This window comes from Streptomyces sp. NBC_01803, from assembly GCF_035917415.1.
Lineage (GTDB): Bacteria > Actinomycetota > Actinomycetes > Streptomycetales > Streptomycetaceae > Streptomyces.
This window is the reverse complement of sequence record NZ_CP109073.1, coordinates 4,954,383-5,011,354: the sequence shown is the minus strand read 5'-3', so window position 1 is coordinate 5,011,354 and position 56,972 is coordinate 4,954,383. Positions and strand designations below refer to the sequence as shown.

Below are 56,972 nucleotides of genomic sequence, written 5' to 3'. Positions count from 1 at the left end.
ACCGACGAGGGGAATCACTACGACGCGCTGAAGGCGGCCAGCGAGGCGTCCAAGGAACACCCCTGCCGCATCCTGGTCGTCATCAAGCGCCCCGGCCGCTCGCCACGCGAGCGGTCCACCGCCCGGCTCGACGCCGAGGTACGGGTCGGCGGCGAGGTCGGCAACGGCGAGACCGTGCTGCTGCGGCTGCACGGCGAGCTGGCGGCGCACGCCTACAGCGTGGTGCTGCCGCTGCTGCTGCCCGACGCGCCGACGGTCGTGTGGTGGCCCGAGGACGCCCCGGGCGATCCGGCCGAGGACCTGCTCGGCACGCTCGCGCAGCGGCGGATCACGGACGCGGCGGCCACCGAGGACCCGGTGGCGGCCCTGGGCGTGCGCGCCGAGGTCTACGCGCCGGGCGACACCGATCTCGCGTGGACCCGGCTCACCCCGTGGCGCAGCGTGCTGGCGGCGGCGCTGGACCAGAAGCAGGCGAAGATCTCCTCGGCGAGGGTGGAGGGTGAGGAGTACAACCCGAGCACGGAGCTGCTCGCGTTGTGGATCGCCGAGCGGCTCGGGGTGCCCGTGGAACGGGGCGTCACGCCGGGTCCCGGCATCACCGCGGTGAAGCTGGCGACCGAGGACGGCACGATCTGCCTGGACCGGCCGGACGGCGCGCTGGCCACGCTGGCGGTGCCGGGCCAGCCGGACCGGCACGTGGCGCTGCACCGGCGGGCGACGGCCGAGCTGATCGCCGAGGAGCTGCGGCGGCTGGACCCGGACGACACGTATGCGCAGGCCGTCCGGTTCGGCGTGGACAAGCTGAGCAGGCCCGCGTCGGAGGCGGCCTCGGCTTCCGGTTCCGGGGAGGGCGCGTCGGCGCCCCCACCGAAGAAGCCCGCGGCCACGGGCAAGAAGGCCGCGGCGGCCAAGCCTGCGTCATGACCGGGCCGTCCGCAGTGGTCGTGGTCCATCAGGACAAGGACGCGATGGCCCAGGCCACGGCCGCCCGGCTGATCGCGGCGGTCGCGGACGCGCAGATCGCGCGCGGCACGGCCTCCGTGGTGCTGACGGGGGGGCGCAACGGGATCGGCCTGCTGGCCGCGCTCGCCGCCTCCCCGGCCCGGTCCACCGTGAACTGGGCACGTCTGGACCTGTGGTGGGGCGACGAACGCTTCCTCCCGGACGGGGACCCGGACCGCAACCACACGCAGGCCCGCGCGGCGCTGCTGGACGCGGTCCCCCTCGATCCGGCACGGGTCCACCCGATGCCGCCGTCGGACGCCGCCGCCTCCCCGGAGGCGGCGGCCGAGGCGTACGCCGCCGAACTGGCCGCCGCCGCCGGCCCGTTCGACGTGCTGCTGCTGGGCGTCGGCCCGGACACGCACGTGGCGTCGCTCTTCCCGGGGCACCCGGCGCTGGAGGAGACGGACCGCGCGGTGGTGGCGGTCCACGACGCGCCGAAGCCGCCGCCGGTCCGCGTCAGCCTCACGGTGCCGACGATCCGCTCGGCGCGCGAGGTCTGGCTGCTGGCGGCGGGCGAGGACAAGGCGAAGGCGGTGGCCACCGCGCTGTCCGGGGCCGACACGTCGGCCCCGGCGGCCCGCGTCCACGGCACCGAGCGCACCCTCTGGCTCGTGGACGAGGCGGCGGCCCCCGCCTGACGTCTCCTCATCGGCTCATCGCCGCGCGGCTCATGCCGCACGGCTCATGCCGCACGGCTCATGCCGCACGGCTCATGCCGCACGGCTCATGCGCGCGGCGACGAGCCGGAGCGGCAGCCGCCGACGGAGACCGCGGGAGGGGCCGCCCCCCGGCTCAGCGTCCGCGCAGCTCGCGGTACTTGGCGACGAGCGCGGCGGTGGAGGGGTCGAGGCCCGGCACCTCGGCCCCTTCCACCAGCGCCGGTTCGACCCGCTTGGCGAGCACCTTGCCCAGCTCGACTCCCCACTGGTCGAAGGAGTCGATGTCCCACACGGCGCCCTGCACGAAGACCTTGTGCTCGTACAGCGCGACCAACTGCCCCAGCACGGACGGCGTCAGCTCGTCGGCGAGGATGGTGGTCGTCGGCCGGTTCCCGGGGAACGTCCGGTGCGGCACCAGCTCCTCCGCGACCCCCTCGGCCCGCACCTCGTCGGCGGTCTTGCCGAAGGCGAGCGCCTGCCCCTGCGCGAAGAGGTTCGCCATCAACAGATCGTGCTGGCCCTTCAGATACGGCTCCAGCTCGGCCACCGGCCGCGCGAACCCGATCAGGTCCGCCGGGATGACCTTCGTCCCCTGATGCAGCAACTGGTAGTAGGCGTGCTGCCCGTTGGTCCCGGGCGTGCCCCAGACCACGGGCCCGGTCTGCCAGCTGACCGGCCGGCCCTCCCGGTCCACGTACTTGCCGTTGGACTCCATGTCGAGCTGCTGCAAGTAGGCGGTGAAGCGCGACAGATAGTGGCTGTAGGGCAGGACGGCGTGCGCCTGGGCGTCGAAGAAGGCCCCGTACCAGACGCCCAGCAGCCCGAGCAGCACGGGCGCGTTCTCCTCGAACGGCGCGGTGCGGAAGTGCTCGTCGACCAGCCGGAATCCGTCCAGCATCTCCCGGAACCGCTCCGGCCCGATCGCCACCATCAGCGACAGCCCGATGGCCGAGTCGTACGAGTACCGGCCGCCGACCCAGTCCCAGAACTCGAACATGTTGACGGTGTCGATGCCGAACGCGCTCACCTTCTCGGCGTTGGTCGACACGGCGACGAAGTGCCTGGCGACGGCGGCCTCGTCCCCGCCGAGCCCGTCGAGCAGCCATCGCCGCGCCGAGGTGGCGTTGGTGATGGTCTCGATGGTGGTGAAGGTCTTCGACGCCACGATGAACAGCGTCTCGGCGGGGTCGAGGTCCCGCACCGCCTCGTGCAGATCGGCGCCGTCCACGTTGGAGACGAACCGGAAGCCCAATTCCCGTGCCGTGAAGGGCCGCAGCACCTCGTAGGCCATGGCCGGGCCCAGATCCGAGCCGCCGATCCCGATGTTGACGACGGTCCTGATCCGCTTCCCGGTGTGCCCGGTCCACTCCCCCGACCGCACCCGGTCGGCGAACGCCGCCATCCTGTCCAGCACGGCGTGCACGGCCGGCACGACGTTCTCGCCGTCCACCTCCACCACGGCGTCGCGCGGCGCGCGCAGCGCGGTGTGCAGAACGGCCCGCCCCTCGGTGACGTTGATCTTCTCGCCCCGGAACATGGCGTCCCGCAGCCCCGCCACCCCGGTGGCACCGGCCAGCTCACGGAGCAGCCGCAGCGTCTCGTCCGTCACGAGCTGCTTGGAATAGTCGATGTGGAGATCCCCGACCCGGACCCCGAATCGCACGGCCCGCCCGGGATCCCGCTCGAACAACTCTCGCAGCCCCACCTCCCCGAGCCCCTCACGATGCTTCGCCAGCGCACTCCACTCCGGCATCCGATCAAGCCTGGCCCGGTCAGCAGCGTTCATTCCGTCCTCAGCTCATCAAGGCTCACACGACTGTCCCCCACCACCCCCAACGCTAGTGGATCCCTCCACCTCACCACCGGAGCACCCACCCACCCACCGCCGATCAGGGTCCGTGACGAGGCACCACGCCCGAGGATCGCCGCACCCATCACGGGTTCGTCAAAGCGACCGAACACCCGCACCACGAGAGCCTGATCGCCGCACCCCGAAAGCATGTGGATGCCCACCCTGGACGGTACCCGTCCTGAACAGTTTCCCGGAAGTCATCCTTCCGGTCGCCGCCCCGTGAAACCGGCCTTCGGACGTCAGAAGAGCCCACTATTTCTTCGGAGTCATCGAAATCCCACCCAGCGCGAGGGAGAACATCCGGGCAAGCGCCTTCCGAACATCCGGATCTCGATCGAGTCGCTCCAGCGATGCGAACCTCGCCGGATCAAGATCGATCGTGGCAACCCCGCCAGCATCCCTGCCGTCCACGGCGGAGAAAAGGAGGAGGCACCGATAGGCGCGCACAGCCCCTCCTCGCTCCTCGCGCATCAGCGACGGGAGGGCGACGGTTCCTTCCCCCACCCGGCCGCGTAGCGCGTCCACCGATGTCCACCGAGTCGCCCAGCCCCGGCGCTCCGCCTCCAACTGAATCTCGAGCAGCATGCTGAAACTGATCCGACACACGCGAAAGTCGGGATCAGTCGAATGAATCATGGACATCAGAGCACTACTCCCCGCCCGTCCTCGACCCTTGTTTGGAGTTCGTCCCAGCGGTGATGACCTCCAAGAATAGTTTCGTCACGCGAGATGAGAATCCCGTCTCCCGCTGGGGCGTTGTTGATCGAGTCCAGAAGCGCTTCATTGCTCAGTTCCCAGTGATACCACTGGGATGCAGGATCTCGAGTCGCCTGTCCCTCGGTGCAGTTCTGAGCGACATCACCAGCCGTCTCGTGACGTGTCGAAAAGCCCGGGCATGGCCCAGAATGGTGAACGAGTACTGGCGTGGCCTCCGCCAGCACGTAGTACGTGTGCCGGCGGAACCACTCGGCGTCCTGTAACACCGATCATAGAAGCAGGTACTATCTCCCGGCCCATGGCACCGGACTCGGAATCCGATGCCACCACCAGGCCATCCTCGACGCATCTCGCTCTGGAAAATATTGCGAGACCACTTGATTATCAAGATCTGGCACAGTCAGATCCCAGAGCCGCCCATCCAAGGCATCGAGCACTTCTCGAATTTCTCGCCCCAGATGAAGCGGGAGTCGGAGAATGACTTCACCGACCCTGTCGCGAGTATGCATATCGTTAGCATATTCGTCGATCAAATAATATCCGGATGGGTGCCATCCATGAGCCATTCGGTCAATCATGAGCTCCAACGATCGCATACCTCCTCGGAGCGAAAACGGAGATGCGTCAAAGTTCTGAGTCACACCCATATCAGCCAGATCTCGCCGGTCCGCAACGCGGATCTCCGCAAAAGCGGACTCATCAAAGCAAGACCAGAGCCGCTCGGTCAGCGGAGCCTTCGAATCCCAGTCAAATCCCACTGCATTCACTCCAGAACTTGCTCCTGGTAGTATTCATACCCACGCCCGGGCTGCATGAAGGCACCATCATTACCCTCCCGGATAATCATAGTGCCGCCTTCTCTTGGTCCAGTCCACCAGCCCCATCGAGGGGTACCCCCCCCCGGCGTGTCCCTGAGCCTCGTTGCTGGATTATTGTTCATCGTGTCCTCGAGGAATTCAGGGATATCCTCATCGGCAACCCCAGGGATCGAGCGACCACCTGCATGGGCGGCAATCTTGTCTGCAACCAATCCGGTGTCTTGGGGAGTGAATCCTGACGGCACCCCGGGCAGATCGCATCCTGCGGGATGGGAATTGTGCACCAGGATCGGCGTCTGCCCCGCGAGGGCATAGTACGTGTGCAGGCCCTCCACCGTCAGGTTGTGCACCACCGCCGTGGTGGAGCGGTGGCTGACCGCGGTGATCCGTACCGGGGTGCCGGTGTGGTCCAGGAGCCAGGTGCCCGGTCGCAGGTCGCCGGCGGTCGTCCAGGCTTCGGAGCCCGGCGTCCAGAAGGGGTGGGCGGCCGTCGAGGTGAGGGTTTCCGCTTCGCCGTCGTCGGTCCTGACCATGAGGGTCACCAGATGCTTCGTGCCCTCGTCCACCAGCTCCGCGGTGACCGTTCTCGCTTCCGTTTCCCCGGTCTCCGGGTCGGTCGCCAGGATTTCGTCGCCGATCTCGACATCCTCGATCGGCTTGTACGTCCCGTCCGCCATCAACACTTCGGTGCCGGGGACGAAGCTGTTCCGGCAACTGGGTGGGGCGATATGGCGGGCATCCGCCGCCGCGTCATCGCCCCTGCCCAGCACGTCCCCGGCCGTGTCATAGAGCTTTTGCAGCTTCTTGAACCCCAGCGGCGTGAAGTCCAGGAAGGTGGCGGCGCAGGACCAGCTCACCTCGGCGTTTCTCAGGCAGTTCACAGCCGCCTTGACGTCGGGCACCATCAACTCGACGGCGGCCTCCGCACCGTCCACCATCGCTCCGCCGACCGCGCCCATGGCCTCGGTGAAGGTCTCCCAGATTCCGTAATCATCGTCCGGCCACGGGATGTCTATCCCCCAGTCGATCCCCTGGACATGGCCCCCGCCTCCCGAGCTGGCGACAGCGGGAGTGACGGACGAGGAGGCCGGCATGAGCGACCCCTTGCCGTAGGCGCTCGATCCCCCGCGCGATCCCCCGCGCGATCCCCCGCGCGAGCCGCCGCGCGAGCCGCCCTGGCTCGCCTTGCCGCTGGCCTTCGAACCGCTTCCGCCGGCCTTGCCGTGGCTGGGCCAGATCCGCGGGATGTACAGCAGGCCGGTGGGGTCCGAGAAGGTGACCGGGTTGTTGGCGGCGTAGGTATAGCCGTGGATCTGCTGCGGATCGGTCAGGTTCATCACCGGGTCGAGCGAGACGAACCGCCCGAGCGCCGGGTCGTATTCGCGCGCGCCGAGGTGCGTCAGTCCCGTGGCCATGTCCGTCGTGCCGCCGACGAAGCCGCGGGTGCCGGGCCAGGAGGCCGGCTCGTCGCCGCGGAGATCGCCGAAGGGCAGCGTGCGGCGCTGGGTGACGGCCGAGGTGGCCGCGTCGACGCTGATCTGGCCGGTTCCGTGGTGGTCGGCCAGGGTGATGGAGATCGAGCCGTCGTTCTTGCGGACCGCTGTGTGGCCGCCGCCCAGGTCGATGTAGCGGGTCGCCTGGACGGTCGACGATCCGGCGGCCAGCGTGAGTTCGGTGTGCCCGAGGTAGACGGTGGTCTCGGTCGGGGTCCGGCCGATCAGCCGCTGGCCGTCGGCGTCGTAAAAGGTATTCGGTCGTGACAGGCCACAGCGGGCCACAGCGGAATCGGCGCGAAAAGTGGCCGGAAAACGTCGGTGCCCGGCCGCCCGCTCGGGGAACGGGGGCCGGGCACCGGGGGTGCGTCTCAGATTTCGCCGCGGAGCTTGGCCAGGGCTTCGGCCAGGATGGCCTCGCCGTCGGCGTCGCTGCGGCGCTCGCGGACGTACGCGAGATGCGTCTTGTACGGCTCAGTGCGCGGCGGAGCGGGCGGGGCGTCGCGCTCCGTGCCCGCCGGGAAGCCGCAGCGCGGACAGTCCCAGGTGTCCGGGATCTGTGCGTCGCTGGCGAAGCTGGGCTGCGTCTCGTGCCCGTTCGCGCACCAGAAGGAGACCCTCAGCCGAGGCGCCGACTCCCCGCGTTCGGCCTCACCCATGGGCCCCGCCCCGACCCGGCTGCCCCGGATCGCGTTGCCACCTGCCACGGTCGTTACTCCCTGCCTGACGTCCTGCGAAGTCCTCAGTCTATGCAAGGCACAACGCACGTCCAGTGCTACGAGTTACTGACTTAGGACTTCATGAGCAGACCGAGCACCACCACGATCGAGAACCAGATAAGGCCGACGACCACAGTGATCCGGTCCAGGTTCCGCTCGGCGACCGAGGAGCCGCCGACCGAGGACTGCATGCCACCGCCGAACATGTCGGAGAGGCCGCCGCCCTTGCCCTTGTGCATCAGCACGAGCAGTCCCAACAGGAAGCTGATGACGATCAGCGCGATCTGGAACGCCGTTTCCACGACTGGACCAACTCTCTCGACGACGGACGGACGATGGATAAAGGGATAAAGGGGGCCGGACCGGCGAGGTCCGACCCCCGACAGGGTACACAGCCGACGCACCCCACGGCGCGCGGCTGTCACCCCTCACCGGTCACCGGCTCAGCCGGCTGACCGGCTCACTGGTCGCGGAACCGCACGATCTTGACGAACTCCTCCGCGTCCAGCGCCGCGCCGCCGACCAGGGCGCCGTCCACGTCGGGCTGGGCCATGATCGCCGCGACGTTCCCGGCCTTGACCGAGCCGCCGTACTGGATGCGGACCTTGTCGGCCAGCTCGCCGTCGTACAGCTCCGCCAGCCGCCCCCGGATCGCCGCGCAGACCTCCTGCGCGTCGTCGGGGGTCGCGACCTCACCCGTGCCGATGGCCCACACCGGCTCGTAGGCGATGACGATCGTGGCGGCCTGCTCGACGGAGATGTCCTTCAGGCCGCCGTCGAGCTGGGCGAGGGTGTGCGCGACGTGGGTGCCCGCCTTGCGGATCTCCAGCGGCTCACCGACGCACAGGATCGGGGTGAGCCCGTGCCGGTAGGCCGCCTTGACCTTGGCGTTGCAGATCTCCTCGTTCTCCGCGTGGTACTGCCGGCGCTCGGAGTGCCCGACGACCGCGTAGGTGCAGTGGAGCTTGGCGAGCATCGGCCCGGACACCTCACCGGTGTACGCGCCGGAGTCGTGCGCCGAGATGTCCTGGGCGCCGTACTTGATCTTCAGCTTGTCGCCGGCCACCAGCGTCTGCACGGAGCGCAGATCGGTGAACGGCGGCAGCACCGCGACCTCGACCTCGTCGAAGTCCTTGTCCGACAGGCCGAAGGCCAGCTTCTGGACGTGGGCGATGGCCTCCAGGTGATTGAGGTTCATCTTCCAGTTGCCCGCCATGAGCGGGATGCGCGACGCCATGGTCGTCAGTCCTCCAATGCCGCGAGGCCGGGGAGCGTCTTGCCCTCGAGGTATTCGAGGCTGGCCCCGCCGCCGGTCGAGATGTGGCCGAACGCGTTCTCGTCGAAGCCGAGGATGCGCACCGCCGCGGCGGAGTCGCCGCCGCCGACGACGGTGAACGCCGGGCTGTCGAGCAGCGCCTGCGCCACGGCACGGGTGCCCTCGGCGAAGTCGGGGTGCTCGAAGACACCCATCGGGCCGTTCCAGAAGACGGTGCCCGCGTCGGCCAGCTTCGCCGCGTACAGCTCGCAGGTCGCCGGGCCGATGTCCAGGCCCTGGAGGCCGGGCGTGAGGGCGTCCGCGCTCAGCACGACGGGGCCGGCGGGGGCCTTCGTCCTCAGGTCGGGGAAGTCCTTGGCTGCCACGACGTCCACCGGGAGCACGAACTCCACGCCGCGCTCCTTCGCCCGGCTCAGGTACTCCTGGACGGCCGGGACCTGGTCCTCCTGGAGCAGCGAGTCGCCGACCTCCAGTCCCTGGGCCTTGAGGAAGGTGTACGCCATGCCGCCGCCGATGAGGATGCGGTCGGCCTTCTCCAGCAGGTGGTCGATCACGCCGAGCTTGTCGGAGACCTTGGCGCCGCCGAGGACGACGGCGTAGGGACGGCTGACGTCGTCGGTGAGCTTCCGCAGCACGCCGACCTCGGTGGCGATCAGGCCGCCGGCCGCGTGCGGGAGGCGGGCCGGGAGGTCGAAGACCGATGCGTGCTTGCGGTGCACGGCTCCGAAGCCGTCCCCCACATAGAGGTCGGCCAGCCCGGCGAGCCGGTCGGCGAAGGCGCCGCGCTCGGCGTCGTCCTTGCTGGTCTCGCCCGCGTTGAACCGGAGGTTCTCCAGCAGGGCCACGTCGCCGTCGGCCAGCCCGGCGACGGTGTCCCGGGCGCTGTCACCGACGGTGTCGGCGGCGAACGCCACGGTCTTGCCCAGCAGCTCACCCAGGCGGGCGGCGACGGGGGCGAGGGAGAACCGCGGGTCGGGCGCGCCCTTGGGGCGGCCCAGGTGCGAGGCCACGATCACCCTGGCGCCCGCCTCGGCGAGCTTGGCGATGGTCGGGACGGCGGCGCGGATGCGGCCGTCGTCGGTGATGGTCCCGTCGGCGAGCGGGACGTTGAGGTCGGCGCGGACGAAGACCCGCTGTCCGGCGACCTGGAGGTCGTCGATCGTCTTCATGGTTGTCTGGACTCCTAGAGACTCTCTGCCGCACTTCTCTGCCGCATGGCGCAAGGGCCCGCAGCGCGCGGTGACGCGCTCTGCGAGCCCTGCGTTGACGAAAGGGTCAGAGCCGCTCGCCGACGTACACGGTGAGGTCGACGAGGCGGTTGGAGTAGCCCCACTCGTTGTCGTACCAGCCGACGATCTTGATCTGCTTGCCCTGCGCCATGGTCAGCGAGGAATCGAAGGTGCAGGAGGCGGGCCAGTTGACGATGTCCGAGGAGACGATCTGGTCCTCGGTGTACTCCAGGATGCCCTTGAGCTGGGTCTCCGCCGCGTTCTTGAAGGCGGCGTTGATCTCTTCCTTGGTGACCTCGCGGTCCAGCTCCACGACCAGGTCGGTGACCGAGCCGGTGGGCACCGGGACGCGCATGGCGATGCCGTCCAGCTTGCCCTTGAGCTGCGGGAGGACCAGGGCGGTCGCCTTGGCGGCACCCGTGGTCGTCGGGATGATGTTGAGCGCGGCGGCGCGGGCGCGGCGCAGGTCGTTGTGCGGGAAGTCCAGGATGCGCTGGTCGTTGGTGTAGGCGTGGACCGTCGTCATCAGGCCCTTGACGATGCCGAAGCTCTCGTCCAGCACCTTGGCCATGGGCGCCACACAGTTGGTGGTGCAGGAGGCGTTGGAGATGACGTCGTGGGCGGCGGCGTCGTACTTGTCCTGGTTCACGCCCATCACGATGGTGATGTCCTCGTTCTTCGCGGGCGCGGAGATCAGGACCTTCTTCGCGCCGGCGGCGAGGTGCTTGGCGGCGTCGTCACGCTTGGTGAAGATGCCGGTGGACTCGATGACGATGTCGGCGCCGAGCTCGCCCCAGGGGAGCGCGGCCGGGTCGCGCTCGGCCAGCGTCTTGAAAGTCTGGTTGCCGACCGTGATGGTGTCCTCGGTGTGGGTGACCTCTTCCTTGAGGCGGCCGAGAATGCTGTCGTACTTCAGCAGATGCACCAGGGTGGCGTTGTCGGTCAGGTCGTTCACTCCGACGATCTGGACATCCGCTCCCTGTTCAAGGAGCGCGCGGAAGTAGTTGCGACCGATACGGCCAAAGCCGTTGATTCCTACGCGGATCGTCACGAACCGATCTCCTCGTTGGTACGCCGGTGAAACGAACACCGGCGATGCTGTATAGGGATGTCCCCGACCTCTTCTGACCCTACCGCGCCCCGGTTTCGCAGGTGACATCGGCCAGGCGTGTTCGGGCCCGGAAACAACGGCCGGGTGCGCTTCACGGGTCGCCGCCCCGGCGGCCGGATCAGCCGACCATCTCCTCCGTGAGGCATGCCTCGGTGCCGGGAATGCACAGATCCTGCGCGCGCTTGTCGGCCATGGCCAGCAGGCGGCGGATGCGGCCGGCGACGGCGTCCTTGGTGAGCGGCGGGTCGGCCAGCGCGCCCAGCTCCTCCAGGGACGCCTGCTTGTGGTCCATGCGCAGCCGCCCGGCGGCGGCCAAGTGCTCGGGCACCTCGTCGCCCAGGATCTCCAGGGCGCGCTGGACGCGGGCGCCGGCGGCGACCGCGGCACGGGCGGACCGACGCAGGTTGGCGTCGTCGAAGTTGGCCAGGCGGTTCGCCGTGGCCCGCACCTCGCGGCGCATCCGGCGCTCCTCCCAGGCCAGGACGGAGTCGTGCGCGCCGAGCCGGGTGAGGAGGGCGCCGATGGCGTCGCCGTCGCGCACGACGACGCGGTCCACACTGCGGACCTCGCGGGCCTTGGCCCCGATCTGGAGCCGGCGGGCCGCGCCGACCAGGGCGAGGGCGGCCTCCGGGCCGGGGCAGGTGACCTCCAGGGAGGAGGAACGGCCGGGCTCGGTGAGGGAGCCGTGGGCGAGGAACGCGCCGCGCCAGGCGGCCTCGGCGTCGCAGGTCGCTCCGGACACCACCTGCGGGGGCAGGCCGCGGATGGGCCGGCCGCGGCCGTCGACCAGGCCGGTCTGCCGGGCGAGCTGGTCGCCGCCCGCCACCACGCGCACCACATAACGGCTGCCGCGGCGCAGGCCGCCGGGGGCCATCACCACGAGATCGGAGGAGTGCCCGAAGATCTCCAGGATGTCCCGGCGCAATCGCCGGGCGGCGATCCCGGTGTCCAGCTCTGCTTCGATCACGATCCGCCCGCTGACCAGGTGCAGGCCGCCCGCGAAGCGCAGGATGGACGACACCTCCGACTTGCGGCAGCAGGTGCGGGTGACGGGAAGCCGGGAAATCTCGTCCTTCACCGCAGCCGTCATCGCCATGGGCCGATCCTTCCATGCATCCGAAAAATACGGTCATACGCGGCGGCCAGCAGCTCCGGATCATGCCGGGCGGAACGGTCCGGCGCGGCCACCGGCGCCAGCTCGACTCCGGCCCCCAGCCGCTTCGCCGCCCGGCGCAGACTTTCCTCGTCCGGCACGGCGGCGCGGTCCGCCAGCACCACGTCAAAGGCGAGTTTAGGGGCGTGTTGTACCAAAACCTCCACATGACGCTGCGGGGAGAACCCATCAGTTTCGCCGGGTTGGGGCGCGAGATTGAGGGAGAGGACCCGGCGCGCCCTGGTGTCGGTCAGGGCCTGGAGGAGGTCGGGGACCAGCAGGTGCGGGATGACGGAGGAGAACCAGGAGCCCGGTCCGAGGATCACCCAATCGGCGTCCAGAACGGCCTGCGCCGCCTCGGGGACGGCGGGCGGGTCGTTCGGCACGAGCACCACCTGGCGCACCTCGCCCGGGGTGAGGGCGACGGCGACCTGGCCGCGCACCTGGCTGAGCTCGTCGGGGCGCGCCGGGTCGTGGCCTTTGACCAGGGCCTCCAGCTCCAGCGGCACGGCCGACATCGGCAGGACGCGGCCGTGCGCGCCCAGCAGCCTGCCCATCAGATCCAGCGCGCGCACGTGGTCGCCGAGCTGCTCCCAGAGGGCGACCAGCAGCAGATTCCCCACGGCGTGGTCGTGCAGGGCGCCCTCGCTCGTGAAGCGGTGCTGGACGACCTCCGACCAGGTGCGGCCCCACTCGTCGTCGCCGCACAGGGCGGCCAGCGCCTTGCGCAGGTCGCCGGGGGGCAGCACGCCGAGCTCGTCCCGGAGCCGGCCGCTGGAGCCGCCGTCGTCGGCGACGGTGACGACCGCCGTCAGGTCGCCGGTGATCCGCCGCAGCGCGGTGAGCGAGGCGGACAGGCCCATGCCGCCGCCGAGCGCGACCACCTTGGGCTGGGCGCTGCGGCGCCCGCCGCGCGGCGATCTGACCGCGCGCCGGCCGCGACTCTCGCCCTCCGCTGTCCGGCGCTGCCGGACGCCCTTTAGCGGCATCCCTACTCGCGTCCCATGTCGCGGTGCACGACGACGGTCTCGACGCCCTCGGCCGACAGCCGGCGGGCGAGCTTCTCCGACATGGCGACGCTGCGGTGCTTGCCGCCGGTGCAGCCGACGGCGATGGTCACATAGCGCTTGCCCTCCCGCCGGTATCCGGCGGCGACGAGCTGCAGCAGCTCCGCGTACCGGTCGAGGAACTCCTTGGCGCCGGGCTGGTTGAACACATAGCCCGAGACCTCCTCGCTGGTGCCGGTGTAGGGGCGCAGCTCGGGCACCCAGTGCGGGTTGGGCAGGAAGCGGCAGTCGACCACGTGGTCGGCGTCGACCGGCAGGCCGTACTTGTACCCGAAGGACATCACCGTCGCCCGCAGCCCCGGCTCGCCGTCACTGGTGAACTGGGCGTCCATCTTGGCGCGCAGCTCGTGCACGTTCAGGTTGGAGGTGTCGATCACCAGGTCGGCGTCGCCGCGCAGCTCGCGCAGCAGGTCGCGCTCGGCGGCGATGCCGTCCACGATGCGGCCGTCGCCCTGGAGGGGGTGCGGGCGGCGCACCGATTCGAAGCGCTGGACGAGCGCGTTGTCCGACGCCTCCAGGAAGACGATCCGCCGGGTCACGCCCTTGGTGTCCAGGTCGGTGAGGGATTGCCGCAGGCTGTCGAAGAAGCCGCGGCCCCGGACGTCCACGACGACGGCGATGCGGGCCACGTTCCCCTGGGAGCGGGCGCCGAGGTCGACCATGGTGGGGATCAGGGCGGGTGGCAGGTTGTCCACCACGAACCAGCCGAGATCCTCCAGACACTTGGCCGCCGTGCTGCGGCCGGCGCCGGACATGCCGGAGATGATGACCAGCTCCGGGGTGGTCAGCACTTCCTCGCCGGCCGCCGCGGTCGGCTCGTTCTCACCGCTGATCTGTTCGCTCATGATGCGGTCCCCCCGTATACCTCTCGGGTCGTGCTGGGTGTCCTGGTGTCCGTGGTGCGCTGAGCCCCCGCTCAGTCCTCGATGATCTCGCCGGTGGCGGTGTTGACCGTTGGGGCGGGCCGACTGTCCTGGGCGAGGACCGCGGCGACCGTCTCCGCCGTTCTCCGGCCCACCCCCGGGACCTCGCAGATCTCCTCGATCGTCGCGGCGCGCAGCCGCTTGACCGAGCCGAAGTGCTTGAGCAGGGCTTTCGTGCGGGTCTCCCCGAGGCCGGGCACGGCGTCGAGGGGACCCCTTCTTATCGATTGTGACCGCTTGCCCCGCTGATAGCGGATCGCGAAGCGGTGGGCCTCGTCACGTGCCCGCTGCAGCAGGTAGAGCCCCTCGCTGGTGCGGGGCAGGATCACCGGGTCGTCCTCGCCGGGCAGCCAGACCTCCTCCAGGCGCTTGGCCAGGCCGCAGACGGCGACATCGTCGATGCCCAGCTCGTCCAGGGCCCGGCGGGCGGCGGCCACCTGCGGCTGCCCGCCGTCCACGACCACGAGCTGCGGCGGGTAGGCGAAGCGCTTGGGGCGGCCGTCCTCGTCCCGGGGCGAGGGCGTGATCTCGATCCCGTCGTCGTCCGGTCCCCGCTCCTGGTCGGGGTCCCGCTCCTCGACGGCCCACTCGCCGGTCCGCTCGCGCTCGCGCAGATAGCGGCGGAAGCGCCGGGAGATCACCTCGTGCATGGCGCGGACATCGTCCTGTCCGGCGAAGCTCTTGATCTGGAACCGGCGGTACTCGCTCTTGCGGGCGAGGCCGTCCTCGAAGACGACCATGGAGGCCACCACGTCGTCGCCCTGGAGGTGGGAGATGTCGAAGCACTCGATGCGCAGCGGGGCCGAGTCCAGGGCGAGGGCCTCCGCGATCTCCTCCAGGGCGCGGGAGCGGGTGGTGAGGTCGGAGGCGCGCTTGGTCTTGTGCAGCACGAGCGCCTGCTCGGCGTTGCGCTGCACGGTCGCCATCAGGTCCTTCTTGTCGCCGCGCTGCGGGACGCGCAGGCTGACGCGCGCGCCGCGGTGCTCGGTGAGCCACTCCGCGACGGGCTCGGCCGGCTCGGGGAGCGCCGGGACCAGGACCTCCTTGGGCACGCTGTCGCCGCGCTCCTCGCCGTAGAGCTGCTGGAGGGCGCTCTCCACCAGATCGGCGGTGGTGACCTGCTCCACCTTGTCGGTGACCCAGCCGCGCTGGCCGCGCACCCGGCCGCCGCGCACGTGGAAGATCTGCACGGCCGCCTCCAGCTCGTCCTCGGCGAGGGCGATCAGGTCGGCGTCGGTGGCGTCGGCGAGGACGACCGCGTTCTTCTCCATGGCGCGCTTCAGCGCCTCGATGTCGTCCCGCAGCCGGCCGGCCCGCTCGTACTCGAGCTCCTCGGCGGCCTCGCGCATCCGCTCTTCGAGCCGGCGCAGATAGGTGCCGGTGCGGCCGGCCATGAAGTCGCAGAAGTCCTCGGCCAGCTCGCGGTGCTCCTCGGCGGTGACCCGGCCGGTGCAAGGGGCGGAGCACTTGTCGATATAGCCGAGGAGACAGGGGCGGCCGACGGCGGTCGCGCGCTTGAAGACACCCGCGGAACAGGTCCGGATGGGGAAGACGCGCAGCAGGAGGTCGACGGTCTCCCGGATGGCCCAGGCGTGGCCGTAGGGGCCGAAATACCGGACACCCTTGCGCTTGGGGCCGCGCATGACCTGGGCGCGGGGGAACTCCTCGTTCATGGTGACGGCGAGCGACGGATAGCTCTTGTCGTCGCGGTACTTCACGTTGAAACGGGGGTCGAACTCCTTGATCCAGGAGTATTCGAGCTGGAGGGCCTCGACCTCGGTGGAGACCATGGTCCACTCCACGGAGGCGGCCGTGGTGACCATGGTGGCCGTCCGGGGGTGCAGGCCGGAGATGTCCTGGAAATACGACGAAAGGCGCTGTCGCAGGCTCTTCGCCTTCCCGACATAGATCACCCGGCGGTGATCGTCGCGGAAGCGATAGACCCCGGGCGAGTCGGGGATCTCGCCCGGCCTCGGGCGGTAGCTGGAGGGGTCGGCCATGGTCGCCACCCTACTGCTCGGCACTGACACCGTGAGCGACGACCGCGCGGCTGCCGAGCCGCACTTGACCTCACGACCCGCACCGTGCCGCACGGGCGGAGAAGCGAACAAAACACCAAACACCAGCGACGACCGCGCGGCTGCCGAGCCGCACCTGACCTCACGACCCGCGCCATGCCGCACGGGCGGAGAAGCGAACAAAACACCAAACACCAGCGACGACCGCGCGGCTGCCGAGCCGCACCTGACCTCACGACCCGCGCCATGCCGCACGGGCGGAGAAGCGAACAAAACACCAAACACCAGCGACGACCGCGCGGCTGCCGAGCCGCACCTGACCCCGCGACCCGCGCCATGCCGCACGGGCGGAGAAGCCCGCCGGGGCTACCAGCCGCGTTCGCGCCATTCCGTCAGGTGGGGGCGTTCCGCGCCCAGGGTGGTGTCGGCCCCGTGGCCCGGGTAGACCCATGTCTCGTCGGGGAGCGGGGCGAAGAGCTTGGTCTCGACGTCGTGCAGGAGGCGGGTGAACGCGGTGGCGTCGCCCCGGGTGTTGCCGACGCCACCGGGGAAGAGGCAGTCGCCGGTGAAGACATGGGGGTGCCCGTCGGGGTCGTCGTAGATCAGGGCGATGGAGCCGGGGGTGTGGCCGACGAGATGCCGGGCGGTGAGGCGGCAGGAGCCCACGGTGATCTCGTCGCCGTCCTCGACCAGGACGGCGGTGGGGACCGGGATGCCCTCGGCGTCGTACCGGCCCGCGTACGTGAGCGCGCCGGTGGCGCGCGCCACCTCGTCGAGCGCCTGCCAGTGGTCGGCGTGGCGGTGGGTGGTGACCACGCCGGAGATGCCGTCGTCGCCGATGAGGGACAGGAGGGTGGCGGGCTGGGCGGCGGCGTCGATGAGGAGCTGTTCGCCCGTGTCGCGGCAGCGCAGCAGGTAGGCGTTGTTCTCCATGGGGCCGACGGCGGCCTTGGAGATGATCAGCTTGGCCAGCTCGTGCACGCCCGCCGGCCCGCCGACGGTGACGTTTCCGGTGTAGGACATGACCGTCAGTGTGTCAGAGCGGTGGCAGCTCGGGCAGCGAGCCACCGGGGCCGCCGATGGTCAGGCCAGTGCCGGGGGTGCGTCCGCTCAGCCAGCCGACGAGTGCGGCGGGGGTGCCGGCGATGACGTGCGGGCCGCCGCTCGCGCCGCCGGTGGGCCAGGCACGGCCGTCCTCGGTGCGCAGCTCCAGGGCTGGCAGGGCGGGGTGGCCGGTGAAGCGGTCGGTGAGGTAGGGCAGGGCGCGGTCGGTGAAGGCGCCGGGGAGGTCGGCGACGGTGTGCCCGGCGTCGAGGTCGATGTGGTGCAGCTCGACCTCGACCCAGCGGCGGAGCGGGAGGGAGGCGACCCGGTCGGTGACGCCGTTGCGGAGGGTGACCGTGACGTGCCATTCCTCGTCGGTGAGGCGGTCGGCGGCGTCGGCGAAGCGGGCGGCGCTGTCCCGCAGGTCGGCGAGGTGGGTGGCCGGCGGGCGGGAGGCGTCGCGCTCGATGTCGGCGTTCCTGGTGGCGTCACTGGGGTACATGGGGCGGCCGGCGAGGACGTTCACGAGGCCGTCGGCGTTCCGCGCGAGGTGGGCCAGGACGTGGCCCCGGGTCCAGCCGGGGAGGCGCGAGGGCTGGGCGACGGCGGTGTCGTCGAGGGTGGCGACGGTGACGAGGAGACGGTCGGTGGCGTCCTGGAGGCCGAGGAGGTCCGCTGCGGGTCCGTTCATGATCACACGCTAACGCGCCCGTCCACTCCATCGGGTGAAAGAAAGGGGGAACCGCCGAGAATCGAACGCACGTGCTATAGGGTCCGTGATTGTCAGATGCCGCCCCTACTCTTGAACGGGGTTGCTCGCATCCGGCGGGTTCCCAGTTCTTTCTCAGGAAAGGTGCCATCCGGCGTGGCCGACCGACTCATCGTTCGTGGCGCTCGCGAGCACAATCTGCAGAACGTCTCGCTCGATCTGCCCCGCGACTCGCTCATCGTCTTCACCGGGCTGTCGGGATCGGGCAAGTCCTCGCTCGCCTTCGACACGATCTTCGCGGAGGGCCAGCGCCGTTACGTGGAGTCCCTGTCCGCGTACGCGCGGCAGTTCCTCGGGCAGATGGACAAGCCCGACGTGGACTTCATCGAGGGCCTCTCCCCCGCCGTCTCCATCGACCAGAAGTCGACCTCGCGCAATCCCCGCTCGACGGTCGGCACGATCACCGAGGTCTACGACTATCTGCGGCTGCTGTTCGCCCGGATCGGCAGGCCGCACTGCCCGGAGTGCGGCCGGCCCATCGCCCGGCAGTCGCCACAGGCCATCGTGGACAAGGTGCTCGCGTTGGAGGAGGGCAGCCGCTTCCAGGTGCTCTCGCCGCTGGCGCGCGAGCGCAAGGGCGAGTTCGCGGACCTCTTCGCGGATCTCCAGACCAAGGGGTACAGCAGGGCCCGGGTGGACGGCGCCACGGTCCAGCTCACCGACCCGCCGAAGCTGAAGAAGCAGGAGAAGCACACCATCGAGGTGGTCGTGGACCGCCTCACGGTGAAGGAGAGCGCCAAGCGGCGGCTGACCGACTCGGTGGAGACCGCGCTCGGGCTCTCCGGCGGCATGGTCGTGCTGGACTTCGTGGATCTGCCCGAGGACGACCCGCAGCGCGAGCGGATGTTCTCCGAGCACCTGTACTGCCCGTATGACGACCTCTCCTTCGAGGAGTTGGAGCCGCGCTCCTTCTCGTTCAACTCGCCGTTCGGCGCCTGCCCGGAGTGCACGGGCATCGGCACCCGGATGGAGGTCGATCCGGAGCTGATCATCCCGGACCCGGAGAAGACGCTGGACGAGGGCGCCATCCACCCCTGGTCCCACGGGCACACCAAGGGCTATTTCAACCTGCTGATCGGCGCCCTGGGGAACGCGCTGAACTTCCGGACGGACATCCCCTGGGAGGGCCTCCCGCAGCGCGCGCACAAGGCCCTGCTGCACGGCCACAAGACCAAGATCGAGGTCCGCTACGAGAACCGGCACGGTCAGGAGCGGGCGTACACGACGGCGTTCGAGGGCGTGCTGCCGTTCATCCGGCGGCGGCACGCCGAGGCCGAGACGGACTCCAGCCGGGAGCGCTTCGAGGGCTATATGCGGGAGGCGCCGTGCCCGGCATGCCGGGGCACGCGGCTGAAGCCGCTGGTCCTCGCGGTGACGGTGCAGGGGAAGTCGATCGCCGAGGTCGCCGGGATGTCGATCAGCGAGTGCGCCGACTTCCTGCGCGGCATGACGCTGAGCGACCGTGAGAAGGCCATCGCGGAGCGCGTGCTCAAAGAGGTCAACGAGCGGCTGCGGTTCCTCGTGGACGTCGGGCTGGACTATCTGTCGCTGGACCGCGCGGCGGGGACGCTGTCGGGCGGCGAGGCGCAGCGCATCCGGCTCGCCACGCAGATCGGCTCGGGCCTGGTCGGCGTGCTGTATGTGCTGGACGAGCCGTCGATCGGCCTGCACCAGCGGGACAACCACCGGCTGATCGAGACCCTGGTCCGCCTCCGCGACCTGGGGAACACGCTGATCGTGGTCGAGCACGACGAGGACACGATCAGGACCTCGGACTGGGTGGTGGACATCGGGCCGGGCGCGGGCGAGCACGGCGGCAAGGTGGTGCACAGCGGGCCGCTGGCCGAGCTCCTGACGAACACGGAGTCGCTGACCGGGCAGTATCTGTCCGGCGCGCGGGCCATCCCGACGCCGCCGAAGCGGCGGGACGTGGACCCCGGGCGGCAGCTCACCGTGCACGGCGCCCGCGAGCACAACCTGCGGGGGATCGACGTCAGCTTCCCGATCGGGGTGCTGACCGCCGTCACCGGCGTCTCCGGCTCGGGCAAGTCCACCCTGGTCAACGACATCCTCTACACCCACCTGGCCCGCGAGCTGAACGGCGCGAAGTCCGTGCCCGGCCGGCACACCCGTGTCACGGGCGACGACCAGGTGGACAAGGTGGTGCACGTCGACCAGTCCCCCATCGGCCGCACCCCCCGGTCGAACCCGGCGACGTACACGGGTGTCTTCGACCACATCCGCAAGCTGTTCGCGGAGACCGTGGAGGCCAAGGTCCGCGGCTATCTGCCGGGCCGCTTCTCGTTCAACGTGAAGGGCGGTCGCTGCGAGAACTGCTCGGGCGACGGCACGATCAAGATCGAGATGAACTTCCTGCCCGACGTCTATGTGCCGTGCGAGGTCTGTCACGGCGCCCGGTACAACCGGGAGACGCTGGAGGTGCACTTCAAGGGGAAGTCCATCGCGGAGGTGCTGGATCTGCCCATCGAGGAGGCGCTGGACTTCTTCGAGGCGGTCCCCGCCATCGCCCGGCACCTGCGGACGCTGAAGGACGTCGGCCTGGGATATGTCCGGCTCGGGCAGCCCGCCCCGACGCTGTCGGGCGGTGAGGCGCAGCGCGTCAAGCTCGCCTCCGAGCTCCAGAAGCGGTCCACGGGCAGCACGGTGTATGTGCTGGACGAGCCGACCACCGGTCTGCACTTCGAGGACATCCGCAAGCTGATCTCGGTCCTGTCCGACCTGGTCGACAAGGGCAACACGGTGATCGTCATCGAGCACAACCTGGACGTCATCAAGACGGCGGACTGGGTGGTGGACATGGGTCCGGAGGGCGGCTCGGGCGGTGGCCTGGTGATCGCGGAGGGTACGCCGGAGCAGGTCGCGTCGGTGCCGACCAGCCACACCGGGAAGTTCCTGCGGGACATGCTGGGCGACGCCGTCACCGACGCGCCGCCGGCGCCGCGGAAGCCCGCGCGGAAGAAGGCCGCCACCCGGAAGAAGTAGGCGGCGGGGAGTTGTTCGCCTGACGTTCGAAGGGGCCCTCTGGAGCAGACCGGTCTTCCCTTGGGACGCTGAGCCGTCGGCCGTGCGTCGAGCGCGGCCGGGGCCAGCGTTCGAGGGAGCCGCCCATGCCGGGAGCCGCTGTCCGCCAGGGAGTTCGCGCGCGTTCGCTGGCGCTGGTCGCGGTGGCGGCGGCGCTGACGGTCGGTCTGGCGCCGCCGGAGGCGGCCGGGACGGTCCCCCGGGCCGCGTCGGCCGGGGTGGCCGAGCACGACGGCATGGAGCTGTCGCGCACCGAGCGGCCGATCGCGCCGGGCGCCGAGCTGACGACGTTCCAGCGCCTGGAATCCGACAAGTGGCTGAGTGCCCAGGCACTCAGCGTCGATCTGACGAGCGACCTGCGGGTGGACCACCTCGCCGCCGGGGACGTGGCCGCCGCCGCGCCCGTCAGCGAGCTGGCCGCCGCCCACGACCCAGGCGAGGGCCGCACCACCGTGGCGGCGATCAACGGCGACTTCTTCGACATCAACGGCTCCCAGGCACCGCTCGGCGCGGGCATCGCCGGTGGCGAGCTGCTCCACTCCGGCACCGGTGGCGCCGTGGAGGCCGTGGGCATCGGCCCGGACAGCGCGGGCCGCGTCCTGGAGCTGTTCTTCGACGGCACCCTCTCGCTGCCCACGGGCGAGACGGACCTCGACGGGTACAACGCGGCGGGCGTGCCCGTCGGCGGCATCGGCCTCTACACCGCCCGGTGGGGCGAGGCCGACCGGGCCTTGCCGGTGACCGGGGCCGCCGACGTCACCGAGGTCGTCGTCGAGGACGGCGAGGTCACGGCCGTGTCCGAGAAGCCCGGCAGCGGCCCGATCCCGGACGGAAGCACCGTGCTGCTCGGCCGCGAGGCCGGGGCGCGGACCCTGGCCGGTCTGGTGGCGGGTGACAGCGTCGACGTGGAGTACGCCCCCAGGACCGGCGACGGCTGCCCGCTGCCCCGCACGGCGGTCGGCGGGCGCGGTGTGCTGGTGGCCGACGGCGAGCCGCTGGACTGGGAGGGCCGGCCCAATGACGCCACCGCGCCACGCACCGCCGTCGGCTTCTCCCGCGACGGCCAGGAGATGTTCCTCCTGACCGTGGACGGCCGCCAGGCGCACTCCGGCGGCACCACCCTCACCGAGCTGGCGGTGATGATGGCGGACCTCGGCGCCTGGAGCGCCCTCAACCTGGACGGCGGCGGCTCCACCACCCTGCTGGCCCGCGAGCCCGGCGACAGCGCCCCGCGCCTGGTCAACAGTCCCTCGGACGGGCAGGAGCGGGCGGTGCCCAACGGGCTCGCCCTCACCACCCCGGAGGGCAGCGGCGTCCCGGCCGGCTTCCGTGTGACCACCACCGCCGCCCCGGCCACCGCCCCCACGGCCGACGCGGTGCCGGGCGGCCACCCCGACCGCGTGTTCCCCGGCCTCACCCGGCGGCTGACGGCCACCCCCTACGACGAGACCTATGGCCCGGCCGAGGCGGCGTCCGTCCGCTGGCGCAGCGACCGGCCCGCCGTGGGCCGGGTGAGCGGCGACGGCGTGTTTCGGGCCGCCCGGACCGGCACCGCCGAGATCACCGCCGCCCAGGGGCGCGCGGACGGCTCCCTCATCCTGACCGTGCTCGGGGAGCTGGACCGGCTGGCGCCCACCGCCCGCCGGATCGGGCTCGCGGACCCGGCCGCCGAGGCGACGTTCGGCCTGCTCGGCCACGACGCGGCCGGGCACTCGGCGCCCATAGAGCCGGCCGATGCCGCCTTCGCCTACGACACCTCCCTGTTCACCGTCGAGCCGGACCCGGCGCGCGGCGGGTTCCGGGTCACCGCCGCCTCGGACAGGCCGGCCGTGTCCGGGCGGGTCACCGTGACCGTCGCCGGGGTCTCCACCACACTGGCCGTCACCATCGGCCTGGACGAGACCGCCGTGGCGGACTTCGAGAACGCCGGGGAGTGGACGTTCAGCCACGCGCGGGCCGCCGGCTCCCTGTCCCCCGATCCCACCGGCTACGACGGCGGCGCGCTGGCCATGACGTACGACTTCGGGCTGAGCACCGGGACCCGCGCCGCGTACGCCACGCCGCCCGCCGACATCCCGGTCACCGGGCAGCCCGAGAGCTTCACGCTCTGGATCGACGGCGACGGCCACGGTGCCTGGCCCTCCCTCCACCTCCTGGACGCCCACGGCGCGAGCCAGGTGCTGCGGGCGCCGCAGGTCACCTGGGAGGGGTGGCGGCAGGTCACCTTCGAGGTGCCGGCGGGCCTGGCCTTCCCACTGTCGGTGCGCCGGTTCTACCTGGCGGAGACCCAGCCCGATCAGCGCTACACCGGCCGGATCGCCGTCGACGACCTGCGGGTGCGCACCCCGCCCGAGGTGACGCTGCCGGCGGAGAGCGGCCCGGCCGATCCGCTGATCGCGCCGGGGGCGGAGGTGGCGGCCCGGGACTGGCGGTTCGCCGTGGTCTCGGACGCGCGGTTCGTCGCGCGGGACCCGGACAGCGCCCTGGTCGCGTCCGCCCGCCGGACCCTGCGGGAGGTGCGGGAAGCCGACCCCGACGTGGTGGTGATCAACGGCGACTGGGTGGATGAGGGCTCACCGGAGGACCTGGCGTTCGCCCGGCGGATGATCGAGGAGGAGCTCGGGGACGGCCTGCCCTGGTACTACGTGCCGGGCGACCACGAGGTGAGGGGCGGGTCGATCGGCCGGTTCGAGGAGGAGATCGGCCCGGCACACCGGACGTTCGACCACCGGGGCACCCGGTTCATCACCCTGGACACCTCGTCCCTCACCTTGCGCGGCGGCGGATACGAGCAGATCACGGGGCTGAGGGCGCTGCTGGACGACGCCGCCCGGGACCGTTCGATCGGATCGGTGGTGGTGCTCACCCATGTGCCGCCGAGGGACACCACGAGCCGGCCGGTCAGCCGGCTCACCGACCGCCGGGAGGCCGCCCTGCTGGAGGCGTGGCTGTCCGGCTTCCGGCGCGAGACGGGCAAGGGCGCGGCGTTCTTCGGCGGGCATGCGGGGGTCTTCGACGCCTACCACCTGGAGGGCGTGCCGTATGTGATCGGCGGCGGCGCCGGGGCGGACCGGGCCGCGCCGCCGGACGAGGGCGGCTTCACCGGCTGGACCCTGGTCGGCGTGGACCGGGCCCGGGCGGCACCGGGGCCGGGGCCGCGCCCGGCCACCACCACCTCGGACTGGCTGTCGGTGCAGACCAGGCCGCACGTGGACGGGCTGACGCTCACCGCGCCCCGGACACTGACGGTGGGCGGCACGGCCCCGGTCGGCGCCACGATCACGCAGAACGGGGCGGGCGGCGGCGCGCGCGAGGTGCCCGTGACGTTCCCGGTCAGCGCGGACTGGTCCGGCTCGACCGGGCTCCACGTGGGAGACCCGGCCGACGCCGGGCGGCGTCACATCGCCGCGCTCGACCCGGCCGCGGGCGAGCTGACCGCGCTCCGGCCCGGCACCGTCACCGTCGAGGTCGCGGTCAGTGGGCAGCGGCAGCGGGCGGCGGTGACGGTCACCGGCTCCTAGAGGCTCCTAGCGGCTCCTAGAGATGCGGTGTCATCGCGGGCAGCAGGTCCTTGAATGTCCGGCCGGTCGCCGGGGCGCCGATGGCGGTCATCTGCCATCCGGCGCCCTGACGCCGCACCTTCGCCATGATCATGGCCGTGTACGCACCGCCGCCGGTCAGGGTGTACCGGGCCAGCTCCTCCCCGGTGTCCTCGTCGAGCAGCCGGCAGAACGCCCGCTCCACCTCGGTGAAGGTCTGTCCCGAGAACGAGTTCACCGTGAAGACGATCTGGTCGATCCGCTGCGGCAGCCGCCCCAGCATGACGACGATCGACTCGTCGTCCTCCTGCCCGGCGCCTCCCGTCAGGTTGTCCCCGGTGTGGACGACGGAGCTGTCGTCGTCGCTCAGCTTCCCGAAATAGACGACGTCCTCAGCCTTGTCCCCGGCGAACAGCACGGCCGAGGCGTCGAGGTCGATGTCCCCGCCGCCGATCAGCCTCTTCAGCAGCCCGCCCCGCTTCCGCTGCGCCGCCTGCCAGCCCAGGCCCATGCGGACCGTGGTGAGGCCGCCGCCACCGGGCTTCTCCAGGCTGATGGCCTGGCCCTTCTTCATGTTCACACTCACCTGAGACCAACCTCCCGCATCTGCCGCAGCTCCTTCTTCAGGTCGGACACCTCGTCGCGCAGCCGCGCGGCGATCTCGAACTGCAGCTCCGCCGCGGCGGCCCGCATCCGCTCGGTGAGCTGCTCGATCGTCTCGGCCAGCTCGGCGGCCGGGCGGTCGGTCAGCTCCTTGGGAGCGCGCTTGGTGCCCGCGGTCGGGAACGGCGCCTTGCCCTTCCTGGCCTCTCCCGGCTGACGGTATCCGCTGCCGAGCAGCTCGCGCGTGTCGACCTCCTCGCGGGCGATGGTCGCGACGATGTCGTTGATCTTCTTGCGCAGCGGCTGCGGGTCGATGCCACGCGCCTCGTTGTAGGCGATCTGCCGGACGCGGCGGCGGTTCGTCTCGTCGATGGCCTTCGCCATCGACGGGGTGACCCGGTCGGCGTACATGTGGACCTGGCCCGACACATTCCGCGCGGCGCGGCCGATCGTCTGGATCAGCGAGGTGCCCGAGCGCAGGAAGCCCTCCTTGTCGGCGTCGAGGATGGCGACCAGCGACACTTCGGGCAGGTCCAGGCCCTCCCGCAGCAGGTTGATCCCGACGAGGACGTCGAACTCGCCGGAGCGCAGCTCCCGCAGCAGCTCCACGCGGCGCAGCGTGTCGACATCGCTGTGCAGATACCGGACGCGGATGCCCAGCTCCAGGAAGTAGTCCGTGAGGTCCTCGGCCATCTTCTTGGTCAGCGTGGTGACCAGGACGCGCTCGTCCTTCTCGGCCCGCACGCGGATCTCGTGCACGAGGTCGTCGATCTGGCCCTCGGTGGGCTTGACCACCACCTCCGGATCGATCAGGCCCGTGGGCCGGATGATCTGCTCCACCACGCCATCGCCCCGGGACAGCTCGTAGGCGCCGGGGGTCGCCGACAGATACACCGTCTGGCCGATCCGCTCCTGGAACTCCTCCCACTTCAGCGGCCGGTTGTCCATCGCGGACGGCAGCCGGAAGCCGTGATCGACCAGGGTCCGCTTGCGTGAGGCGTCGCCCTCGAACATGGCGCCGATCTGCGGGACCGTGTTGTGCGACTCGTCGATGACGAGAAGGAAGTCGTCCGGGAAGTAGTCCAGGAGGGTGTGCGGCGCGGTGCCGGACTCGCGGCCGTCGACGTGCCGCGAATAGTTCTCGATGCCGGAACAGGTGCCGATCTGCCGCATCATCTCGATGTCGTACGTCGTGCGCATCCGCAGCCGCTGGGCCTCCAGCAGCTTGCCCTGCCGCTCCAGCTCCGCCAGCCGGGCGGTCAGCTCGGCCTCGATACCCGAGACGGCGCGCTCCATCCGCTCGGGCCCGGCGACATAGTGCGAGGCGGGGAACACATACAGGTGATCGTCGTCGGAGATCACCTCGCCCGTGAGCGGGTGCAGGGTGGAGAGCGCCTCGATCTCGTCGCCGAACATCTCGATCCGGACGGCCAGCTCCTCGTACACCGGGAAGATCTCGATGGTGTCGCCGCGCACCCGGAAGGTGCCACGGGTGAACGCCACGTCGTTCCTCGTGTACTGGATGTCGACGAAGCGGCGCAGCATCGCGTCCCGGTCGATCTCCTGGCCAACCTTCAGCGGCACCATCCGGTCCACATACTCCTGCGGCGTGCCCAGGCCGTAGATGCAGGAGACGGAGGCGACCACGATGACGTCGCGGCGGGTCAGCAGCGCGTTCGTCGCGCTGTGGCGCAGGCGCTCCACCTCCTCGTTGATCGAGGAGTCCTTCTCGATATAGGTGTCCGTCTGCGGGACGTACGCCTCCGGCTGGTAGTAGTCGTAGTAGGAGACGAAATACTCCACCGCGTTGTTCGGGAGGAGCTCGCGGAACTCGTTCGCCAATTGGGCGGCCAGCGTCTTGTTCGGCGCTATCACCAGCGTCGGGCGCTGGAGGCGCTCGATCATCCACGCGGTGGTCGCCGACTTGCCGGTGCCGGTCGCGCCCAGCAGCACGACATCCTTCTCCCCCGCCCCGACCCGCTTCTCCAGCTCGGTGATGGCCGCCGGCTGGTCGCCGCTGGGCTGGTACTGACTGACGACCTCGAAGGGTGCCGTGGTGCGTTCGATCTCTGAAACGGGCCGCATGGTCTCCACCGTACGACCCGCCACTGACAACGCCGCCCCTCCGACCGACGGTCTCGCGCTGTTCAGCTCTCGGTAACCGCCACCGCTCCCCCTCGTTTCCGCCGGACGGGGAGTCTCTCCGCGTCCGGCCCGCACGGAAGCGAGGAGTCTCCCCATGCCCCACACATCCGCCACCGACTGGGTCCACTGGCTGCTGGGGCTGGCCGTCGTCTGGGCCGTGCCCACCCTCGGTCCGGCCACGGACGGCGGCACCGCTCCCGCCGGGCCGGCCACGGCGGGGGCCGTCGCGCCGGTCGCGCCCGCCGCCCCGCTGGACGGTCCGGCGATCGTCGCGCACCGGGGCGCCTCGGGCGGCGCGCCGGAGAACACTCTGGCCGCCGCCGACGCGGCGGCCGAGCTGGGGGCCGTGTGGGTCGAGACGGACGTGCAGCGGACGGCCGACGGCGAGCTGATCCTGCTGCACGACACCACGCTGGGGCGGACCACCGACGTGGAGGAGGTCTTCCCGGACCGGGCGCCGTGGAACGTGTCGGACTTCACCGCCGAGGAGATCGCGCGGCTGGACGCGGGCAGCTGGTTCGGCGAGGAGTTCGCGGGCGAGGCGGTGCCGACGCTGGCGGACTTCCTGGACCGGCTCGCGGCGAACGGGCAGCGGCTGCTCCTGGAGATGAAGGAGCCGGAGCTGTACCCGGGCATCGAGGAGGAGATCCTCGACGTGCTGGCGGACGAGGGCTGGCTGCGCGAGGCCCGTCCCGGTGACCGGCTGGTGGTGCAGAGCTTCGACGCGGCCTCGGTGCGGACCGTGCACGAGCTGGCGCCCGACGTGGCGACGGGCTTCATCGGGAACCCGGCGGTGGCGGACATCGCGGAGCACGCCGCGTTCGCCGACCAGATCAACCCGCGCGTCAGCGAGCTGACGGCCGACTACGTGGCCGAGCTCCAGTCGGTCGACGGGCCGCACGGCGAGCCGGTGCGGGTGCAGACCTGGACGGTCAACGACGGCCCGACGGCGGAGCGGGTGACCGGCCTCGGGGTGGACGGCGTCATCACGAACCACCCCGAGCTGATCCGCGAGGCGCTGGAAGCCCGGTAGACCGGGAGCGGCACCGGGCGGGCACAGGCCGGACCGGGCGGGCCCCGGCCGGTTGTCAGTGGCTCCCCGTACGCTTCCGGGCATGAGTGGTGACACACGGTGTGCGTGGGTGGTGGAGCGGACGCCGATCGGCCCGCTGTTCCTCGCCGCCACCGACGACGGCCTGGTCAACGTCGTCTTCCACGCCGACGAGCGCGGGGTGGGCCGGTCCCTGGCCCGGCTGGCGGCGGGGCTGGGCGTGCGCCCGGTCCCGGCCGGGGCGGCGGAGCCCGATCCGGTGCTGGCGCGGGCGGCGGCGGAGCTCACGGCGTATTTCGAGGGCGGGCTGCGCGATTTCCGGCTGCCGCTGGACTGGTCGCTGGTCTCGGGCTTCACCGGGCAGGTGCTGCGGGAGCTGGCGGCGACGGTGCCCTTCGGCAGCGTCGTGGGGTATCGGGAGCTGGCCGCGCGGGTCGGGGATCCGGGCGCCGCCCGGGCGGTCGGGGCGGCGATGGGCGCGAATCCGCTGCCCGTGGTCGTGCCGTGCCACCGGGTGGTGGCGGCCGACGGGGGTATAGGCGGCTTCGGCGGCGGTCTGGAGACCAAGCGGGCGCTGCTGGCGCTGGAGGGGGTCCTGCCGCAGCCGCTGTTCTGAGGTTCCGGGCCCGCGCGGCGAGGGCATGACCCCGGGGAACAGGAGGGGGACGATGGCCCATCCCGAGGACCGGACCCCGGTCGCGTACTGCTCGCCGGACGCCCTGCGGGCGCGGGGCTGGACGCCCTTCCTGGTGCGCGCGTTCCTGGGCGCGCCGGACGAGACGGCGCCGGAGGCGCTGTATCTGACCGCGCGGGTCCGCGCCGCCGAGCGGCGGCCGGACTTCGTCGCGGCCCGCGACCTGCGGCGCCGCCGCGCCGTGGCGCTGCGGGAGGCGACGGCCCGGCGGCGCCGGGAGGCCCTGGAGGCGATCAGGACCGCCCCCGCCGACCTGCCGCGGCTCTCCCCGGCGGAGCTGACGGCCCGCGCCGTCCAGCATCGGAACGTGCGGGACGCGGAGCGGGCCACGCTCTCGTGGGGGCACCGGCCGAGGCCGGTCAGGGCCGAGTCGGCGTCCCCCGGCGAGCTGGCCCGCTGGCAGGTGGAGTTCTTGCGGGACACGCTGGCCCCGCTCGTGCTGCTGCTGGAAGCACTGCCGCCCGGCGGCAGCCGGACGGAGGGCCGTCGGCTGCTGACCGGGCGGATCTATGGCGCCATCGCGGCGGCCTATCCGGCACTCACGGCGGAGTGCCGGAGGCAGCGGGCCGCCGCGCTCACCGGCTGAGGTGCCGGTCGGCTCATATGCTGACGTCCTGGTCGCGCAGGAACTTCATGGGGTCGATGGCCGAGCCGTAGTCCGCCGTGGTCCTGACCTCGAAGTGCAAGTGGGGGCCACTGCTGTTACCGGTGTTGCCGGAGAGGCCGATCTCCTGGTCGGTGGAGACGGTCTGGCCGACCTTGACCTCGACCTTCGACAGGTGGGCGTACTGGGTGTAGGTGCCGTCGGAGTGCTTGATCACGATGGCGTTACCGTACGCGGGACCGTCACCGGCGCCGTTGCCGCCGGCCTTGACGACCGTGCCGCTGTGGACCGTGTGGACCTCGGTGCCGGACGGCACGGCGAAGTCCTGACCACTGTGGGTCGAGGCCCAGCGGTCACCGCTGTTGCCGAAGGTGGCGGACAGGGCGAAGTCACCGGAGATGGGGGTGACCCACGCCTTCTCCTTGGCCTCGGCCTTGGCCTCGGCCTCGGCGGCGGCCTGGGCGGCGGCCTTCTTCTCCGCGACGTCCGCGGCCTTCTCCTGAGCCTGCGCCTGCGCCTGCGTGGCCTCGGCGAGGCTGGTGGCGGTCTGCGAGGCGAACACATCGGCGTGGGCGCCCTCTGCCGCCACCGCCGCACCCGTCAGGGCCACCGAGGCGCACAGGCCGGCCGTCACGACGGCGGTGGCACGGGCACGGATCCGGGCGGTCTTGGGGGCGCGGTTCATGGTGGTGGTGTTCGGCATGGGGGAGAACCTCTGACTCTCGGGGAAATCCGACCATCCGGCCGGACGAGTTCATTGATAACCGCCCGATGCGCCCACGACAAGCACCGCCATTACTAAGCGAGTCCGTAGCGAAAACTAAGGAAAAAATTCCCTCCACACCGCGCCGACGGACCGCTATTCACGCCTCCCCGGCGCCGCGCCTGCCACCGCCTCCCACCTGCACCGCTTCGACCTGCGCATTCATGCCGAGGCCCGGAAGTCGGCCGACTCCCCCGCCAGAATTCCCGGCGGGCCGGGACGAAAGTCCCGGCCCTTTGTCACATTCGGATCCTAAGACGCCTAGTAGGCCCTCTCGGTGCTGTGGTGAGCGCCACTTCCGGATCCCTTTTTCAGCGCGGATAAAGCTCGAAGGCGATCCCTCGGCGCCCGCCGAACCGGGCCGCGACGGCGTCCGCCATGCCGGTGTGCAGCTCCGTGGCGTACGCGGCGGGCTCCTGGTCGGTGAGCACGGAGAGATAGGCCCGGTGCTCGGCCAGCGACGCGACCGCGCGGGCCATGGCGTCCTCGCCGACGGCCTGGGCGTGGGTCGCCTCCGGCGAGCCCGCCACCGCGACCCACCGCACGCCGCCCCAAGGCTCCAGGCCCCCGGCCCCGTCTCCGGCCCCGTCTCCGGCCCCGTCTCCGCCCCGGCCCCCGCCCCGGAGCTGCTCGGGAAAGATCCAGCGGTTACCCGCGTCCCCCGCCGCGTCCAGGACGGCCCGGCCCACGATCCGGTGGTCCGGGGTGTTCCAGATCCGGCCGCCGCCCCAGGTGTCGCGGTGGTTGAGCGTGATCAGCAGCTCGGGCCGGTGCGCCCTGATGGCGGCGGCCAGGTCGCGGCGGAGCGCGACGCCCTCCTCGATCACGCCGTCCGGGTGATCGAGGAACTCCACGGAGCGCACGCCGACGACGGCCGCGCCGGCGATCTGCTCGGCTTCCCTGACCCGGGCGCTCTCCCCGGGCGGGAGGGTGTCGATCCCGGCCTCTCCCCTGGTGACCAGGAGATACGCGACCTCACGCCCCGCGTCCGTCCACTCCGCGATCGCGGCGGCGGCGCCGTACTCCAGATCGTCGGGATGCGCCACGATCGCCAGCGCCCGCCGCCAGTCCAGCGGCATGTCCTCCAGAACCGTCCCGGCCTCCGCCACCGCGGGCCTCCTCTGCGTCTTGCTGTCTCGCACGCCGGCCCGCTCCGCGCGGACCATGATCACCTTAGGCGTGCCCGGCCTCGGGAGAAGAGGAGGCACCCACCGCACGTGCCGCCAGATGGCGGCGGCAGCGGGCGGCGCGGCGGGTGATCGCGGTCCATGTGGCGTGGGACGTCCCGGCGGCGGGGCGGGTGGCGAGGGCCTGCTCGCACAGGGCCAGGGCCGTGGCGTGGTCCTGGCGGCGGCGCTCGTGGTGCATCGACAGGCGGTTGAAGATCACCGGGTCGCGGGCGCCGTGGTCCAGGGCCCAGTGCCAGAGCCGAACGGCCTCCTCCACCCGGCCCCGCCGCTCCCACACCTGCCCGGCGTAGCGGGCGCCGCGCCCCAGCGCGGCGGCCTCCCCGGCGGCGGCCAGCAGCGGAAGGTGCCCGGCCAGCTCGTCGGCGTGCGGGGTGGCCGCGCCGTAGTGGGAGACGAGCGCACCGCCCGCGCTGCCCGTGTCGCACAGGCCGAGCGCGTCGCAGGACCAGCAGCCGGCGCAGGCGGGCAGGGCGGCGATGGCGGCGGCGGAGTCCGGATAGAGGCCGAGGAGGTGGGCGGGGGTCCGGGTGCCCCGGTCCAGCGTGGCCAGCTGCGTCACGATCTGCCCCACGTCCTCGCGGTGCGCCGGGCCGGGGCCGACGAGCTGGAGCGCCAGGCCGGTCAGCAGCACGTCGCGGGCCAGGTCCGGGCGGGGCGGGCCGAAGACCGACGTCTCGCCGCACAGCATGCCACCGAACCACCCCCACAGCCGCCCCGCCTCCGGGCAGCCCTCCGCGCGCAGGGTCTCCAGCGCGGCGAGCCACCCGGCCGTGCCGCCCCGCCACCCCGCGATGACCAGGTGCGCGGCCCGGTGACCGGCGGCGACGCCGTCGGTGTCCGCGTCGCAGCGCACCCGCTTGCGGCGCTCCTCGCGCAGCACGTCCTCGGCCGGGGCGCTGAGCCGGGTCAGGTCCGTGTGGCCGTCCTCGGCGGCACGGCGCAGCAGCTCGGTGAGCAGCACGGCGGTGACCTCGGCGTCGGAGTCGGCGCGGTGGGCGCGGTGCGGGATGCCGAGCGCGGCGACGCAGGTGGTCAGCCGGTGGTTGTCCAGCTCGGGCAGGAAGCGCCGGGCCAGGCGCAGCGTGTCCAGCGCGGTCGCCGGGAGCCGACCGGTGCCGGCCAGCTCCAGCTCCATCGCGAGGAAACGGAGGTCGAAGCCGACGTTGTGCGCGACCAGCACGGCGCCGTCCAGCCTGCGGAGGATCTCCGGGACGAGGGTGGCGAAGCGCGGAGCGGCGGCGGCCTCCGCGTTGGTGATGCCGTGGATGTGGACCGGGCCGGTGTCGCGTCCCGGGTCGACCAGGCTGGTCCAGCGCTCGGTGATGACACCGCGCTCGACGGTCACCAGGGCGAGGGACACCATGCGGTCGCCGCGCTCGGGGTTGAATCCCGTCGTCTCGCAGTCGAGCACGACGAAGCGGTCGGCCACCAGGCCGGTGGGTATGGCGGCGGGTATGGCGTGCGGCATGGGCTCAGCGCCAGCCGTGCCGGGCCTGGAGGCTGTGCACCACGCGGTTGAACCGCGCGCGGTCCAGCGCGCACGCCTCGCGCCGCATGCCGCCCGGGCGCACCCGCAGGACACGCTCCAGATCCACCCACGAGTCCCGTCCGGCGCGGTCCCAGGGGCCCGAGCCGAGCGGCAGCCACTCGGCGTCGCCGTCCCGGTCCCGGCTGGAGAGCTGGACGGCGAGGACCGTGCCGCACGCCTCCTCGCGAGCGACGACGAGGACCGGCCGGTCCTTGCCCCGCCCGTCGTTCTCCTCGTAGGGCACCCAGGTCCAGACGATCTCGCCGGGGTCCGGATCGCCGTCCGGATCGGGCGCGTACTTCATGAGGACGGGTCCCACCTCGCGCGGCCGGACCTCTGTGGTGGCGGCCGGGCCCGCCCGGCCGGGGATCTCGGCTGTCTCGATGCGCTCCATGACGAACACGCTATCGCCGGGCACTGACAGCGCTCCGGGCGGACTGTCAGTGGCAGCCCTTAACGTTACGCACAGTTGACCCAGTGGGAGAAGGAGCTTCGCCGTGCCCGAGTCCATGACGTATCTGGAGCTGTCCGAGGACGGCGGCAGTGCGCACAAGTTCTACGAGGTGTCGGTGAACGGCACGGCGGTCTCGGTGCGTTACGGACGCATCGGATCGGGCGGGCAGTTGAAGACGACGATGTTCGCGACCCGCGAGAAGGCACACGCCGCCGCCGAGCGGAAGATCGACGAGAAGGTCAGGAAGGGGTACGCCCCGGCCGTTCAGGGGCAGCGCGCGGCGCGGTCGGTGACGCGGCGCCAGGTGACGTCCGCGCCGTCCACCGCGCGGGCGGTGGCACCGGTGCTGTGGCGGTTCCGCACGGGCGCCTCCGCGTTCGGCATCCACGTCGACGAGGACCGCGCGTGGGTGGGGAATCAGAACGGCGACGTCTACACGCTGGCCCACGACGGCGAGGTGCTGGCCAGGTACCGGCTGCCGGACGGGGTGAAGTGCCTGGTGGCGGACGACTTCTGGATCTACGCCGGGTGCGACGACGGCACGGTGTACGACATGTCGTCCAAGCTCCCGTTCGCCGCCTATGAGATAGCCGCCGATGTCGACATCTTCTGGCTGGACATCCACGACGGCGTGCTGAACGTGGCGGATCGCAGCGGCGGACTGACCGTGATCGACCACGAGGACGAGTTCCAGTGGTCGCGGCGCAGCACCGGGGACCACGCCTGGATGGTGCGGCGTGACGGCCACGCGGTCTACCACGGCCACGGCCGGGGCGTGACGGCCTACGCGCCGGACGGCGGCCGGGAGTTGTGGCACACGCCGACGCGGGGCGCGGTGCTGTTCGGCTGGCAGGAGGACGACGCGGTGTACGCGGGCACGGACCGCCGCGTGGTGCAGCGCCTGGCCAAGTCGACCGGGCGGGTGGAGGCGACGTACGCCTGCGACTCGGTGGTGTACTCGTGCGCGACGGCCCCCGGCGGCCGGTATGTGTTCGCGGGCGACTCCGCCTCCTCGGTCTACTGCTTCGCGCAGGACGGCACCCGGCTGTGGAAGCTGGGCACGGGCGGCGGCTCGGCGCTGTCGATGCAGTATCTGAACGAGAAGCTGTACCTCGTGACCACGGACGGCTCGCTGGCCTGCGTGGACGCGAGCGAGGCGGCCATCGGGGCGGCCCAGGCCGGGTCGCTGCCGGCCACCGTGGACGTCAAGTCGGCGGCGGCGCTGCCCACCTACACCCCGGTGACGGCGGTGGAGACGGTCACTGCGGTCGCCGCAGCGCCCGCCGGGGGCGTGATCGTGGAGTGCGTCCAGGACGGCGCACGGCTGCGGACGCGGGTCCTGACGGAGGGATACGACCAGGGCTGGAACGTCCAGTTCCCCCGGCACATCCGCCTGCCGGGCGCCCGGTATGTGGTCGACTCCGTGCACGCCTCGCCCGGCGGCTTCTACCGGGTGCGCGGCGAGATCAGGCGGCTCGCCTGACCTCCCACCGGCACACTGGCGCTCACACCACCGCTCACGGGACCGAGGGCGGGGCAGGCGTCTCGGCCGGGGCCTGGTGCCCTTCGAGCACCGCTTCCGCCCCGCGCCCGCGACGCCTGGCGCCGCGCCCAGGGGCGCGTCCGGGCGGACGCGCCCCTGGGCCAGACCCCGGCGCGCAGCCTGCCGCCCCGCCACCACCGGGCCGCCCCTCGCCACTACGCCCCCGACGTCTGAGCGGTCCGGGCCCGGATCCGGCCCGATCAGAAATCCGGAGAGCGCAGCGTCCGTTCCCGGACGGTGTCGAGGAAGGCCGGCACGTCCTCCATCTTCGTCCCCGTGCACTGGATGATCAGGTCCATCACGTCCCCGGCCGACAACGCCCCCACCACCGGGTGCACATGGGCCAGCCCGATCCGCTCCTCCATCCGCTTCAGCACGTGAATGGCGAGATTCAGCTCCGGCACGTGGCTGGTGTGCCCGAAGTCCAGGTTCTCCTTTATCACCCACATCTCGGGGATGACCTGCCCGAAGATGATGACGTGGGCCAGCGCGAACATCGCCCGCGCGCACTGCCGGGCGCTCTCCTCGCTCTCGTCCTGGAGAGCCGACACGGCCTCTTCGTCCTCCGCCAGGTGCGCCTGGATCAGTGCCACCGCGTGCAGCACCTCATCTGTGGTATACGGCCTGACCACGTCATCCATCGACACGCCACCGCCCGTTCACCGCTCACCGTCCTTGCGAGCGCCAAGTCTCGCAGGTGCGCCTGACCCTACGGACCAGTTCGGCCCGATTCGGCCGGGCTCACGAACCCCCCGAGTCCGCCCCCGGGTCCGTCCCCGCGCCCGTCCCCCAGGCGGGCCGCCGGGCGTCGTCCACCCGCACCACGACGTCGGCCACCGCCCCCGGCCCGACCTCCTCCTCGTACCGCGCGAAGGCGGGCAGCGTCCAGCGCTCCTCCGGCGGCGTACGGCGCGCGAGCGCGCCCGGCGACAGGCTGAGATGAACGGAGAGGTCCGCCGGGAACCACCGCCCCAGCAGCAGCGCCCCGTGCAGCAGCAGCACGCCACCGACCGGGAGGTGAACATACGGACTCCGGGTGGCCCGGTCGCGCTCCGCGTCCCACAGGTCCGGCAGCACCCGCCCACCGCCACCCGGCTCCAGCGGCGTGAACACCTCCCGCCACAGCGCGCCCGTGTCCAGCCACAGGTCGTAGAAGGCGTCCGCGTCCCGCCGCCCATGCTCCAGACGCAACGACGCGGCGCGCAGAAAGCCGTTCGCCCCCACCGCCAGCGCCGGGCGCCCCCGCAGCCGCAGCGCGTCCGCCAACTCCCCCGCCAGCGCCTCCGGCCGCGCCGCCGCGGCACCATCGATCAGCACCCGCGTCCACGACGCGCCACCCCCCTCCGGCGCGGGCATCCCCGTGACGCGCTCGGCCAGTTCCTCGGTCAGCCGCTCCCAGGTGATCGCCTCCAGTCTCATGGCCCCACTCTCGCACCCCGCCTACCATCGACCCATGCTGAGCATCGGAACCATCGTGCTGGGTGTGTCCGACGTCCGGCGGGCCGCCGCGTTCTGGAGCCGGGCGGTCAACTATGCGCCGCGCGACGGGATCGAGGACGACTGGGCCGTGCTCGTGCCCGCCGACGGCCGCCCCGGTCCCGGGATCTCGCTCGGCCTGAGCGAGTCGCCCGTGCAGGGGCACCCCCGCGTCCATCTCGACCTGTACGCGGGCGACGCGGCGGACCAGGCCGCCGAGGTGGAACGCCTGATCGCCCTCGGCGCCGAGCGCGTGGACTGGGATCTCTACCCGGAGAACCCCGAGGAGGCCGACTACGTCGTCCTCGCCGACACCGAGGGCAATCGCTTCTGCGTCATCGACACCGGTCACTAGCCCGCACACCAGCCCGGTCACCGGCCGGCCGCTAGTCGTCCTCGTACACGATCCCCCGCGCCCGGTCCTCCTCGGTCTGCACCTCGACCGGCGCCTCCGGGTCGTAGTCGTTCGGCCGGGGCGGCTCCGGCCCGTCCGGGCCGACGCGGATCAGCCGCTCCAGCCGGCACACCCGGTACGTACGGTCCAGGACCCGGATCTCGTCCAGGCGTTCGCGCGCCAGCCGGCAGGCCGCCACCGAGTACGCCCGGAGCTGCTCGTGGTCCAGCCGCCGCTGCCCCGGCTTCAGCAGCCCCGACTGCGCGGCCATCCCGTTCCGGATCTCCTCCGGCCACTCCTCGAACCCCGTCGGCCGCTTGCTGGTGGGCGGGTGCAGCGAGGCGGGCAGCATCCCCTCGAAGCGGAGCTCCAGCCCGTCCCTGGCCGCCTGCGGCGTCTCCGAGCTCACCGAGAACGCGTGCCAGCGCCCGTCGTCCCCGACCCGCTCCACGATCGCGAAGTTCGGCGCCATCAGCACCCCGCCCGGGTGCGTGTGCTGGGCCTGGAGCGCGTCCGCCCGCACCTCGTCCGGGACCGAGCCGACGGCGTGGACGAACTGGAGCAGGTCGAACTTCAGGATGCCCTCCGAGACGCCCGTCGCCGCGGCCGGATCGATCAGGAATCCCTCCGTCCGGGACGGCGCCTCCCGTCCCTTGCCGACCGGCATCGCGTCCGCGTCGCTGGGGCGCGGCGGCTCCGGGCCGTCCGGCCCGGTCCGGATGTACGTCTCCGCCCGGACGTTCCTGAACCGGGCGTCGAGGACAGTGAGTTCGTCCACCTTCTCCCAGTCCAGCCGCTCGGCGCCGGCCATCCAGGCGCGCCGCGCCTCCTCGTCGTCCGCCTCCGCCGCCGCCTTGGCACGCGCCCGGAACCGCTGCCCCAGCATGTCCCGGCTGGTCTGCGGAGCGATCTCACCCGAGGTGATCACCCGCCACCGGCCGTCCGGCTCCTGCTCGGCCGCGACGAACAGCGGTCCGCGCGCCCGGATGTCGGGGTACTCGTCCCTCGCCTGCCACGCCTCGGTGTCGGCGATCACCGACACCGGGTCGTCGAAGCGCGTCATCCGAATGACGCGATGTGGCTCAAGAAACTCCGCTTCGTCATCACTCATACACGCATTGTGCTGCCCCGGATGGGTGCTCCGCAGCCAATCGACAAACCGGGCCGGACCGGTTCACCTCCGATCAGGGCGGGTAATGACATCTTTTTGGTGATTCGAGCCGTTTGAAGCGAAAGGGGCAGGCGTGCCGGATGTACCTGAGCAACTCATCGATCTCGCCAAGAAGCGGGGCACCGAACCCGTTGTGGTGCAGACACTCCGCTCCGCCACCGCCGCCACCTTCGCCTACGTCGTCGCCATGTGGCTCACGGACGTCACCGCGCCGCTGCTCGCCCCGCTCACCGCGCTCCTGGTCGTGCAGGTCACGCTCTTCGCCACCCTCACCACCGGCATCCGCCGGGTGAACTCCGTGGTCGTCGGCGTCCTGGTGGCGACGGGGTTCAGCGCGCTGGTCGGCCTGAGCTGGTGGAGCCTCGGCCTCCTGATCCTCACCGCCCTCGCCATCGGACACCTGGTCAAGGTCGACGAGTTCGTGCCCGAGGTGGCGATCAGCGCGATGCTGGTCCTCGGCGTCACCCAGATCGCGGAGACGGCACTCGATCGGGTGGTGGAGACGATCATCGGGGCCGTTGTCGGACTGCTGTTCAACATCATCTTCATCCCGCCCGTCTGGGTCGGCTCCGCCAGCCACGACATCGAGGAACAGGCCCGTCGCATGCGCACGTTGCTCGTGCAGCTCGGCGAGGAGGCCGAAGAGGAACGGCTGCCGGTGCAGCGCGTCGCGAAGAAGCTCGAACGCGCCCGGCAGCTCGATCAGGACATCGCCCGGGTCGACGCCTCCATCATCCAGGCCGAGGAGAGCCTGCGGTTCAACCCCCGGGTGAAAGAACCACTGATGACGCGCCTCGTGCTCCGCACCGGCCTGGACACCCTGGAGGTCTGCGCGGTCATCCTGCGCACGATGTCCCGCAGCCTCACCGACCTCGCCGCGCGCCGGGGCGACGAACCGCTGCTCGCACCGGACATCGCGCCCGCGCTGCGCGAGGTGTTCGCCAACCTGGCCGGCGCCGTGGACAGTTTCGCCACGCTGATCACCAGCCAGGTCAGCACCCAGGCCGACGAGGCGGAATCGTTCCTGGCGATCGAGCTCGACGCGGCCAGGACGAGCCGCGAGCACATCGCGAAGGTGCTGCTCGGCACCGTCCAGGAACACCCGAGGCACTGGCAGTTGTACGGGTCGCTGCTCGCGGACGTCGACCGGATGCTGGACGAACTCGACATGGAGAAACGGTCCACGCGCCTCGCCGAGGAACTGGACCGCTACTCCCGCGAGCAGCACGCCCGCTTCCCGCGCCTGAAGCGCTACACACCGAGGTGGATCCGGCGCCGCCGCACGACGGGCTAGGAACCGCCGAAGTGGAGACCGCCGTGGATGGTGTGCGTCTGGATCACCGGGCCGTGGACCGTGGCGTTGCCGGAGATGACGTTCTCCACGCGGGTCTGCCGCACGAGCGCGCCCTGATGCGCCTCGGCCCAGCGAACCAGCTCCGAGGCGAACTCCCCGTCCGCTCCCGCCTCTTCGTCCACCCGGACGGTCAACTCCCGTACCGCCGCCTCATCCCCCGGGTCCGGGTCACCCCGGCCCGAGAGGCGGCGGGTCAACGCGACCAGTGACTCCCACGCTTGCCGCCCGGCCTCGGTCGCGGCACTCCCAGCGGCGACCGAGACCAGGGCAACGGCGGATGCTACGTCCATGAGCCAACGGTAGCGGCGCTGACGAACGCGGCCCACTGTTCGCCCGAAAGCGCGAGCTGCCCGCCGCTCTTGTTCTTCGAGTCCCGGACATGAACGGAGCCGCAGCAACGCGCCACCTCGACGCACTCCCCGCCCTCGTTGTCGCTGTGGCTGCTCTTGCTCCAGGCGACCTCGACGCACTCATCACCAGGTGCGCCGCCGCTATGGCTGCTCTTAGTCCACGCCACCTCGACGCACGCATCGCCGGGCTCGTTGCCGCTGTAGCTGCTCTTGAACCAATGAAGCTCTTCGGCCCTCATGTCTCTCCCAGCAACTTCTCGATGAACTCACATGACTCACGTGGCGTGAGCGCCTGCGCACGGATAATCCCATAACGAGCCTCGACCTCCCGCACCTCCGCCCGCTTGGTGAACCAGAAGCTCCGTCCCTGGGCCTCGGAGTAGGCAATCTTCCGGTCTTTCAACTCCAGCAAGGCAGCCATGCCGTACGTCTGCGCGTGGTCCTCCAAGTCCCAAGGCACTACCTGAATCTCCACATTCCGCATAACCCCCACCTGGAGGATGCGCTCGTACTGCCCCTTAATTGTGGATTTGCCACCGACCGGGCGGCGCAGCACCGACTCCTCGATGACGAAGCTCATGATCGGCGCGGGCCACCGGTCGAACACAACCCGCCGGGACATCCGCTCCGCGACGTTCTGCTCGATCGTCTCCTCCGCGAGCAGCGGCCGTCGCATGCGGTACAGCGTGCGGGTGTACGCCTCGGTCTGCAACAACCCCGGCACGACCAACGGGTTGTACTCGTGGATCTCGACGGCCTCGCCCTCAACCTTCACGAACTGCCGCAGTCGGGACGAGAAACTAGCCTTGTCGATGTCCTCCTGAATGCCCTTCAGCACACCCCGCGCGTTCAGCACGCGCTCCGCCGCCTCGATGAACTGCGCCTTCGGCGCCCGCCTCCCGCGCTCCACCGACGACACCTGCTCGACGCCATACCCGATGGCCTCGCCGAACTCCACCTGCGTGAGCTTGGCGTTCTCCCGCAGGGTCTTGATGATCTTCCCGACGGCCCGGAGTAGAGGCTCCGTCCCCTCCGCCTCCGCGCGCGCGACCGCTTCCTCATCGATCTCCGGCCGGGCCGTTTCCGCCATGCCGCGTACCTCCGCCATTCCCTGGGTAACTACCCACACCCCACGGTGTTTCTACCGATGACCCGGACCCGGCTCCGACAAGCCTCGGACCTGCGGCCCGGGTACGGTCGTAACTACTGGTAACAGTAGTCTCACGCGGCGAAACTCGTTGCCATGATGACCGGAATTCCCCCTACAGAGATCGCCCCGCCCCTGTACGAGTACGTGCAACTTTTCAGCTCCACCCGCCACGGTGCGCGCCTGGCCCGGTTGATGGCCACGCAGCAACTCGCGGACTGGGGCTGGCCGCACTGTTGCCGCGTCTCGCAGACCGCCGAGTCGGTCGTCGCCGAACTCGCCACGAACGCCGCCCTGCACGGCCGTTGCCTCGACCGCGACTTCCGTATGCGCCTCGCCACCGGGCCCGGCCTGCTGATGCCGACCGTGCTGCGCGTCGAGGTGACGGACATGCTCGCCGACAAGCACCCCGACTTCGCCCTCTCCCACCCGGAGGCGGAGTCAGGGCGCGGACTTCTTCTGATCGACGCCTTCGCGGACCGCTGGGGCGTCCAGGACCGGCGGCCGTGCGGCAAGACGGTGTGGGCCGAACTCGACCTGCCGACCCCCCACTGAAGGAGGCGCGACAACCATGCCGACCCGCCGTATGCCGGTCATCCCGAAGGACGAGGCCATCCGCCTCTACCTCGAAGAGAAGACGTCCATGAACGCGCTCGCCCGGCACTACGAGGTGTCGGCGCCGTACCTCACCAAACTGTTCAAGGAATGGGAAGTCCCGCTCCGCTCCCGCCGCGAAGCCGCCCAACTCCGCGTGGCGACAACCGCTGTCCGCCAGACTGGGGACCGTGAGCAAAGCTAGGCGCATGCCGTGGTGGCCACGCCGGACGGAGCATGAGATGCCGACGCATCGGGTCGAGGTCTGGCGCGTGTTCATGGATCCGCCGCGAGGGCGGAAGAAGGACCGCTTCGAACCGTACTTCTGCGCGTGGTGCTCCTGCGGCTGGGTGGGCACGGCCTACGACGTCGAGCCGGACCGGGTCCAGGCCGAGCGCGCGTCGCGGACAGAGGCCCACACCCACGACTCCAACGTGGTCGCCGGCGTGATCGACATCCCCTGCTGACCGGACAAGTTCGCGTGTTCCAGTGGCGGCGGGGGGCACCGGCAGTGAGGTCCGGATGCCGTACAACCGGCGGCTGCGCGTCGCTGTGCAGATCCTCGTTCATCCGGACGAACTGACGCTCGCTATCAAGGAGTTGACGGAACAGGGCTGGTCCGTACGGCCGACCGAGCCCACGGATCAGATCCCCGCCGAGAACCGCCACGTGGCGTACATGGTCGAAGTGCGAGTGCGGGACGCGCGGTTGGGCGCCGGGCGGGGGCGGTGCGCGGCGTCGAGGCGTTGGCCATGGAGCGGAAACTGCCGCTCTGGGTGCGCGATTCCGCGCTCGTCGTGCCCGTCTCACGGCCGACGCGCACGACGTACCACGTCCGCCGCCGCGCCCCCGCCCGCGCGGGGCGGCTCGTCCGCTCGCTGTACGAACTCGCCGCGAATTCCGGCCTGCTCGACCTCCCCCGGGTGCTGTCCCTGCCGGGCGCCCGGGCAGATGGCCGCCGTGCGGGAGTTGAGCGGCCGGGACCTCAGCGGCAGGACGTTCGCCCCGGCCGCGCACACGGCACGGTGTTCGACCGCGTGGCCGTCCACAAGGAACTGGAGGGCCAGCGCCTCGCCCCCACCACCTTCGGCTGGAACCGATGAGACGGCCGCGACCGTTGCCCCCTGTGCCGACGGTGACGCAGACGCTCTGCGCGCGGGTGGACTCATTTCTGATCTTGTGGTCGGATGCCGCGACTCCGATGATGGACAGAGCGGGTGCGGCGAAGGACAGGAGCCTGGCGTGCTGCGACTGAGCGGGATCGGCGAGACGGTGATCTCTTCGTGAAGGACCGTCTGCAGTTGCTCTTACAAGTCTTACTCGTGCTCGTCGCGAGCTTGCTGGGCATCGTCACCAACTACGCGACGAACGTGGACGACGTTCCGCTGCTGCTGCGCCTTCTCCAGCGGATCGCCGTACCCGGCATCGGGCTGCTCGTCGTCACGATGGTGATCGTCCAGGTGATCGTCTACCGCCTGGAGAACCCGGCACCCCCGCAGCGGCCCGACTGGCCTCGCGACCGGGTCCCCTATCCCGGCCTGGACGCCTTCGCCGAGGACGAGGCGGCTGTCTTCTTCGGCCGGGAGGCGGACACGGCCGACCTGACGCGCAGGCTCCACGAGGTGGCGCCCCGGACCACCGACAGGTTCATCGCCCTTGTCGGTGCCTCGGGCAGCGGAAAGTCCTCGCTGGTCAGGGCGGGCATCATGCCACGCCTGCGCGACCGGCGCTGGTCGGTTCTCCCCGCCTTCGCCCCCGGCTCCGAGCCGATGAGGGCACTGGCCACGGCCATAGCGACCGCCGTCGGAGACCGTGAGCCGGTGGACACGATCCTGCGGCGACTCCAGCGAGCACCGGAGGCCCTCGCCGAAGAGCTGGCGCGCTTGCGCGGAGGCGGCCGTTTCCAGCGCATGCTCCTCGTCATCGATCAGTTCGAGGAAGTCGTCACCCTGGCCGGTGAACGGGAACGCGGCCACTTCCTGGAAGCACTTCACAGGTGTGTGGAGCGCGATTCACGGCTCAGCGTGCTGGTAACGCTCCGTATCGACTTCCTCGGGGACCTGCTCAGCACGGAATACGCCGAGTACTTCCGCAACCCGATGGCCATCGGCGCACTCGGCAGACGGCAGCTCATCGAGGCGGTGGAGAAACCCGGTTCGCTGGTCGGCCTGTCTTTCGCGCCCGGTGTGGTGGACACCATCGTGAACGACACCGGCTCGAACGACGCGCTCCCGCTGCTCGCATACCTCCTCCAGGAGCTGTACTTCGGCTCGGGACCGGACGGAACCATCACCGAGGAGCTCTACCGCAGTCGGGGAGGGGTGGCCGGGGCCCTGGCCCGGCAGGCGGATCACACCGTGTCCGCGCTCCAGGGCGCGAACGCCATCGATTCCGTGCTGCGTGTATTGCTGCGGTTCGTCACCGTCCAGGGACAGGATGTCGCCCGGCGCCGGGTGTCGCTGACCGAACTGACGGACGTGGAGCGCCGGGTGGTGGACGCTTTCATCGACGCACGGCTTCTCGTGTCGGATACAGAAGGCGGAGACCACGCCGGCGGCGGGGCCTTCGCGCAAGTGACCCACGAGGCGCTGTTCCGCCAGTGGGCCCCCTTGCGACAGGAAGTCGAAACGCAGGCCGAGCACTTGCGGCAGCGCGCCGAGCTCGATCGGTGGGCGGGCGACTGGCGGCGCTCCGGGTGCAGCACCGACTATCTCCTGTCCGGTGAACGACTCGCCCTCGCCGAGCGGTGGCTGTCCGCCCTTGAGCAGAGCGGACAAACGTCGGACTCGGCCCGCGCCCTCGTCGAAGCCTCGCGCAGGCGGGATCTCGCCTTTCTGCGGCGTGTCTCGGACAGCGTCGGCCGGCACGTACTCAGCAGCGCCGAGCAGGACCCGGAGCTGGCGGTGCTGCTGTCTCTTGCCGCGCTGGGGGAATGCGCGTCGACGCCCGCCGCACAGCGCGGGCTGATGACGGCACTGGCGTTCAGCCATCTGCGTGCCCAGCTCGACGGGCACACCGACACCGTGCGGCACATCGCGTGGTCACCCAGCGGTCTGTGGCTGGCCACGGCGTCGCGCGATGGAACGGCGAGGATCTTCGAGGCGAGCTCCGGACGGCCGCTGCGGGTTCTGCGCTCCGGTGACGCGATGGTCGAAGGGGTGGCCTGGTCGCCCGACTCGACCAGACTCGCCACCGCTTCCCGCGACGAAGTGGTGCGGATCTGGGACGTGGCGTCGGGAGAGGTCCTTGCGTCGTTCTCGGGCGCTTCCGACATCGTGCGGCAGGTGGCCTGGTCTCCTGACGGACGGTGGGTGGCGGCGACATCCCGCGACTGCGCGGTGCGCGTCTGGGACTCCGTTACGGGCGATCTCCTGCATGAACTGCGTGGGCACCGTGGTGATGTGTGGGGCGTGGCCTGGGCCCCGGACAGCACCCGTCTGGCGACTGCGTCCCATGATCAGACGGCGATGGTCTGGGCTCTGACGACAGGCACGTCAGTCGCGACTCTCACCGGGCATTCCGACTTCGTGGAGGGAATCGCCTGGTCGCCCGACGGACGGAGCATCGCCACCGGCTCGGGTGATCACACCGTGCGCGTCTGGGACGCGCACACCGGGAACCCGCGACTGCTGGTCCGTGGACACGCGGACTACGTATGGAACATCGCCTGGTCGCCCGACGGACGGACACTCGCCTCCGCGTCATCCGACCGGACCGTGCGGGTCGTCGATGCCCAGGACGCCAAGACCGTGGCCGTGCTGCGCGGGCATACGGACACGGTGTGGGGTGTGACATGGTCACCGGACGGGCGCGGACTCGCCACCAGCTCGACGGACGGATCGGCCCGGATCTGGGACGTGCGGCCGCGGGGGGCCGAGTCGATGCTGCTGGACCGTCATCGGCGGCCCCTGAACCGGGCGGTCTGGTCCGGCGACGGCGAACGGATCGCCACTGCCTCCGACGACGGGACCGTGACGGTCTGGGACGCCTCGACGGGCGCACCCACCGGACGGCTCGTCGACCATGACGGCCGCGTCTGGAGCGTTGCGTGGTCACCGACCGGCGACCGTCTGGCCACAAGTTCCCATGACGGCGTTCTCCGCGTCGGGAGCGAGGTCTCAGGGGTCGCGTTCGAACGTCGGGACTCCGTCGTCGAGGCGATGGCCTGGTCGCCGGACGGCACCCGCGTCGCCACCGGCGACCACGACGGAATGCTGCGCGTGCTGGCGGCTGATTCGGGTGCGGAGCTCATGGCTCTGTCCGGCCATCAGGACTGGGTGGGCGGGGTCGCCTGGTCACCCAGTGGGCGGTTCATCGCCACCGCGTCCGACGACCGGACCTGCCGGTTGTGGGACGCGGCCGACGGCCGACAGCTCACCGTGCTCCGGGGCCATGAGAACTACGTGGACGACGTGGACTGGTCGCCGGACGAAGTCCGTGTCGTCACGGCCTCCGGGGACTGGACGGCCGCGCTGTGGGACGCCGCCACGGGGCACCGCGCGGCCACGTTGACAGGACACGAAGGCCGCGTCCGCGCTGTCGCCTGGTCCCGGGACGGCCGACGCATCGCCACAGGATCGGACGACCGGACTGTCCGGGTATGGTCCGCCGACACGCAGGAGCCACTCGCGGTGGTCGGCGTCCATCAAGACAGGGTCACTTCCGTTCAGTGGTCACCGGATGGGACCAAGCTGCTCACGGCCTCGACCGATGGCACCGCCCGCGTCTGGCCCGCCGATCCCGACTTCGCGCGCATACAGGCCACTGGCCACGGACGGGTCTTCAGGGTGCTGAGCGAGAGCGAGCGACAGCACCACATGCTGCCGTTGTCTCCGTAGTCACACCACTGGCTCGACCAGGCGCTCCTCGGTGCGCTCCACGTAGTCATCCGGATCGAGGTTCATGGCCGCGCGAGCAGGTGAGGCCCAGTAGAGCGCGTTCCGTTCGGCGAAGGTCTCCGGGCCGTCATAGGAGATGAGCCAGACGAACTGGTTCCGTTCACGGTCGGTCCAGGCCCCACCGATCTCGAAGCCCAGCTCAAGGCGCAGGGGCACGATCTGTGAACGCCAGCGCTCCACCCATGCGTCGAGCATGCCTTCCCGGACCGTATACGTACGGAGTTGCGTCGTTCTCGGCATCTGTGGGTTCTCCCGCTTCGACGGTCCGGCTAGCAGGTCACTCCTCGATCGCTCCGCCCATCGCGCGGAGGTGTTCGCGGAAGGTCAGGGACGGGGTCTCGCGGCGTGCGGTGAGGTAGGCGGGGAAGCCCACCTGTGTGCGCAGGGGCGTGCCCGCGCGGATCTGGTCGGCCTGGTGGTGTTCCGTGTCGCGGATGCTCTCCGCCAGGGTGAGGAGGTCCGGGGCGTGCGACGCCGGGATGAAGAGGGCGCCGTCGTCGTCGGCCAGGACCAGGTCGTCGCGGGTCACCGTCCACTCCCCCACCCGCGCGGACTCCAGGGCGTCGGCCGGGCGGGGGTCCAGGCGTTGGGGGCCGGTCGGGATGGCGCCCTGGCTGAAGACCGGGAGGCCGATCGCGCGGATGTCGGCCGTGTCGCGGTGCAGGCCCCAGATCACGATGCCCGCCAGGCCGGCCGCGCGGGCCTCCAGGACCATGAGGTCGCCGACGCACGCCTCGTCGGCGCGGCCGTCGTTGTCGACCACCAGCACATCGCCGGGGGCGGCCTCTTCGAGCGCTTCGAGGAAGATGTCGACGCTGCCCACATGTCGCGCGGGCAGGGCGCGGCCCGCCAGGCGGGCGCCCGGCGCCACGGCCCGGAGCGGGACGCAGCGCACCGGGACCCGCGCGCGGACGCAGGCGTCCGCCACGTGGGCCGTGGTCAGCGTCTCGAACCGGTGGCCCAGCTCCCGTGTGGTCCGCAGCTCGCGCAGGCGGTCCCACAGCGTGTCCACCTGGCGGGCCAGGTCGTCCACCGTGCCGTCGTTGTCCAGGACGAAGTCCGCGGTTTTCAGGCGGTCTTCGCGGGTGGCCTGGGCCGCCATGCGGGCGCGGGCGTCGGGTTCGGTCATGCCGCGCAGGCGAGTCAGGCGGTCGAGGCGGGTGGCTTCGGAGGCGTCCACGACCACCACCGCGTCGTAGAGGTCCGCGAGGCCGTTCTCGGTCAGCAGCGGCACGTCGTGCACGACGACGGCGTCCGGGGGCGCGGCGTCGCGGAGTTGGGCCGAGCGGGCGCCGACCAGGGGGTGGACGATCGCGTTGAGCGCCTGGCGGCGGCTCTCGTCGCCGAAGACGATCCGGCCGAGCCGCTCGCGGTCGAGCGCGCCATCGGCGGTGCGGATGCCGTCGCCGAACTCCGCGACGACGGCGGCCAGTCCGGGCGTGCCGGGCGCGACGACCTCCCGCGCGATCCGGTCCGCGTCCACGATCACCGCGCCGTGCGCGGCCAGCAGCCGCACCGCCTCGCTCTTGCCCGCGCCGATCCCGCCGGTCAGTCCCACATTCAGCATGCGGGCAGGCTACCGGTCGCCGTCGCCGTCCTCGCGCTCGGCCAGGAAGCGTTCGAAGACGGCGCCCAGCTCGTCGGCGGACGGCAGCTCGACCGGCTCCGCGACCAGGCTGCCCCGGGTGGCGGCGCCCGCGATGGCGTCGTACTGCTGCTCCAGGCCGCGCACGACGGCGACCAGCTCGGAATCGCCCTCGGCCAGCTCCCGTTCGATCTCGTTCTGCGTCTTGAGGGCGCGGATGCGCAGCGCGTGCGCGGCGTCCGGGAGCACCAGGCCGGTGGCGGCCGTGGCGGCTTCGAGGACGACGAGGGCCGCGTCCGGGTAACGGGAGCGGGCGACGTAGTGCGGGACGTGGGCGGCGACGCCGACCGCGTCGTGGCCGGCCTCGATCAACCGCAGCTCCAGCAACGCGGCGGCGCTACCGGGCACTTGGGCTTCCTCGAACACGCTGCGGTGGCCGGGCACGAGATCCGTGCGGTTGCCGTGCGGGGTCAGGCCGACGGGGCGGGTGTGCGGGACGCCCATCGGGATGCCGTGGAACGTCATCAGCATCCGGACCCGCAGGCGCTCCGCTATGTGCAGCACGGCGGCGGCGAACGCCTCCCACTCGACGTCCGGCTCGGGACCGGACAGCACGAGGAACGGCTGATGCGTCGCGTCCCGGACCAGGACGAGCTCCAGCTTGGGAGCCTGATACGCCGTCCACCGGTCGCGGTGGAACGTCATGCCCGGACGCTGCGCCCGGTAGTCCACGAGCCGGTCGTGGTCGAAACGGGCCACGGTCGTGGTCTCGTCGCCTTCGAGGAGCAGCTCGACAAGCTGCGCGCCGGCCTCACCGGCGTCCATGAAGCCGTCGAAGTGGTAGAGCAACACCGGGCCCGCGCTCTCCGCGCTGCCCGTTGCCTCGTCGACCCGGGCCAGTCCGGCAGGGTCCCATGCGAACAACTCCTGCGGATCGCGCACCGTCACCGCACCCCTTCCGCTGTCTCGCGTATGCAGAGGACAACGCACGGTACCGCGAAGGCATTCCCCGCGTCAGCAGCGACCGGAACGGGGCGGGCGGGCCGAAGGCCCGTCCCCGGGGTGGGGGACGGGCCTTCGGCCGTCAGCAGTGCCGGTGCCGTGTGATCAGCTCTGGCCGCCGGCCAGCTTCTCGCGGAGCGCCGCCAGCGCCTCGTCCGAAGCGAGAGCGCCCGCGTCGTCGGTCTGGGGCGACGAGTACGAGGACGCACCGCCACCGCCACCCGACTGCTGGCCGCCACCGCCGCCGCCACCACCGCCGGCCGACTCGGCCTCGGCCTGGGCGTCCGCCTCGCGCGACTTGATGACCTGCGCCTGGTGCTGCTCGAAGCGGGACTGCGCCTCCGCGTACTGGCGCTCCCACTCCTCGCGCTGCTTCTCGTACCCGGGCAGCCAGTCGTTCGCCTCCGGGTCGAAGCCCTCGGGGTAGATGTAGTTGCCCTGGTCGTCGTAGGACGCGGCCATGCCGTACAGCGTCGGGTCGAACTCGACCGCCATCGGGTCGGGCCCGAAGTTCTCGTTCGCCTGCTTCAGCGAGAGGCTGATCCGACGCCGCTCCAGGTCGATGTCGATGACCTTGACGAAGATCTCGTCGTTGACCTGGACGACCTGCTCCGGAATCTCCACGTGGCGCTCGGCCAGCTCGGAGATGTGCACCAGACCCTCGATGCCCTCGTCCACGCGGACGAACGCGCCGAACGGCACGAGCTTGGTGACCTTGCCGGGAACGACCTGGCCGATCTGGTGGGTCCGGGCGAACTGCTGCCACGGGTCTTCCTGGGTCGCCTTCAGCGACAGCGAGACGCGCTCGCGGTCCATGTCGACGTCCAGGACCTCGACCGTGACCTCCTGGCCGACCTCGACCACCTCGGAGGGGTGATCGATGTGCTTCCAGGACAGCTCGGAGACGTGGACCAGACCGTCCACACCGCCCAGGTCCACGAAGGCGCCGAAGTTGACAATGGAGGAGACGACGCCGGAGCGCACCTGGCCCTTCTGGAGGGTGGTGAGGAAGGTCTGGCGGACCTCGCTCTGCGTCTGCTCCAGCCAGGCACGGCGGGAGAGGACGACGTTGTTGCGGTTCTTGTCGAGCTCGATGATCTTGGCTTCGAGCTCCTTGCCGACGTACGGCTGGAGGTCGCGGACACGGCGCATCTCGACGAGGGACGCGGGCAGGAAGCCCCGCAGACCGATGTCGAGGATCAGGCCGCCCTTGACAACCTCGATCACCGTGCCGGTGACGATGCCGTCCTCGTCCTTGATCTTCTCGATGGTGCCCCAGGCGCGCTCGTACTGGGCGCGCTTCTTGGACAGGATCAGCCGGCCCTCCTTGTCCTCCTTCTGGAGAACAAGGGCCTCGATCTCGTCGCCGACGGCCACGACCTCGTTCGGGTCGACATCGTGCTTGATCGACAACTCGCGCGAGGGAATGACGCCCTCGGTCTTGTAACCGATGTCGAGCAGGACCTCGTCCCGGTCGACCTTCACGATGACGCCGTCGACGATGTCGCCGTCGTTGAAGTACTTGATCGTCTCGTCGATCGCGGCGAGGAAGGCTTCCTCGGAACCGATGTCGTTGACCGCAACCTGCGGAGTGGTCGCGGGAGTCTCGGTGCTGCTCGTCATGTGGTAAAGGGCTCCGGTACGGACATGTTTCGTAGGCACTGCTACGCCGGAGCCCGTATCGCACTGCCGAAGCCGGACAGCCTAGGAAGCGCTCTCCATATGGTCCGAAAACCGGAAGCGCCTCGACAACCGAGGGGACATACAACAGGTGCGAGCGCGACCTACTCTGTCTGAGGCGTGCAGGCCCGCAGCGCGCCTTATAGCATACGGGCGCAGGCAGGCGGGGTCAATGCGCGGTTCGCCCCACGAGGGGCACTATCGGGCCAAAAGTGACACATCCCAGCTCACGCGGCATGTGAGTCGCCCGTCACACCACGCCGCGCCGGGTGGGATCGCGCGGGGGGCCACACAGCCTACGGGACCGCGCCACCACGCGGGACGGGAGCGGGAAAACTCCCGCCGGGCCCCGCGGAGCGGGCCGCTGGATGCCACGAGCCCCCGCGGCCGGGCGGTGTCGGCGCGCCCGGCCGCAGGGGCTCGTATGGCTGGATCAGTCCGTGCGGCGGGTGGCCGTCGCGTCGGATTCCGTCGGGGTGGGCGAGGGCTCGGGGGTCTCCGGATCCGTGGGGGTCTCCGGATCCGTGGGGGTCTCGGGGTCCTCGGGCGTTTCGCAGCCCTCGCCGGGGTCGGTCGGGTCCGTGCCGGGGTCCGGCTCCTCGGTGCCCGGGTCGGTCGGCGTGGGGGTCGGGGTGGGGGTCGGGGTCGGCTCGGCCGGCTCCGTCGGGTCGGTCGGCTCGCCCGGCTCCGTCGGGTCCGTCGGGCACTCCGGGTCCGTGGGCTCGCCCGGCTCGGTCGGGTCCGTGGGGTCGGTCGGCTCGCCCGGCTCCGTCGGCTCGCCCGGCTCGGTGGGCTCCCCGGGGGTCTCCGGGTCCGTCGGGGTCGGGGTCGGCGTCGGCGTCGGGTCGGAGGGCTCGCCGGGGGTCTCCGGGTCCGTCGGGCGCGGGCCGGGCGTCGCCCCGGGCGCCGGCTCCTCCGCACGGTCGTCCTGGCTGTCCGGGTTGCCGGCGCCGGGGGTGCCGGGCAGCGGGCCCTCGCCGTCGGGAACCTCGTGGACGCCCGTGTAGTAGTAGTCGATCCAGGCCCGCACGGTCCGGACGTAGTCCCACGAGTGGTTGTAGCTGAGCAGCGCGCGGTCGAGGCCGGCCGAGACGGCCAGGCTGCGACCGGATGCGCACAGGTAGTCACCGGCGGCCAGCGCCGCGTCATACACGTTGTTCGGGTCGGCGACGCCGTCGCCGTTGCCGTCCGCGCCCCACATGGCCCAGGTGGAGGGGATGAACTGCATCGGGCCCACGGCCCGGTCGAACAGCCCGTCGCTGTCCCAGCGGCCGGCGTCCGTGTCGCTGATGGAGGCGAAGCCGTCGCCGTTGAGGACCGGGCCCAGGATCGGGGAGACGGTGGTGCCGTCCGCGTCCACCGCGCCGCCCCGGGCGTGGCCGGACTCGACCTTGCCGATTCCCGCCAGCACGCGCCAGTCCAGCTCACATCCGGGAGTGGTCTCGCCGACCGTCGCCTGGGCCCGCCGGTAGGCGTCGAGCACGGTGGCCGGTATACCGGCCTCGGCCGGGCCGATGGCGATCGTCTCGCTGTCCGGGTCCGCGTCGTCCTTGTCCGGCTCCGCCGTGTCGAGCGGGGGCAGGTCGGTGTGGTACGGAAGCTCGGTCGGCTCCTCGGCGGCATCCGGTATGTCCGGCTCCTCCGCAGCGGTCCGCTCGCGTGACTCCGGTCGGCCGGCGCCGTCGCCGGCCAGCATCTCGGGTGCCTGCGACGCGGTGAGCGCGGCCATCGCCGCCGCCGCGAGCGCCGAGCCCGAGAGTCCCTTTCGGATCCTGCCGTTACGCAACCCCACGTGCGTTCCCCTCCAACTGGCGTCCGGTGGTGCTGTCTTCGTTGACCGGAACGACAGTACGACACAGGATCGTGAGGGGCCAGGACGAGCGAGTGACGCTGATGTGACGGTTGAGGAGGAAGAGCTTCACCATCCGCGAATTCCGCTAAGTCCCTGTACATCCCTTCCGTGCCGACTGATCCCCTCAGTGCGCGGCGGACTCCCAGGTGACGCCCGAGCCTACCGACACATCGAGGGGGGCGCGCAGCGTCACCGCGTGCGCCATCTCGTGCCGCACCAACTCCTCCACCTGCTTCCGCTCGCCGGGCGCGATCTCCAGCACGATCTCGTCGTGGACCTGGAGCAGCATCCGGGTGCCGAGCTTCTCGCGGCGCAGCGCGTCGTCCACGCGGAGCATCGCGATCTTCACAATGTCGGCGGCGGTGCCCTGGATCGGGGCGTTGAGCGCCATGCGCTCCGCCATCTCCCGGCGCTGCCGGTTCGAGCTGGTGAGGTCGGGCAGATAGCGGCGGCGGCCCAGCAGCGTCTGGGTGTACCCGGTGGCCCTGGCCTCCTCGACCACCCGGCGCAGATAGTCGCGGACACCGCCGAACCGCTCGAAATAGGTGTCCATCAGCTTGCGGGCCTCGTCCGGCCCGATGGAGAGCTGCTGGGAGAGACCGAACGCGGACAGGCCGTACGCCAGCCCGTAGCTCATGGCCTTGATCTTGCGCCGCGTCTCCGGGTCCACCTGGTCCCGGCCGACGCCGAAGACCTGCGAGGCGACCGTGTCGTGCAGGTCCTCGCCCGAGGTGAACGCCTCGATCAGGCCCGCGTCCTCGGAGAGGTGGGCCATCACGCGCAGCTCGATCTGGCTGTAGTCGGCGGTCAGCAGCGACTCGAAGCCCTCGCCCACGACGAAGCCGCGGCGGATCGCCCGGCCCTCGTCGGTGCGGACCGGGATGTTCTGCAGGTTGGGATCGGTGGACGACAGGCGGCCGGTGGCCGCCACCGTCTGCTGGAACGTGGTGTGGATGCGGCCGTCCGAGGCGATCGTCTTGATCAGGCCCTCGACCGTGGTGCGCAGCCGTGCCTGCTCGCGGTGGCGCAGCATGATGACCGGCAGCTCGTGCTCGGTCTGCGCCGCGAGCCACGCCAGCGCGTCGGCGTCCGTCGTGTAGCCCGTCTTCGTCTTCTTCGTCCGGGGCAGGCCCAGCTCCCCGAAGAGGACCTCCTGAAGCTGCTTGGGCGAGCCCAGGTTGAACTCGTGGCCGACCGAGGCGTGCGCCTCGGAGACCGCCTGCTGGACGGCCGCGGCGAACTGCTGCTCCAGACCTTCCAGCCACGCCCGGTCGGCGGCGATACCCGCCCGCTCCATCCGGGCCAGCAGCGCCGAGGTCGGCAGCTCCAGATCGTCCAGCAGCTCGTCCGCCCCGACGTCGGCCAGCCGGGCGCGGAACAGCACCCCGAGGTCCACGACGGTCCGCGCCTGCCGCATCAGCGACTCGGCCTCGGCCGTGTCGTCCGCGCCGAACGCGAGCTGCCCGCTGTCGTCGGCGGGCCGGTCCAGCTCGCGGCCGAGGAACTCCACGCTCAGCGCGTCCAGCGCGAAGGAGCGGCGGCCCGGCTGGACCAGATAGGCGGCGAGCGCGGTGTCCATGGTGATGCCCGCGACCTGCCAGCCGTGCTCGGCGAAGACCCGCTGCAACGCCTTGGCGTTGTGCAGGACCTTGGGCCGGACCGCGTCCGCCGCCCAGTCCGCGAACGCTCGCTCGTCCGCCTCGTCGAGCTCTGCCGGGTCGAACCAGGCGGCCGGGCCCTCGGCGGTGGCCAGCGCCACCGCGTGCACGCTGCCCGCACCCAGCTTCCAGGAGTCCGCGGTGGCCACGCCCAGCGGCTGCCCGCCATGCCCGGCCAGCCACGGCCCCAGGGCCCCGGCGGCCAGCACCTCGCCGTCCACCTCGATGCCGCCCGCCACGGCCGCCGCCTCCTCGCCCACCGCGCCCGGGTCGACCGCGAACAGCCGCTCGCGCAGATTCGGGTTCCGGAATTCGAGGGCGTCCAGCAGCCCGGTCACCGCCATCACGTCATACGGCTCGCGCACCAGGTCGGCCGGGCCGCGGCCGAGGTCCACGTCCCGCACCAGCTCGGTCAGCACCCGGTTCAGCTTGACGGACTCCAGGTGCGCCCGCAGGCCCTCCCCCGCCTTGCCCTTCACCTCGTCGGCGCGCTCCACCAGGCCGTCCAGCGAGCCGAACTGGGTGATCCACTTGGCCGCCGTCTTCTCCCCCACGCCCGGGATGCCCGGCAGATTGTCCGAGGGGTCGCCGCGCAGCGCCGCGAAGTCCGGGTAGAGAGCCGGCGGCAGGCCGTACTTCTCCCGCACCTTCTCCGGCGTGAAGCGCGTCAGCTCCGAGACGCCCTTGGTCGGATAGAGCACGGTCACCCGGTCGCTCACCAGCTGGAACGCGTCCCGGTCGCCGGTCACGATCGACACCTGGAAGCCCTCGGAGGCCGCGAGCGTGGCCAGCGTGGCGATCACGTCGTCCGCCTCGAAGCCCGCCACCGCGAACCGGGGCACCCGCATCGCGTCCAGCAGCTCCCCGATCAGCTCCACCTGCCCCTTGAACTCGTCGGGCGTCGCGGACCTCGTCGCCTTGTACTCCGTGAAGCGCTCGGAACGCCAGGTCACGCGGGAGACGTCGAAGGCGACCGCCAGATGCGTCGGCGCCTCGTCCCGCAGGGTGTTCGCCAGCATGGAGGTGAAGCCGTAGATCGCGTTCGTCGGCTGGCCCACCGTCGTCGTGAAATTCTCCGCGGGCAGCGCGAAGAAGGCACGGTACGCCAGCGAATGCCCGTCCAGAAGGAGCAGGCGGGGCGCGGTGGTCGTCTGCGATGCGTTCTCAGCCACGGTCCCGATCCTCCCACGCCCCACTGACACTCCCCGCCCGTCGTGCGACGATCGTCCCCGCTCACCAGCCGTTCCCGAGTCCCCGCCCCCGATCCGCGTCCCGAACCCCGCCCCGATCCCGATCCCCGAGCCGCACTCCAGGGAGAGCCGCCCATGGCAGCCAAGCCGCCCGCCGACGACCCGCGCCAGGACGCCCCGGAGGTGAGCGCCCCGCGGGACTCGGCGGCCGGACTGCCCGGCATCGGCCACGCCCTGCGGCACGCGCGGCGGGAGATGGGGGTCGCGCGCGGCACCCGGGCACTGCTGCGGGTCAACCAGCCGGACGGCTTCGACTGCCCGGGCTGTGCCTGGCCGGAGCCGGCCACACCGCACGTCGCCGAGTTCTGCGAGAACGGCGCCAAGGCCGTCGCCGAGGAGGCGACGCTGCGCCGGGTGACCCCTTCCTTCTTCGCGGAGCATCCGGTCGCGGAGCTGGCCGAGCGGTCCGGATACTGGCTCGGGCAGCAGGGGCGCCTGACCCGTCCCATGTATCTGCCCGAGGGCGGCGACCGGTACGAGCCGATCGGCTGGGACGAGGCGTTCGACCTGATCGCGGCCGAGCTGCGCGCGCTGGACTCCCCCGACGAGGCCGTGTTCTACACCTCGGGCCGCACGAGCAACGAGGCGGCGTTCCTCTACCAGCTCTTCGCCCGCCGGTTCGGCACGAACAACCTGCCCGACTGCTCGAACATGTGCCACGAGTCGTCCGGCTCCGCGCTGACCGAGACGCTCGGTGTCGGCAAGGGCAGCGTGCTCCTGGACGACCTCCACCGCGCGGACCTGATCATCGTGGCCGGGCAGAACCCCGGCACCAACCACCCGCGCATGCTGACCGCACTGGAGAAGGCGAAGGCGGCCGGGGCCCGGATCATCACGGTCAACCCGCTGCCGGAAGCGGGCATGGAGCGGTTCAAGAACCCGCAGACCGCCCGGGGACTGGCCGGGCCGGGCACCCCGCTGACCGACCTCTTCCTCCAGATCAGGCTCGGCGGCGACCAGGCGCTGTTCCGGCTCCTCAACAAGCTCGTCCTGGAGCGGGAGGGCGCCGTCGACACCGCCTTCGTACGCGACCACACCCACGGCTTCGAGGAGTTCGCCGCCGCGGCGCGCTCGGCCGATTGGGAGGGCACGCTGCGCGCCACGGGCCTCGACCGGGAGAGCATCGAACGCGCGCTGGCCATGGTGCTCGGAGCGCGCTCGATCATCGTCTGCTGGGCGATGGGCCTCACGCAGCACAAGCACTCGGTGCCCACCATCAAGGAGGTCGTCAACTTCCTTCTGCTGCGCGGCAACATCGGCCGCCCCGGCGCGGGCGTCTGCCCGGTGCGCGGCCACAGCAACGTCCAGGGCGACCGCACGATGGGCATCGTGGAACGGCCGACGCCCGCTCTTCTCAAGGCGCTGGAGCGGGAGTTCGGCTTCGTGCCGCCGCGGCGGCACGGCCTGGACGTCGTCAACTCCATCCGGGCGCTGCGCGACGGCGCGGTGCGGGTCTTCTTCGCCATGGGCGGTAACTTCGTGGCCGCCAGTCCCGACACCGCCGTCACCGAGGCCGCGATGCGCCGGGCCCGGCTGACCGTGCACGTCTCGA

48 protein-coding genes and 1 pseudogene (2 of these 49 cut by a window edge) are annotated in these 56,972 nt (G+C 71.2%); 16 read left to right on the top strand and 33 right to left on the bottom strand.

Features of this window, described 5'->3' with window-relative positions; translation table 11 throughout:
• Together opcA and pgl are read left to right on the top strand one after the other, a co-directional pair.
• On the top strand, positions 1-924 hold the 3' portion of the coding sequence (opcA, locus tag OIE51_RS22785; protein WP_326599640.1) for a glucose-6-phosphate dehydrogenase assembly protein OpcA. 111 nt of this gene lie to the left of the window's left edge; the window shows 924 of its 1,035 coding nt (coding positions 112-1,035); the start codon falls outside the window, past its left edge; its stop codon occupies positions 922-924.
• Positions 921-1,643 (top strand): 6-phosphogluconolactonase, encoded by a 723-nt coding sequence (pgl, locus tag OIE51_RS22780; protein ID WP_326599639.1) that lies wholly within the window; start codon positions 921-923, stop codon positions 1,641-1,643. The genes opcA and pgl overlap by 4 nt, the downstream gene beginning before the upstream one ends.
• 154 nt (positions 1,644-1,797) lie before the next feature.
• On the opposite strand, the gene pgi is transcribed toward pgl, so the two are convergent.
• From pgi to OIE51_RS22710, 14 genes are all read right to left on the bottom strand, one after another.
• On the bottom strand, positions 1,798-3,450 hold the full coding sequence (gene pgi / locus OIE51_RS22775; protein WP_326599637.1) for a glucose-6-phosphate isomerase: 1,653 nt from the start codon (positions 3,448-3,450) through the stop codon (positions 1,798-1,800).
• 318 nt (positions 3,451-3,768) lie between these two features.
• Positions 3,769-4,158: a hypothetical protein gene (locus tag OIE51_RS22770; RefSeq protein ID WP_326599636.1), complete on the bottom strand. Its 390-nt coding sequence runs from the start codon at positions 4,156-4,158 to the stop codon at positions 3,769-3,771.
• Between the two features lie 838 nt (positions 4,159-4,996).
• Entirely contained in the window at positions 4,997-6,829 is a 1,833-nt protein-coding gene (locus OIE51_RS22765; RefSeq protein ID WP_326599634.1) for a polymorphic toxin-type HINT domain-containing protein, read from the bottom strand.
• Between the two features lie 86 nt (positions 6,830-6,915).
• Positions 6,916-7,251, bottom strand: coding sequence for an RNA polymerase-binding protein RbpA (locus OIE51_RS22760; RefSeq protein WP_079032138.1), 336 nt, complete (start codon positions 7,249-7,251; stop codon positions 6,916-6,918).
• A gap of 83 nt (positions 7,252-7,334) precedes the next feature.
• Positions 7,335-7,565 carry a preprotein translocase subunit SecG gene (gene secG / locus OIE51_RS22755; RefSeq protein WP_326599632.1) on the bottom strand — a complete coding sequence of 77 codons (231 nt, stop codon included), beginning with the start codon at positions 7,563-7,565 and terminating at the stop codon, positions 7,335-7,337.
• Between the two features lie 158 nt (positions 7,566-7,723).
• Positions 7,724-8,500: a triose-phosphate isomerase gene (tpiA, locus tag OIE51_RS22750; RefSeq protein WP_326599631.1), complete on the bottom strand. Its 777-nt coding sequence runs from the start codon at positions 8,498-8,500 to the stop codon at positions 7,724-7,726.
• Positions 8,501-8,505: 5 nt separating this feature from the next.
• Positions 8,506-9,708: a phosphoglycerate kinase gene (locus OIE51_RS22745; RefSeq protein ID WP_326599630.1), complete on the bottom strand. Its 1,203-nt coding sequence runs from the start codon at positions 9,706-9,708 to the stop codon at positions 8,506-8,508.
• 106 nt (positions 9,709-9,814) lie between these two features.
• Positions 9,815-10,819: a type I glyceraldehyde-3-phosphate dehydrogenase gene (gene gap, locus OIE51_RS22740; RefSeq protein ID WP_326599629.1), complete on the bottom strand. Its 1,005-nt coding sequence runs from the start codon at positions 10,817-10,819 to the stop codon at positions 9,815-9,817.
• A gap of 178 nt (positions 10,820-10,997) precedes the next feature.
• Entirely contained in the window at positions 10,998-11,975 is a 978-nt protein-coding gene (whiA, locus tag OIE51_RS22735) for a DNA-binding protein WhiA (RefSeq protein WP_326599627.1), read from the bottom strand.
• Positions 11,966-13,021, bottom strand: a complete 1,056-nt coding sequence (locus OIE51_RS22730) for a gluconeogenesis factor YvcK family protein (RefSeq protein WP_326599626.1) — start codon at positions 13,019-13,021, stop codon at positions 11,966-11,968. The genes whiA and OIE51_RS22730 overlap by 10 nt, the downstream gene beginning before the upstream one ends.
• 2 nt (positions 13,022-13,023) lie before the next feature.
• On the bottom strand, positions 13,024-13,944 hold the full coding sequence (rapZ, locus tag OIE51_RS22725; RefSeq protein WP_326599625.1) for an RNase adapter RapZ: 921 nt from the start codon (positions 13,942-13,944) through the stop codon (positions 13,024-13,026).
• A 71-nt stretch (positions 13,945-14,015) separates the two neighbouring features.
• Positions 14,016-16,022, bottom strand: coding sequence for an excinuclease ABC subunit UvrC (gene uvrC, locus OIE51_RS22720; RefSeq protein WP_326599623.1), 2,007 nt, complete (start codon positions 16,020-16,022; stop codon positions 14,016-14,018).
• Between the two features lie 384 nt (positions 16,023-16,406).
• Positions 16,407-17,063, bottom strand: coding sequence for an MBL fold metallo-hydrolase (locus tag OIE51_RS22715; RefSeq protein ID WP_326599622.1), 657 nt, complete (start codon positions 17,061-17,063; stop codon positions 16,407-16,409).
• A gap of 13 nt (positions 17,064-17,076) precedes the next feature.
• Complete coding sequence (locus OIE51_RS22710) at positions 17,077-17,775, bottom strand: maleylpyruvate isomerase family mycothiol-dependent enzyme (protein ID WP_326599621.1); 699 nt, start codon at positions 17,773-17,775, stop codon at positions 17,077-17,079.
• 174 nt (positions 17,776-17,949) lie between these two features.
• On the opposite strand from OIE51_RS22710, the gene uvrA reads away from it, so the two are divergent.
• Both uvrA and OIE51_RS22700 read left to right on the top strand, forming a co-directional pair.
• Entirely contained in the window at positions 17,950-20,856 is a 2,907-nt protein-coding gene (gene uvrA / locus OIE51_RS22705) for an excinuclease ABC subunit UvrA (RefSeq protein ID WP_326599620.1), read from the top strand.
• A 125-nt stretch (positions 20,857-20,981) separates the two neighbouring features.
• Positions 20,982-24,416 carry a phosphodiester glycosidase family protein gene (locus OIE51_RS22700; protein WP_326599619.1) on the top strand — a complete coding sequence of 1,145 codons (3,435 nt, stop codon included), beginning with the start codon at positions 20,982-20,984 and terminating at the stop codon, positions 24,414-24,416.
• 16 nt (positions 24,417-24,432) lie between these two features.
• Here OIE51_RS22700 and OIE51_RS22695 read toward each other — a convergent pair whose 3' ends face one another.
• Entirely contained in the window at positions 24,433-25,020 is a 588-nt protein-coding gene (locus tag OIE51_RS22695) for a TerD family protein (protein WP_326599617.1), read from the bottom strand.
• Complete coding sequence (gene uvrB, locus OIE51_RS22690) at positions 25,017-27,122, bottom strand: excinuclease ABC subunit UvrB (protein ID WP_326599616.1); 2,106 nt, start codon at positions 27,120-27,122, stop codon at positions 25,017-25,019. Before uvrB ends, OIE51_RS22695 begins: the two co-directional genes overlap by 4 nt.
• Positions 27,123-27,276: 154 nt before the next feature.
• On the opposite strand from uvrB, the gene OIE51_RS22685 reads away from it, so the two are divergent.
• The 3 genes from OIE51_RS22685 to OIE51_RS22675 all read left to right on the top strand — a co-directional run bounded on the left by OIE51_RS22685 (position 27,277) and on the right by OIE51_RS22675 (position 29,513).
• Complete coding sequence (locus OIE51_RS22685; protein ID WP_326599615.1) at positions 27,277-28,215, top strand: glycerophosphodiester phosphodiesterase; 939 nt, start codon at positions 27,277-27,279, stop codon at positions 28,213-28,215.
• A gap of 82 nt (positions 28,216-28,297) precedes the next feature.
• Positions 28,298-28,849 (top strand): methylated-DNA--[protein]-cysteine S-methyltransferase, encoded by a 552-nt coding sequence (locus OIE51_RS22680; protein WP_326599614.1) that lies wholly within the window; start codon positions 28,298-28,300, stop codon positions 28,847-28,849.
• Positions 28,850-28,901: 52 nt separating this feature from the next.
• A complete protein-coding gene (locus OIE51_RS22675) occupies positions 28,902-29,513 on the top strand; it encodes a hypothetical protein (RefSeq protein ID WP_326599613.1) in 612 nt (203 codons plus the stop codon).
• Positions 29,514-29,526: 13 nt separating this feature from the next.
• Here OIE51_RS22675 and OIE51_RS22670 read toward each other — a convergent pair whose 3' ends face one another.
• The 4 genes from OIE51_RS22670 to OIE51_RS22655 form a co-directional block, all read right to left on the bottom strand.
• Positions 29,527-30,234, bottom strand: coding sequence for a M23 family metallopeptidase (locus OIE51_RS22670; protein ID WP_442811995.1), 708 nt, complete (start codon positions 30,232-30,234; stop codon positions 29,527-29,529).
• A gap of 371 nt (positions 30,235-30,605) precedes the next feature.
• Positions 30,606-31,373, bottom strand: coding sequence for a PIG-L deacetylase family protein (locus OIE51_RS22665; RefSeq protein WP_326600751.1), 768 nt, complete (start codon positions 31,371-31,373; stop codon positions 30,606-30,608).
• A 94-nt stretch (positions 31,374-31,467) separates the two neighbouring features.
• Positions 31,468-32,952, bottom strand: coding sequence for an exonuclease domain-containing protein (locus tag OIE51_RS22660; protein ID WP_326599612.1), 1,485 nt, complete (start codon positions 32,950-32,952; stop codon positions 31,468-31,470).
• A 4-nt stretch (positions 32,953-32,956) separates the two neighbouring features.
• Complete coding sequence (locus tag OIE51_RS22655; protein ID WP_326599610.1) at positions 32,957-33,406, bottom strand: type II toxin-antitoxin system PemK/MazF family toxin; 450 nt, start codon at positions 33,404-33,406, stop codon at positions 32,957-32,959.
• A gap of 115 nt (positions 33,407-33,521) precedes the next feature.
• Between OIE51_RS22655 and OIE51_RS22650 the strand changes: the two genes are divergently transcribed.
• The gene (locus OIE51_RS22650; RefSeq protein ID WP_326600750.1) at positions 33,522-34,949 is read left to right on the top strand and encodes a WGR domain-containing protein; all 1,428 of its coding nucleotides are present in this window, start codon (positions 33,522-33,524) and stop codon (positions 34,947-34,949) included.
• A gap of 260 nt (positions 34,950-35,209) precedes the next feature.
• Here the strand turns inward: OIE51_RS22650 and OIE51_RS22645 are convergent, their stop codons facing one another.
• Both OIE51_RS22645 and OIE51_RS22640 read right to left on the bottom strand, forming a co-directional pair.
• Complete coding sequence (locus OIE51_RS22645) at positions 35,210-35,650, bottom strand: DUF6224 family protein (RefSeq protein WP_326599608.1); 441 nt, start codon at positions 35,648-35,650, stop codon at positions 35,210-35,212.
• Positions 35,651-35,750: 100 nt separating this feature from the next.
• Positions 35,751-36,428 carry a uridine kinase gene (locus tag OIE51_RS22640; protein WP_326599607.1) on the bottom strand — a complete coding sequence of 226 codons (678 nt, stop codon included), beginning with the start codon at positions 36,426-36,428 and terminating at the stop codon, positions 35,751-35,753.
• Positions 36,429-36,462: 34 nt separating this feature from the next.
• On the opposite strand from OIE51_RS22640, the gene OIE51_RS22635 reads away from it, so the two are divergent.
• Entirely contained in the window at positions 36,463-36,840 is a 378-nt protein-coding gene (locus OIE51_RS22635) for a VOC family protein (protein WP_326599606.1), read from the top strand.
• A gap of 31 nt (positions 36,841-36,871) precedes the next feature.
• Here OIE51_RS22635 and OIE51_RS22630 read toward each other — a convergent pair whose 3' ends face one another.
• Positions 36,872-37,942 carry a DUF5954 family protein gene (locus OIE51_RS22630; RefSeq protein ID WP_326599604.1) on the bottom strand — a complete coding sequence of 357 codons (1,071 nt, stop codon included), beginning with the start codon at positions 37,940-37,942 and terminating at the stop codon, positions 36,872-36,874.
• A 181-nt stretch (positions 37,943-38,123) separates the two neighbouring features.
• On the opposite strand from OIE51_RS22630, the gene OIE51_RS22625 reads away from it, so the two are divergent.
• Positions 38,124-39,344: an FUSC family protein gene (locus tag OIE51_RS22625; protein WP_326599603.1), complete on the top strand. Its 1,221-nt coding sequence runs from the start codon at positions 38,124-38,126 to the stop codon at positions 39,342-39,344.
• Here the strand turns inward: OIE51_RS22625 and OIE51_RS22620 are convergent.
• Genes OIE51_RS22620 through OIE51_RS22610 form a run of 3 tightly spaced genes read right to left on the bottom strand, consistent with a single transcriptional unit; the run spans position 39,341 to position 40,844 of the window.
• Entirely contained in the window at positions 39,341-39,694 is a 354-nt protein-coding gene (locus OIE51_RS22620) for a hypothetical protein (RefSeq protein WP_326599601.1), read from the bottom strand. The genes OIE51_RS22625 and OIE51_RS22620 overlap by 4 nt on opposite strands.
• Positions 39,685-39,993: a DUF397 domain-containing protein gene (locus OIE51_RS22615; protein WP_326599599.1), complete on the bottom strand. Its 309-nt coding sequence runs from the start codon at positions 39,991-39,993 to the stop codon at positions 39,685-39,687. Before OIE51_RS22615 ends, OIE51_RS22620 begins: the two co-directional genes overlap by 10 nt.
• On the bottom strand, positions 39,990-40,844 hold the full coding sequence (locus OIE51_RS22610; RefSeq protein ID WP_326599598.1) for a helix-turn-helix domain-containing protein: 855 nt from the start codon (positions 40,842-40,844) through the stop codon (positions 39,990-39,992). The genes OIE51_RS22615 and OIE51_RS22610 overlap by 4 nt, the downstream gene beginning before the upstream one ends.
• 153 nt (positions 40,845-40,997) lie before the next feature.
• Between OIE51_RS22610 and OIE51_RS22605 the strand changes: the two genes are divergently transcribed.
• The 5 genes from OIE51_RS22605 to OIE51_RS22585 all read left to right on the top strand — a co-directional run bounded on the left by OIE51_RS22605 (position 40,998) and on the right by OIE51_RS22585 (position 46,333).
• Complete coding sequence (locus tag OIE51_RS22605; protein WP_326599597.1) at positions 40,998-41,456, top strand: ATP-binding protein; 459 nt, start codon at positions 40,998-41,000, stop codon at positions 41,454-41,456.
• Between the two features lie 16 nt (positions 41,457-41,472).
• Entirely contained in the window at positions 41,473-41,700 is a 228-nt protein-coding gene (locus tag OIE51_RS22600; protein ID WP_326599596.1) for a hypothetical protein, read from the top strand.
• A gap of 37 nt (positions 41,701-41,737) precedes the next feature.
• Positions 41,738-41,962 carry a hypothetical protein gene (locus OIE51_RS22595; protein WP_326599594.1) on the top strand — a complete coding sequence of 75 codons (225 nt, stop codon included), beginning with the start codon at positions 41,738-41,740 and terminating at the stop codon, positions 41,960-41,962.
• 285 nt (positions 41,963-42,247) lie between these two features.
• A complete protein-coding gene (locus tag OIE51_RS22590) occupies positions 42,248-42,598 on the top strand; it encodes a hypothetical protein (protein WP_326599593.1) in 351 nt (116 codons plus the stop codon).
• Between the two features lie 219 nt (positions 42,599-42,817).
• The gene (locus tag OIE51_RS22585; protein WP_326599592.1) at positions 42,818-46,333 is read left to right on the top strand and encodes a WD40 repeat domain-containing protein; all 3,516 of its coding nucleotides are present in this window, start codon (positions 42,818-42,820) and stop codon (positions 46,331-46,333) included.
• On the opposite strand, the gene OIE51_RS22580 is transcribed toward OIE51_RS22585, so the two are convergent.
• The 7 genes and pseudogenes from OIE51_RS22580 to polA all read right to left on the bottom strand — a co-directional run bounded on the left by OIE51_RS22580 (position 46,334) and on the right by polA (position 55,342).
• Complete coding sequence (locus OIE51_RS22580; RefSeq protein ID WP_326599591.1) at positions 46,334-46,633, bottom strand: NIPSNAP family protein; 300 nt, start codon at positions 46,631-46,633, stop codon at positions 46,334-46,336.
• Between the two features lie 37 nt (positions 46,634-46,670).
• Positions 46,671-47,321, bottom strand: coding sequence for an RraA family protein (locus tag OIE51_RS22575; RefSeq protein ID WP_326600749.1), 651 nt, complete (start codon positions 47,319-47,321; stop codon positions 46,671-46,673).
• 27 nt (positions 47,322-47,348) lie between these two features.
• Positions 47,349-47,960 (bottom strand): annotated as a pseudogene (gene coaE, locus OIE51_RS22570) (dephospho-CoA kinase); the annotation flags it as partial.
• A 9-nt stretch (positions 47,961-47,969) separates the two neighbouring features.
• Complete coding sequence (locus OIE51_RS22565) at positions 47,970-48,920, bottom strand: proteasome assembly chaperone family protein (RefSeq protein WP_326599590.1); 951 nt, start codon at positions 48,918-48,920, stop codon at positions 47,970-47,972.
• A gap of 165 nt (positions 48,921-49,085) precedes the next feature.
• Positions 49,086-50,603: a 30S ribosomal protein S1 gene (rpsA, locus tag OIE51_RS22560; protein WP_326599589.1), complete on the bottom strand. Its 1,518-nt coding sequence runs from the start codon at positions 50,601-50,603 to the stop codon at positions 49,086-49,088.
• A 490-nt stretch (positions 50,604-51,093) separates the two neighbouring features.
• Positions 51,094-52,389, bottom strand: coding sequence for a lytic murein transglycosylase (locus OIE51_RS22555; protein ID WP_442812075.1), 1,296 nt, complete (start codon positions 52,387-52,389; stop codon positions 51,094-51,096).
• Between the two features lie 247 nt (positions 52,390-52,636).
• Complete coding sequence (gene polA, locus OIE51_RS22550) at positions 52,637-55,342, bottom strand: DNA polymerase I (RefSeq protein ID WP_326599587.1); 2,706 nt, start codon at positions 55,340-55,342, stop codon at positions 52,637-52,639.
• Between the two features lie 153 nt (positions 55,343-55,495).
• Here polA and OIE51_RS22545 point away from each other — a divergent pair, with 153 nt between their 5' ends.
• Positions 55,496-56,972 carry the 5' portion of an FdhF/YdeP family oxidoreductase gene (locus OIE51_RS22545; protein ID WP_326599586.1) on the top strand. 812 nt of this gene lie beyond the right edge of the window, so 1,477 of the gene's 2,289 nt are visible here — the first part of the coding sequence; its start codon is at positions 55,496-55,498; its stop codon lies off the right edge, out of view.

Excerpts from the sequence above, each read along its gene's own strand:
- OIE51_RS22745 (WP_326599630.1), bottom strand. The coding sequence starts at position 9,708 with ATGAAGACGATCGACGACCTCCAGGTCGCCGGACAGCGGGTCTTCGTC.
- OIE51_RS22675 (WP_326599613.1), top strand. The coding sequence starts at position 28,902 with ATGGCCCATCCCGAGGACCGGACCCCGGTCGCGTACTGCTCGCCGGAC.
- OIE51_RS22600 (WP_326599596.1), top strand. The coding sequence starts at position 41,473 with ATGCCGACCCGCCGTATGCCGGTCATCCCGAAGGACGAGGCCATCCGC.
- OIE51_RS22650 (WP_326600750.1), top strand. The coding sequence starts at position 33,522 with ATGACGTATCTGGAGCTGTCCGAGGACGGCGGCAGTGCGCACAAGTTC.
- OIE51_RS22635 (WP_326599606.1), top strand. The coding sequence starts at position 36,463 with ATGCTGAGCATCGGAACCATCGTGCTGGGTGTGTCCGACGTCCGGCGG.
- OIE51_RS22710 (WP_326599621.1), bottom strand. The coding sequence starts at position 17,775 with ATGAACGGACCCGCAGCGGACCTCCTCGGCCTCCAGGACGCCACCGAC.
- whiA (WP_326599627.1), bottom strand. The coding sequence starts at position 11,975 with ATGGCGATGACGGCTGCGGTGAAGGACGAGATTTCCCGGCTTCCCGTC.
- OIE51_RS22620 (WP_326599601.1), bottom strand. The coding sequence starts at position 39,694 with ATGGACGTAGCATCCGCCGTTGCCCTGGTCTCGGTCGCCGCTGGGAGT.
- OIE51_RS22665 (WP_326600751.1), bottom strand. The coding sequence starts at position 31,373 with ATGCCGCTGGACTGGCGGCGGGCGCTGGCGATCGTGGCGCATCCCGAC.
- OIE51_RS22605 (WP_326599597.1), top strand. The coding sequence starts at position 40,998 with ATGATGACCGGAATTCCCCCTACAGAGATCGCCCCGCCCCTGTACGAG.
- OIE51_RS22590 (WP_326599593.1), top strand. The coding sequence starts at position 42,248 with ATGGAGCGGAAACTGCCGCTCTGGGTGCGCGATTCCGCGCTCGTCGTG.
- rapZ (WP_326599625.1), bottom strand. The coding sequence starts at position 13,944 with ATGAGCGAACAGATCAGCGGTGAGAACGAGCCGACCGCGGCGGCCGGC.
- OIE51_RS22615 (WP_326599599.1), bottom strand. The coding sequence starts at position 39,993 with ATGAGGGCCGAAGAGCTTCATTGGTTCAAGAGCAGCTACAGCGGCAAC.
- rpsA (WP_326599589.1), bottom strand. The coding sequence starts at position 50,603 with ATGACGAGCAGCACCGAGACTCCCGCGACCACTCCGCAGGTTGCGGTC.
- OIE51_RS22660 (WP_326599612.1), bottom strand. The coding sequence starts at position 32,952 with ATGCCGCACGCCATACCCGCCGCCATACCCACCGGCCTGGTGGCCGAC.
- OIE51_RS22580 (WP_326599591.1), bottom strand. The coding sequence starts at position 46,633 with ATGCCGAGAACGACGCAACTCCGTACGTATACGGTCCGGGAAGGCATG.
- pgi (WP_326599637.1), bottom strand. The coding sequence starts at position 3,450 with ATGAACGCTGCTGACCGGGCCAGGCTTGATCGGATGCCGGAGTGGAGT.
- OIE51_RS22610 (WP_326599598.1), bottom strand. The coding sequence starts at position 40,844 with ATGGCGGAAACGGCCCGGCCGGAGATCGATGAGGAAGCGGTCGCGCGC.
- OIE51_RS22640 (WP_326599607.1), bottom strand. The coding sequence starts at position 36,428 with ATGAGACTGGAGGCGATCACCTGGGAGCGGCTGACCGAGGAACTGGCC.
- OIE51_RS22685 (WP_326599615.1), top strand. The coding sequence starts at position 27,277 with ATGCCCCACACATCCGCCACCGACTGGGTCCACTGGCTGCTGGGGCTG.
- OIE51_RS22670 (WP_442811995.1), bottom strand. The coding sequence starts at position 30,234 with ATGCCGAACACCACCACCATGAACCGCGCCCCCAAGACCGCCCGGATC.
- uvrB (WP_326599616.1), bottom strand. The coding sequence starts at position 27,122 with ATGCGGCCCGTTTCAGAGATCGAACGCACCACGGCACCCTTCGAGGTC.
- OIE51_RS22700 (WP_326599619.1), top strand. The coding sequence starts at position 20,982 with ATGCCGGGAGCCGCTGTCCGCCAGGGAGTTCGCGCGCGTTCGCTGGCG.
- OIE51_RS22680 (WP_326599614.1), top strand. The coding sequence starts at position 28,298 with ATGAGTGGTGACACACGGTGTGCGTGGGTGGTGGAGCGGACGCCGATC.
- OIE51_RS22595 (WP_326599594.1), top strand. The coding sequence starts at position 41,738 with ATGCCGACGCATCGGGTCGAGGTCTGGCGCGTGTTCATGGATCCGCCG.
- OIE51_RS22730 (WP_326599626.1), bottom strand. The coding sequence starts at position 13,021 with ATGCCGCTAAAGGGCGTCCGGCAGCGCCGGACAGCGGAGGGCGAGAGT.
- OIE51_RS22645 (WP_326599608.1), bottom strand. The coding sequence starts at position 35,650 with ATGGATGACGTGGTCAGGCCGTATACCACAGATGAGGTGCTGCACGCG.
- OIE51_RS22555 (WP_442812075.1), bottom strand. The coding sequence starts at position 52,389 with ATGGCCGCGCTCACCGCGTCGCAGGCACCCGAGATGCTGGCCGGCGAC.
- uvrC (WP_326599623.1), bottom strand. The coding sequence starts at position 16,022 with ATGGCCGACCCCTCCAGCTACCGCCCGAGGCCGGGCGAGATCCCCGAC.
- tpiA (WP_326599631.1), bottom strand. The coding sequence starts at position 8,500 with ATGGCGTCGCGCATCCCGCTCATGGCGGGCAACTGGAAGATGAACCTC.
- pgl (WP_326599639.1), top strand. The coding sequence starts at position 921 with ATGACCGGGCCGTCCGCAGTGGTCGTGGTCCATCAGGACAAGGACGCG.
- OIE51_RS22630 (WP_326599604.1), bottom strand. The coding sequence starts at position 37,942 with ATGACGCGCTTCGACGACCCGGTGTCGGTGATCGCCGACACCGAGGCG.
- OIE51_RS22770 (WP_326599636.1), bottom strand. The coding sequence starts at position 4,158 with ATGTCCATGATTCATTCGACTGATCCCGACTTTCGCGTGTGTCGGATC.
- OIE51_RS22655 (WP_326599610.1), bottom strand. The coding sequence starts at position 33,406 with ATGGAGCGCATCGAGACAGCCGAGATCCCCGGCCGGGCGGGCCCGGCC.
- OIE51_RS22715 (WP_326599622.1), bottom strand. The coding sequence starts at position 17,063 with ATGTCCTACACCGGAAACGTCACCGTCGGCGGGCCGGCGGGCGTGCAC.